The following is a 46,716-nucleotide window of genomic DNA, read 5'->3' on the forward strand; positions in this document are numbered from 1 at the left end:
GAATCAGTCTCAGAGTCCATCTCAGAATCCGTGAGCGAATCTGTATCAGAGTCCATCTCAGAATCCGTGAGTGAATCTGTATCTGAATCCATCTCAGAATCCGTGAGTGAATCTGTCTCAGAGTCCATCTCAGAATCAGTAAGTGAATCAGTATCAGAGTCCATCTCAGAATCAGTAAGTGAGTCAGTTTCAGAATCCGTATCAGAATCCGTCTCAGAGTCAGTATCTGAATCAGTTTCCGAATCCGTCTCAGAGTCCGTATCCGAGTCAGTAAGTGAGTCAGTTTCCGAATCAATTTCAGAATCCGTATCCGAGTCAATCTCTGAGTCAGTAAGTGAGTCAGTCTCAGAATCAATTTCAGAATCTGTATCTGAGTCAGTATCAGAGTCAATCTCAGAATCTGTATCCGAGTCCGTTTCAGAATCCGTCTCAGAGTCAATCTCAGAATCAGTGAGCGAGTCTGTCTCAGAATCCGTCTCAGAATCAATCTCAGAGTCAGTGTCTGAGTCAATCTCTGAATCAGTAAGCGAGTCAGTGTCTGAGTCAATCTCTGAGTCAGTATCAGAGTCAATCTCAGAATCAGTGAGCGAGTCTGTCTCAGAATCCGTCTCAGAGTCAGTGTCTGAGTCAATCTCTGAGTCAGTGTCTGAGTCAATCTCTGAGTCAGTATCAGAATCAGTATCAGAGTCAATCTCAGAATCAGTGAGCGAGTCTGTCTCAGAATCCGTCTCAGAGTCAGTGTCTGAGTCAATCTCAGAATCAGTAAGCGAGTCAGTGTCTGAGTCAATCTCTGAGTCAGTCTCAGAATCCGTCTCAGAATCCGTCTCAGAATCAGTATCAGAGTCAATCTCAGAATCAGTGAGCGAGTCTGTCTCAGAATCCGTCTCAGAATCCGTCTCAGAGTCAGTGTCAGAATCTGTATCAGAGTCAATCTCAGAGTCAGTGTCAGAATCCGTCTCAGAATCCGTCTCAGAATCCGTCTCAGAATCAATCTCTGAGTCAGTGTCTGAATCAATCTCAGAGTCAGTCTTAGAATCAGTCTCAGAGTCCATCTCAGAATCAGTGTCTGAGTCAATTTCAGAATCAGTGTCTGAGTCAGTCTCAGAATCAGTCTCTGAGTCAATCTCTGAGTCAGTATCCGAGTCAGTCTCAGAATCAGTATCAGAATCAGTAAGCGAATCAGTCTCAGAGTCAATCTCTGAATCAGTAAGCGAGTCAGTAAGCGAATCAATCTCTGAATCAGTAAGCGAATCAGTCTCAGAGTCAATTTCTGAGTCAGTGTCTGAGTCAATCTCAGAATCAGTGTCTGAGTCAATCTCAGAATCAGTCTCTGAATCAATTTCTGAGTCAGTAAGCGAATCAATTTCAGAATCCGTATCAGAGTCAGTCTCAGAATCAGTGTCTGAGTCAATTTCTGAGTCAGTGTCTGAGTCAATTTCTGAGTCAGTGTCTGAGTCAATTTCTGAGTCAGTGTCTGAGTCAATTTCTGAGTCAGTGTCTGAGTCAATTTCTGAATCAGTATCAGAGTCAGTATCAGAATCAGTGTCTGAGTCCATTTCTGAATCAGTCTCAGAGTCAGTCTCAGAATCAATCTCTGAGTCAGTATCAGAATCCATCTCAGAATCCATCTCTGAATCAGCCTCTGAGTCAGTCTCAGAGTCAGTCAGCGAGTCCATTTCAGAATCAGTTTCTGAGTCAGTATCCGAGTCTATTTCTGAGTCAGTCTCTGAGTCAGTATCCGAGTCAGTCTCAGAATCCATTTCAGAATCCGTTTCCGAGTCAGTCTCAGAGTCAGTCTCAGAATCCGTATCTGAGTCAGTATCAGAGTCAGTCTCAGAATCAATCTCAGAGTCAATCTCTGAGTCAATCTCAGAATCAGTCTCAGAATCAGTTTCTGAGTCCATCTCAGAATCAATCTCAGAATCCGTATCCGAGTCAATTTCTGAATCAGTAAGCGAATCAGTTTCTGAGTCAGTCTCAGAATCAATCTCTGAATCAATATCAGAATCGATCTCAGAATCCGTCTCTGAGTCAATTTCAGAATCCGTATCCGAGTCAGTCTCAGAATCAATCTCAGAATCCGTATCAGAGTCAATCTCTGAATCAGTCTCAGAATCAATCTCTGAATCAATCTCTGAATCAGTAAGCGAATCATTATCTGAGTCAATCTCTGAATCAGTCTCTGAGTCAGTCTCAGAATCAATCTCTGAATCAGTAAGCGAATCAGTCTCTGAGTCAGTCTCAGAATCCATTTCTGAGTCAGTATCAGAATCAGTCTCAGAGTCCATTTCAGAATCATTATCAGAGTCCATTTCAGAATCAGTCTCTGAGTCAGTCTCAGAATCCATTTCTGAGTCAGTGTCAGAATCAGTATCAGAGTCAGTAAGCGAGTCCATCTCAGAATCCGTATCTGAGTCAGTATCCGAGTCAAGTGTCGAAATCCACTCACACGGTCCTGGACTGGTAAATCCACCGCTTCCACCAATAGATATTGAATCCATTTCAGAATCTACTAGTCAGTCTTTATCTATTTCTGAATCAGTGTCCGAGTCCGTCTCAGAATCTATTTCAGAATCCGTCTCCGAGTCAGTAAGTGAATCTATCTCAGAGAAACCATCAGAATCAGCATCTGAGTCCATCTCAGAGAGACCATCAGAATCAGCTTCAGAGTCCATCTCTGAGAAACCGTCAGAATCAACTTCAGAATCTCAGAGTGAAACTCCTTCAATAACTCCTGCGTATATATCAAACGCTAAATTACCAAATACAGGAGAACAGAGTTCTTCAGCTGCAGGTGCCATTGGTGCATCAGTTCTATTAGGTGCATTCGCATTAACTGCTAAGAGACGTCGTAAGAATGAACAATGATTTTGAAACAAATTCAAAGTTAAAGTTTTGAAAATCTAAATTGTTTATTAGGGAATGATTGAAGCAACATTGCTCAAACATTCACAAGGAAGTCAAAAAGAAATACTCCTCTTATTAGTGGGCAGGTGAATAATCACTTGAACCACTAAAAGAGGAGTTTTTTAAATGCCAAAACTCTGAAATAAATAAAAAGACAAACATCTAGAGTGATGTATGTCATTGGTACGAGTTTTGGGATGTAGACCTAATTGTTGCTATGTCAAAAACTGATTATGAAATAGCAGTAAGGACGTCTTTTGCCTGTTGCTCTAGTTTGGCAAGTGTTTCGTCAGAGAGTTCTAAAACACCTGTTGCTCTAGTTTGGCAAGTGTTTCGTCAGAGAGTTCTAAAACACCTGTTGCCCAGGCTTCTGGATTGATGGTAGAGCCTGTAAATTCTCCGACCATTTGTGTGCGAATAAATGGGAGAAGGTGTTGGAAGTCTTTGAAGAGATGGTCATGACCGCTGTTTGCGACTGCAGAAACAGTTGTGAATTTATCTTGTAAAATAGATGCACCTTTGGGATTGGATAAGTCAAGTGAGCGACTGAGCCAGTCAAGAGCATTTTTTACGACACCAGGAATGGCATAGTTATAAACGGGAGAGAAAATCCAAATGGCATCTGCAGCATCAACCTGAGCACGTAGCGCAGCAATTTCTGGGAGAATAGGTGTCTCGATATCTTGGTTGAACAAAGGAATTTTTGCAAGATCGATATAGGTCACTTGTGCTTTCTCAGCTAAGAAAGTTTCAGCTTGTTTAGCCATTTGATGGTTGAAAGAACCATTTCGTAAGGAACCAACTAAAAATAAAACGTTTGCCATAAAGGTCTCCTTTTATAGTGATAAATTTAGTATATCTTATTTCCCTATTGATGACAATCCAGCTCCTTAATGTTTTTTAAATTTTTTCAAAATTTCAGCCAATGTTTCTTGTTCTTCGTGTGTGAGGACAGAGAAAATCATGCCAATGTGCTCGTAATGTTCAGGTAGTATGCTCTCAATTGTCTGTCTACCCAGTGGTGTAAGACCAATTAAGGAAGCGCGACGGTCATTTGTATCAACTGCCTTATAAACATAACCATCACGGATCATATTTTTGATGACGACGGTCATATTGCCAGATGTACTCAGCAATTTATCAATCAAATCTTGGATTCGTAGATTCCCTTTATTGTAGAGTGCCTCCATCACTCCAAATTGACTAATAGTCAAACCATGTTTTTTGATGGTCTTTAATTCTAATTTTGAAATAGTGTTTGCAGCTCGGTGGAAGACAACGAGACTGTGCAAGGCATCTTTATTTTCTTGTAGTGATTCTTGTACTGTTTTCATACGAATATTTTAGCAATAATTAGTTTTTTTTTCAAGTAAAAATGTAATAATATTTCTAATAAAAAAGAATGTTTAGAAAATTTACTTGTAAATATGGAAAGATTGGAAATCTAATGAGACTTGTAGTATAATAGGACTAATATGAAAAAAAAGATAAGTCAGCTGTTCACATGGATGGGAACACGTATTGGACAGTTTATAGTTGGAACTTTTTTGCTGCTAGTTGTTATCACTTTTTCAATTTTTAAAATTTGGGATATTTCCTCAGCTCCCTATGTGCAGATGAAAAATCATGCTAGTCAGGTGGCACGTGATTATGCCGATTTACAAACGGTGGATTCATTCGCTATTTACAATGGTTCTGAGACCTATTACAGTTTGATTGGTTCTAATAGTGAGGGTGAGTCACTTGCAGTGATCATTCCAGAGGAGTCAAATACCGTTTATGTATATCCAACGGCAAATGGTATTACCAAAGAAGAAGCGCAAACTGTTGCTAAAAATAATGGTGCTGGCGATGTAGATAAAATAGTTCTTGGTTATAGTGATGGCAAGCCGATTTGGGAAGTTAAGTCAGGTACGGCCTACTATCAAGTCGAATTTGAAACTGGGAACTTTATCAAGAAGGAGGGCTTATGAGTAAGTTATCAAGACGAGTCTTAGAAATGGAAGAAAGTGTCACCCTGGCAGCCGGTGCGCGGGCTAAGGCCTTGAAGGCTGAGGGTCGTGATATTTTGGAATTAACCTTGGGTGAGCCAGACTTTGTCACACCGAAAAATATCCAAGAAGCTGCTATTCAGTCTATCGAAAATGGTAAGGCGAGTTTTTATACGGTAGCTTCAGGACTTCCAGAATTGAAGGATGCGGTCAATACTTACTTTGAGAACTTCTACGGCTACTCCATTGAACGCAATCAAGTCGTTCTTGCGACAGGTGCCAAGTTTGTTCTTTATGCCTTCTTTGCGGCGGTCATCAATCCTGGTGATGAGGTTCTGATTCCAACACCTTATTGGGTATCCTATGCCGACCAGATTAAGATGAACGAAGGGGTGCCAGTCTTTGTCACTGCCACAGAAGAATATAATTTCAAGGTGACGGTTGACCAGCTGGAAGCGGCTCGGACTGACAAGACCAAGGTCCTCTTGCTCAACAGCCCGTCCAATCCGACAGGTATGATATACAGTCGTGAGGAATTGGAAGCAATTGGAAACTGGGCTGTGGAACACGACATTCTCATCTTGGCAGACGATATTTACGGTCGTTTGGTCTATAATGGAAATAGCTTTACACCGATTTCAAGCATTTCAGAAAGCATTCGTCAGCAGACTATTGTGGTCAATGGGGTGGCCAAGGCCTATGCCATGACTGGTTGGCGGGTTGGCTTTGCGGTTGGTAATCCTGAGATTATTGCGGCCATGAGTAAGATTGTCGGACAAACGACTTCGAATTTAACAACCGCTGCTCAGTATGCGGCCATTGAAGCCTTTACAGGTCCGCAAGATACAGTAGAAACCATGCGTCAGGCCTTTGAAGAGCGACTCAATACCATTTATCCCTTGCTGGCAGAAGTACCAGGTTTTGAGGTTATCAAGCCAGAAGGTGCCTTCTATCTCTTCCCAAATGTCAAAAAGGCTATAGAGATGAAGGGCTATACAGATGTGACCGAATTTACCACTGCTATCTTGGAAGAAGTTGGTGTGGCCTTGGTGACAGGTGCAGGTTTTGGAGCTCCAGAAAATATCCGTCTCAGTTATGCAACAGATATGGACACGCTTAAAGAAGCAGTGGCTCGACTACACACATTTATGAAAAAATAAAAAGAGGAAAAATAATGTCTAGAAAATTGATTACCATTAACCAAGTGAAAGATTATGTCGGTCAAGAAGTGACCATTGGTGCCTGGGTTGCCAACAAGTCAGGTAAGGGCAAATTGGCCTTCTTGCAATTGCGTGACGGAACAGCCTTCTTCCAAGCAGTTGCCTTCAAACCAAACTTCATCGAAAAATTCGGTGAAGAAGCTGGTACTGAGAAGTTCGATGTAGCAAAACGCCTCAGCCAAGAAACGTCTGTCTATGTGACAGGAATTGTCAAGGAAGATGAGCGTTCTAAGTTTGGTTATGAGTTGGATGTGACAGACCTTGAAGTGATCGGTGAGTCACAAGATTACCCAATCACACCAAAAGAACACGGTACGGACTTCCTTATGGACAACCGTCACCTCTGGTTGCGTTCTCGTAAACAGGTCGCTATCCAGCAAATCCGTAACGCCATCATCTATGCGACTTATGAATTCTTTGAAAAGAATGGCTTTATCAAGTTTGATAGCCCAATCTTGTCTGGAAATGCGGCAGAAGATTCAACAGAATTGTTCGAAACAGACTACTTTGGTCAGCCTGCCTACCTCAGTCAATCAGGTCAGCTTTACCTGGAAGCTGGTGCTATGGCCCTTGGTCGTGTTTTCGACTTCGGTCCTGTTTTCCGTGCGGAAAAATCAAAAACTCGCCGTCACTTGACGGAGTTCTGGATGATGGATGCTGAGTATTCATTCCTCAGCCATGAAGAGTCACTTGACTTGCAAGAAGCTTATGTTAAAGCCTTGATTCAAGGGGTTATCGACCGTGCTCCACAAGCCTTGGAAACTCTTGAGCGTGATGTGGATGCTCTCAAACGCTACATTGCAGAACCATTTAAACGTGTGGCTTATGACGATGCCATTACCCTTCTGCAAGAACATGAAGCTGATGAAGACACAGACTACGAACACATTGAGCACGGAGATGACTTTGGTTCGCCACATGAAACTTGGATTTCAAACTACTTTGGCGTACCGACTTTCGTTGTTAACTATCCAGCAAGCTTCAAGGCCTTCTACATGAAACCAGTTCCTGGCAATCCAGAGCGCGTGCTTTGTGCGGACCTCTTGGCACCAGAAGGCTACGGTGAAATCATCGGTGGCTCTATGCGTGAGGATAACTACGATGCTTTGGTGGCTAAAATGGATGAGCTCGGCATGGACAAGTCAGAATACGAATTCTACCTTGACCTCCGCAAGTACGGCTCAGTGCCACACGGCGGTTTCGGTATCGGTATCGAGCGTATGGTAACTTTCGTCGCTGGTACAAAACACATCCGTGAAGCGATTCCGTTCCCACGTATGTTGCATCGCTTGCATCCGTAAGCAAATCAATAGATATACAAACAGACTACAAACGTGGTCTGTTTTTCTTGTGCAAAAGTGGTTGTTTGATAAGTTGAGTAGATTTTGCCTTACATGAGAGCTATGCTAGGCTCATTTTAGTACTTTAGTATGCTATAATAGACTTAGAAAATATAAAGGAGATTGACAGATGAAAACGATTCATACAGATAAAGCACCAGCAGCCATCGGCCCATACGTACAAGGTAAGGTTGTAGGAAACTTCCTCTTTGCCTCTGGTCAGGTTCCTTTGTCGCCTGAGACGGGCCAAGTGGTTGGGGAAACCATTCAAGAACAGACAGAGCAGGTTTTGAAAAATATCGCAGCGATTTTAGAAGCGGCAGGGACAGACTTTGATCATGTGGTTAAAACGACTTGCTTCCTCAAGGATATGAATGACTTCGTGGCTTTCAACGAAGTCTATCAAACAGCCTTTTCAGCAGATTTTCCAGCTCGCTCAGCGGTGGAAGTGGCGCGTTTGCCTCGTGATGTCAAGGTTGAAATTGAAGTGATTGCAGTAATTGATTAGGAGAGAAAAGGAGGGAATGTCATGTCAGACAAACTCCATTTAGTGATTGTAACAGGGATGTCGGGAGCAGGTAAAACAGTAGCTATCCAGTCTTTTGAAGACTTGGGCTATTTTACCATTGACAATATGCCGCCGACCCTTCTGCCAAAATTTTTAGAATTGATTCGCCATAGCAAAGACAATAATAAGATTGCCTTGGTGGTAGATATGCGGAGTCGTTCTTTCTTTGCGGAAATTCGTGACATTTTGGACGATTTGGAATCGGCAGAGGATCTGGACTTTAAGATTTTATTCCTTGATGCGACAGACGGTGAGCTGGTAGCTCGTTACAAGGAAACCCGTCGGTCTCATCCTCTTGCAGCAGATGGTCGGGTTTTGGACGGGATTCAGCTAGAACGTGAACTCTTGGCGCCTTTGAAAAACATGAGCCAGAATGTCATTGATACAACTGAGTTGACGCCGCGTAATCTGCGGATGGCCATTTCAGAGCAGTTTGCAAGTCAAGATAACCAACCATCCTTCCGTGTAGAAGTTATGTCCTTTGGTTTCAAGTATGGTCTTCCCTTGGATGCGGACTTGGTTTTTGATGTTCGTTTCTTGCCTAACCCATATTATCAGAAGGAGTTACGAAATCTGACCGGTTTGGACGCTCCTGTCTTTGACTATGTCATGGAACATCAGGAATCAGAAGAATTTTACAGTCATCTTCTCGGCTTGATTGAGCCCATTCTGCCTGGCTATCAGAAGGAAGGAAAGTCTGTTTTGACCATTGCTGTTGGTTGTACGGGTGGTCAGCATAGAAGCGTAGCTTTTGCCAAACGCTTGGCTGACGATTTAGAGAAGAACTGGCTAGTTAACCGCAGCCATCGTGATAAGGACAGACGGAAGGAAACGGTCAACCGCTCATGAGAAAACCAAAGATTACAGTGATTGGTGGCGGAACGGGAATTCCAGTCATTTTGAAGAGTTTGCGGGACAAGGATGTTGATATTACAGCTATTGTGACTGTAGCTGATGATGGTGGTTCATCAGGTGAGATTCGTCAGGCCTTGCAGATGACTCCTCCGGGAGATTTGCGCAATGTTCTTTTGGCCATGTCGGATATGCCCAAATTGTATGAGCAGATTTTCCAGTACCGTTTTGCAGATTCGGACGGTCCTCTGGCCGGACATCCTCTAGGCAATCTCATCATCGCTGGAATTTCGGAGATGCAGGGCTCAACCTATAATGCTATGCGACTCTTGACCCGCTTTTTCCATACCACGGGTCGGATTTATCCTTCCAGTGAACAGGCACTGACCCTTCATGCGGTCTTTACAGATGGGACCAAGGTTTCTGGTGAGAGTAAGATTGCCAAACACGAGGGCATGATTGGCCATGTTTATGTGACCAATTCCTACAATGACGATGAGCCTAAGGCTAGTCGCCAGGTGGTAGAAGCTATCATGGAGAGTGATATGGTGGTCTTGGGACCGGGATCGCTCTTTACATCTATCCTTCCCAATCTCATGATTTCCGACATCGGCAAGGCGTTGAAAGAAACCAAGGCAGAAGTGACCTATGTCTGCAATATCATGACCCAACGTGGTGAGACAGAGTTCTTCTCGGATGCGGACCATGTCATTGTCTTGAATGGTCATCTAGGGGAAAAGTTTATTGACACGGTTTTGGTCAATAGTGAGCCTGTTCCACAGGATTACATGAATACCCACCAGTTTGATGAATACTTGGTGCAGGTCAAGCATGACTTTGCTAGCTTACAGGAGCAGACCAAGCGCGTGATTTCTTCCAATTTCCTTCGTTTGGAAAATGGCGGAGCTTTTCATGATGGTGATTTGGTGGTAGAAGAGTTGCTCAAGATCTTGCAGGTGCGGTCATGAGTTTTACCATAAAAGTCAAAGAAGAACTCTTGATCCAGTCCAGTCAAAATAAGAGTGAGCTAGCAGCCATTATTAAACTATCTGGCAGTCTGGGGTTGGCTTCAACAGGCTTGACCCTATCTATCTCGACTGAAAATGCTAAAATTGCCAGACATATCTACGAATTGCTGCTGCATTTCTACCAAGTAAAAGCTGAAATTCGTCACCACCAAAAGCCCAATCTCAAGAAGAATCGTGTCTATGCGGTTGTCATTGAAGATGGTGTTACTGACATCTTAAATGATTTGCATTTGGCAGATAGTTTTTTTGGACTGGAAACGGGCATTTCGCCTCTTGTCCTTGAAAATGATTCTTGGAGCCAGGCCTATTTGCGAGGGGCATTCTTGGCAGCTGGCTCTGTCAAGGATCCTGAAAAAGGACGGTATCAGCTGGAAATCGCATCCGTTTACAGCGACCATGCCCAGGACCTGGCCAATTTATTACAGAAGTTTCTCTTGGATGCCAAGGTTATTGAGCGAAGCAAGGGAACCATTACCTATCTGCAACGGGCAGAAGATATTATGGATTTCTTGCTGGTGATTGGAGCAGAAGAGGCCAAGACAGAGTTTGAAAATATCAAGCTCTTGCGTGAGGCTCGAAATGACCTCAACCGGGCTAATAATGCTGAAACGGCAAATATTGCTAAAACGGTCAATGCCAGCATGAAAACCATCAACAATATCATCAAAATTATGGATACCATTGGCTTGGATCAGTTATCGGGTGACTTGCAAGAGATTGCCCAGTTGCGTATCCAACATCCAGATTATTCGATACAGCAGTTGGCTGATAGCTTGACTGTTCCCATTACCAAGAGTGGGGTTAATCACCGTCTGCGAAAAATCAATAAGATAGCGGATGAATTATAGACTTTAGATAAACCAGTTCTTTTGAGCTGGTTTTCTGTTGTAGATTTGCTTATATTTACTCGTTTTATAAGTTAATATATGTTATAATCGTAACAGAGTGATTAATGGAGGAGCTTGAAAATGATTAGCCGTGAGCAGTATAGCTATCTTAGGAAACATCCAACCTTTGAAAACCTTACCCGAGATAGCTTTGACCAGCTGGCCAAGCATATCCGCTTTCGAAAGGTTCCTAAGGGACAAATCTTTTTTTACGCAGAGGATCCTAGAGATTATTTATTTGTATTGTATAAGGGCTATGCTCGGATTGAGCAGTATGATGAAACAGATAGTTTTACCTATCTGGACTATATCCGACAGGGTGGCGCCTTTCCCTTTGGAGATATGTTTCAGGATAAACCTTATCATTATACTGCCATTGCCATAACGGACCTAGAGTATTTTATTGTACCGATGGCTTTGTTTGAAACCTTGTCGAAGATAAATCCGAGTCAAATGGCTTATATCTGTCAAAAATTATCCAAAGTACTTCGTTTTCAAGAGTTGCGCTTGCGAAATGCGATGCGTTCCAAGGCATCAGATCGAGTCGTTCAAGCCTTGGCTCTTCTTTATTGGGATATGTGTCAGCGGGATGGGTATGACACACTTCCATTTGATATTCATATTCAGGAAATATCTCGTTTAGCGGCAACGACACGAGAAACCGTTAGCCATGTTTTAAAACAATTGAAGCAGAACCAAAAGATTGCCTATAGCCACAAACAACTGACCTATCTCGATATTGATTTCTTTCTCGAAAATTTAACAGAAACACATTAGTTTCTGTTTTTTTATAAAAATAAATATTCATATAATGATGTAAAGGATAAACAATATTCATAATTCTGTTGTTTTTATCGATAATTACCCAAGAATACGCGTAAAAATGTGAAGAATTTCTCAAAAGAATGTGAACGTTTTCAAGTTTTTGATGTTGTTCTCTGTTACACTATGATTGTAAAGGAAATGAGAGCGGGGGAAGCGTACGGTCCACTATCATTTCCAATCAAGTAATACTCAATGAAAATCAAAATCAGACTTGCTCCAAAGGTTCGGGGAACCTTTGGAGGTTGGAAATAAAACGAGCGAAGTTCGTTTCGACTATGAAGATAGAACTCTGTTCCTTTTATACTTCAAGGGAACAGGCTGAAAACCTCCACTGGAGCTTTTCAGTCATCAAATCGAGGCAACAACGTATGAGTTTGATTTTCGAAGAGTATAAAAAAATATTAGGAGGACAGATCATGTCAAACCATCCAATTCATGTTTTTTCAGAAATTGGTAAACTGAAAAAAGTTATGTTGCACAGACCTGGTAAGGAAATTGAAAACCTGATGCCTGACTACCTAGAACGTCTCTTGTTCGATGATATTCCATTCTTGGAAGATGCTCAAAAAGAACACGATGCATTCGCACAAGCATTACGAGATGAAGGAGTCGAAGTTCTCTATCTTGAACAATTGGCTGCTGAATCCTTAGTAACACCTGAAATTCGTGAGCAATTTATTGATGAATATCTAGATGAAGCAAATATTCGTGGTCGTGCTACCAAAAAAGCTATTCGCAAACTCTTGCTAGCTATTGAAGACAACAAAGAGTTGGTAGAGAAAACGATGGCGGGTGTTCAGAAAGCTGAGTTACCAGAAGTCCCTGCTGAAGAAAAAGGTTTGACAGACCTGGTCGAATCATCCTACCCATTTGCAATTGACCCAATGCCAAACCTTTACTTCACTCGGGATCCATTTGCTACGATTGGTAATGCAGTTTCGCTCAACCATATGTATGCAGAAACTCGTAACCGCGAAACCTTGTATGGTAAATATATCTTTACCTACCACCCAGAATATGGTGGAAAAGTTCCATTGGTTTACGACCGTGAGGAAACAACACGGATTGAAGGTGGTGACGAATTAGTGCTTTCAAGAGATGTATTGGCAGTAGGTATCTCACAACGGACCGATGCAGCGTCCATTGAAAAACTCTTGGTAAACATCTTTGAACGACATGTTGGTTTCAAGAAAGTATTGGCCTTTGAATTTGCGAACAACCGTAAATTCATGCACTTAGATACTGTCTTTACCATGGTTGACTATGACAAGTTCACTATTCACCCAGAAATTGAAGGCGACCTTCGTGTCTTCTCTGTGACCTATGAAAATGAAACCCTTCACATTGAAGAAGAACATGGTGATTTGGCTGAATTGTTAGCAGCCAACCTTGGTCTTGAAAAAGTTGAGTTGATTCGTTGCGGTGGTGGCGATTTGGTTGCTGCTGGTCGTGAGCAATGGAATGATGGTTCCAATACCTTGACCATTGCACCAGGTGTGGTTGTTGTTTACAAACGCAATACCATTACAAATGCGATTCTTGAGTCTAAAGGACTTCGTTTGATTAAGATTAGCGGAAGTGAATTGGTGCGCGGTCGTGGTGGACCACGTTGTATGTCAATGCCATTTGAACGTGAGGACCTCTAATCATGTCTGAACATGAGGTGCTTTCCATCGGTTCAGAACCGTGGGAGCGAGCCAGCTCCGTCTATGTCCGCTATCAGGTATTTGTCCTTGAGCGTGGTATTGCAAAGGAAGATGAATTTGACCATCAGGATATCGAAGGAAGAGTCTACGCCAATCTCTTCGTTGGTGAGGAGCCAGTTTCAACTGGGCGGTTTCTTCCTGTTGGTCCTGGTAGAGCTCGTCTAACACGTATAGCCACTCTGGCCAACCATCGTGGAAAGGGCTATGGAAAGCTGATTCTCAACTCCTTGGAAGATTATGCTCGCCAAGCAGGCTTTCAGCAGTTGGACATTCATTCAGAATTAACAGCAAAGACTTTTTATGAGTCACTTGGCTACCAGGCTTCATCTGAAATGTATCAAGAAGATGGAGAATGGTGCCAGACCTTGACAAAATTGATCTAAGATTAGGAGAAAAACAATGACAAACATTTTTAAAGGCAGACATTTCCTTGCAGAAAAAGATTTTACTCGTGCAGAGTTGGAATGGTTGATTGATTTTTCAGCTCATTTGAAAGATTTGAAAAAACGCAATATTCCACACCGTTATTTGGAAGGAAAAAATATTGCCCTCTTGTTTGAAAAAACATCAACGCGTACTCGTGCTGCCTTCACAGTAGCATCCATTGACCTCGGTGCTCATCCAGAATATCTTGGTGCAAATGACATCCAACTTGGTAAGAAAGAATCGACTGAAGATACGGCTAAGGTTTTGGGACGTATGTTTGACGGTATTGAATTCCGTGGTTTCAGTCAAAAAATGGTGGAAGAATTGGCAGAATTCTCTGGTGTGCCAGTATGGAATGGCTTGACAGATGCATGGCACCCAACACAAATGTTGGCTGACTACTTGACTGTCAAAGAAAACTTTGGCAAATTAGAAGGTTTGACCTTGGTTTACTGTGGTGATGGTCGTAACAATGTTGCCAACTCACTTTTGGTAACAGGTGCTATTCTTGGTGTCAATGTTCATATCTTCTCACCAAAAGAACTCTTCCCTGATGAAACAGTTGTGGCATTGGCAGAAGGATTTGCTAAAGAATCTGGTGCGCGTGTATTGATCACGGACAATGCTGATGAAGCAGTCAAAGGCGCAGATGTTCTCTATACAGACGTTTGGGTATCCATGGGTGAGGAAGACAAATTCGCAGAACGCGTTGCCCTCTTGAAACCATACCAAGTCAATATGGAATTGGTGAAAAAAGCAGAAAATGAAAATCTTATCTTCTTACACTGCTTGCCTGCCTTCCATGATACAAACACTGTTTATGGTAAAGATGTTGCTGAAAAATTCGGCGTAGAAGAAATGGAAGTAACAGATGAAGTATTCCGCAGCAAGTATGCTCGTCACTTCGACCAAGCTGAAAACCGTATGCACACTATTAAAGCGGTTATGGCAGCGACATTAGGGGATCCATTTGTTCCACGAGTGTAAAATCTAGTCATCGCACCTCCTGGGGGCTTGTACCCGGCCCCCTTTTATGGATTTAAAAAATGTAAGCGATTTCTAGAATATGAAAGAGAGGCGAAAACACAAGATATGGTAAATCGTAAAATTGTAGTAGCCTTGGGTGGCAATGCTATTTTATCCTCCGACCCATCGGCTAAAGCACAAAAAGAGGCCTTGGTACAAACAGCCAAGCACCTTGTTAAACTAATCAAAAATGGCGACGACTTGATTATTACCCATGGTAATGGTCCTCAAGTCGGAAACCTGTTGCTCCAAAACCTGGCAGCTGATTCAGAAAAGAACCCAGCTTTTCCACTGGATAGCTTGGTAGCTATGACAGAAGGTTCCATCGGTTTCTGGCTCCAAAATGCCTTGGAAAATGAATTGGCTAAGGAAGGCATTGAAAAGGATGTAGCTTCCGTCGTTACCCAGGTTATTGTTGATAAACATGACCCAGCCTTTGAAAATTTGACCAAGCCAATTGGACCATTCTACACAGAAGAAGAAGCGAAGCTAGAAGCAGAAAAGACAGGTGCGACCTTCAAAGAAGATGCGGGTCGTGGTTGGCGTAAGGTTGTTGCTTCGCCAAAACCAGTAGGCATTAAGGAAATCGGCACCATTCGTACCCTTCTCAATGCAGGTGAAGTAGTCGTAGCTGCTGGTGGCGGTGGTATTCCAGTTGTCCAAGAAGCAGATGGTACCTTGACAGGTGTGGAAGCGGTTATTGATAAGGACTTTGCTTCGCAATGTTTGGCAGAATTGGTTGATGCAGACTTGTTTATCGTCTTGACAGGTGTAGACTATGTCTTTGTAAACTTCAACAAACCAGACCAAGAAAAATTAGAAACAGTGACCGTGGCGGAATTGGAAGAATATATCAAGCAAAATCAATTTGCGCCAGGTTCCATGTTACCAAAAGTTGAAGCTGCGATTGCTTTTGTCAATCATAAACCGCAATCAAAAGCAGTCATTACTTCATTAGAAAACTTAGGCGCTTTGATTGAATCTGACAGCGGTACGATTATTGTGAAAGAGTAGGAGTTCTTTTATTGATGGATTTGGGGAGTAGGGAAAATGTGCAGTAAATGAATTTCCTCACTTTCACATAAATAGAGTTGACCATTACAATAAGCTCCCCATTCCCATCAATTCTATCAAGTATCTATCTATAAGCAATGATTTCAGATGATAGTCTGAAAGAGATGGACATCTCTTGAAGATAGGTGGATATTTGATACGGTCATTTCGGATACAAGATTACCTTAAAAATATTATAGGAGGTTTTTGCGATGAGCGAAAAAGTGAAAAAAGGCTTTAAAATGCCTTCGTCGTATTCTATTTTGATGCTCATTATTGCCTTTATGGCAGTTATGACATGGATTATTCCAGCTGGTCAGTATGAGAAAGACGAAGCTGGAAAATTTATCACAGGCACCTATCAAGCAGTAGCTCAAAATCCGCAAGGAATTTGGGATATTCTGATGGCACCTGTCCGGGCTATGTTGGGTCACGGTGAAACCAGTAAGGCTATCGACGTTGCCTTCTTCATCCTGATGGTTGGTTCCTTCTTGGGCGTGGTCAATGAAACGGGTGCGCTTGATGTAGGGATTGCCTCTATCGTGAAACGCTTCAAAGGTCGTGAAAAAATGTTGATTTACATTCTCATGCCTTTGTTTGCCTTGGGTGGTTCCACCTATGGTATGGGTGAGGAAACCATGGCCTTCTTCCCTCTTCTAGTGCCAGTTATGATGGCGGTTGGTTTTGATAGTATCACAGGTGTGGCTATTATCTTACTTGGTTCTCAAATCGGCTGTTTGGCTTCTACGGTAAACCCATTTGCGACTGGTGTTGCTTCTGATGCGGCCGGTGTGTCTTTGGCTGATGGTATGATTTGGCGGATTATCTTCTTTATCGTCATTCTTGCAATGGGTGTGTGGTTCGTTGCCAACTATGCTGAAAAAGTACAAAAGGACCCAACAAAATCTCTCGTTTACAAACAACGTGAAGCAGATATGGCCCACTTCAATGTCAATACATCAAATGAAGAAGTCAATGCTGTCTTAACCCCTGCTCAAAAACGTGTTCTTTGGGTATTTGTCTTGACCTTCGTTGTCATGATTTGTAGCTTTATTCCTTGGGAGGACTTGGGTGTCTCTGTTTTTGCTGATTTCAATACTTGGTTACTTAGTTTGCCAGGTATCGGTCAAGTTATTGGTAGCTCAGCCTATCCATTTGGCTGGTGGTACTTCCCTGAAGGAGCGATGCTCTTTGCAGTAGCAGGTGTCTTGGTCGGTGTGGTCTATGGCATGGATGAAGCACGTTTAGTGAAGGCCTTCATGAATGGTGCTGCGGACTTGCTCAGTGTTGCCCTTATCTGTGCAGTGGCGCGTGGTATTCAAGTCATCATGAATGATGGTATGATTACTGCAACAATTCTACACTGGGGTGAAGTTGGTTTGCAAGGTTTGTCTTCACAAGTCTTCATCATTTTGACCTATCTCTTCTACCTGCCAATGTCCTTCTTGATTCCATCCACATCTGGTCTTGCAGGTGCGTCCATGGGTATCATGGCACCTCTCGGTGAGTTTGTCAATGTACCAGCTCACTTGATTATCACAGCCTTCCAAGCTGCTTCAGGTGTACTGAACTTGGTAGCTCCTACTTCAGGTATTGTAATGGGTGCCTTGGCTCTTGGTCGAGTTGAAATCGGTACTTGGTACAAGTTTGTAGGTAAATTGATTGCAGGTATTGTCCTTGCCTCAATTGCTATCCTTGTCATTGCGACATTCTTCTAATCGAAAATCTGGGTCAGATTCTATCTTTGAAGCAGATGAAATCTGGCTCAGTTTTTCCTTTTGTGATAGAATGGAATTAGTAAGAACAATATTTTAATCTGTTGAAAGGAGAAACAATGGAAACAAGTTTTATTCAAGCACAGCATCAAGAGGCTTGTGTCGAGGCGATTAAGGGACTGGTAGCTTTTCCGTCTGTCCTGCATGAAGGTCAAAACCAAACACCATTTGGTCAGGCTATTCAGGATGTTCTGGAACACACCCTAGCCATGACAGAAAAGATGGGCTTTAAAACCTATTTAGACCCTGCAGGCTATTACGGTTATGCCGAAATCGGTCAGGGGCAAGATTTGCTGGCTGTTCTCTGCCATTTGGATGTCGTACCGGCTGGTGATATCAAGCAATGGAAGACACCTCCCTTTGAAGCAGTCGTAAAGGACGGCTTCCTGATTGGTCGAGGTGTTCAAGATGATAAGGGACCGTCTATGGCAGCTCTCTTTGCTGTCAAGGCTTTAATGGATGCAGGTGTTACCTTTACCAAGCGTATTCGCTTTATTTTTGGTACAGATGAAGAAACACTTTGGCGTTGCATGAATCGCTATAATCAATTGGAAGAAGTGGCAACTATGGGCTTTGCTCCTGATTCTTCTTTCCCTTTGACCTATGCGGAAAAAGGATTGCTTCAGGCCAAGTTACATGGACCGGGTCATCCTTGTCTGAGTCTGGAAGCAGGAACAGCCTATAATGTGGTCCCTGCCAAGGCTAGTTATTCAGGGCATTTGTTGGCCGGGATTATTGCGGAGTTAGACCAGCTCGGTTTTGACTACGAAGTAAAGGACGACCAAGTGACTGTTCTCGGTATTTCTCGTCATGCAAAAGATGCTGCGGAAGGTGTTAATGCCATTGTTCGTTTGGCCAAGGCTTTGGAACATTTTGAAAATCACCCTGCCCTTGATTTCATTGTCAATGCTATCGGGGAAGATGCCACTGGTTTTAAGCTGTTTGGAGATGTGACAGATGAGCCATCAGGTACCTTGAGTTTCAATATTGCTGGACTCACCATCAATGCCAAGAAATCAGAAATTCGTTTGGACATTCGTATTCCTGTAACAGCCGATAAGGATAAATTAGTCGCAATCCTGCAAGAAAAGGCTCAGGCCTGTGGTTTAACCTATGAAGAATATGACTACTTAGCAGCTCTTTATGTACCACTGGATAGCCAGTTGGTATCGACACTGATGTCAGTCTATCAGGATAAGACTGGTGATTTGGACAGTCTACCAATCTCATCAGGCGGAGCAACCTTTGCTCGTACCATGCCAAACTGTGTGGCTTTTGGAGCTTGTTTCCCTGATACAGAGCAGACAGAACACCAGGAAAATGAACGCATGCCGTTAAAAGATTTATACAAAACTATGGATATCTACGCTGAAGCCATTTATCGTTTGGCAGCGAAATAACAAAAAAGTTCTCAGACCTTGGTCTTGAGAACTTTTTTTGACTGGTTATGCCTTGCTAAAAAAGAATGGTGGTGCGAATTGTTTTAAATTTTCAAAACAAGATAAGGCTTGTTCATTATCCTCACAAATTATGAGGCAAACATCATCTCCACAGACTGTCACAATAATTTCAGGAATTTCCATGGCATCTAATATGGAACCAAATGAATTAGCTAGTCCTGGCAGTGTTTTTAATACGACTTGGTGCTGAACAGGTTTCAACATGACCAAGGCATCTTCCATATAGAGCCGCAGTCGTTTTTCCCATCGAGTAGGAGCTATGGGATTGATAGCGTAGTGAGATGAATCTCCTTCGTTTACCTTGACAAGATTGAGCATTTTTATATCTCGGGAAAGAGTCGATTGGGTAACGATGAGACCATTAATTTCAAGCAGCTCTTGTAATTCCTGTTGAGTATGGATTTTCTTTTCCATAATCAAAGACAAAATCAATTGGTGACGACTTTCAATCTTGTTCATAGGCACCTCCTATAATTAAAGGGACTGGAGTGAAAGTGGTAATCGTCAATTAGCTGGCTTTTATTACTTCGACGTAAGGTGGCTTGGCTAAAGCCCAAGGACACTTCTCAGAAGTTCGTGTCAACATCTCAGCGCAGTGCTTGATTTCTCTAACAATCTCCCAGGTAGTTGAAGCGAGTACTAAAAGTAAACTAAAAGACTATAATGATTATTGAATAAACATGGCATCGCCAAAGCTAAAGAAGCGATATCTTTCCTCGACAGCATGTTTGTAGGCATCCAAAACAAATTCTCGTCCTGCAAAGGCTGATACTAGCATAACGAGGGTTGATTTTGGTAGGTGGAAATTGGTTGAAAAGGCGTCAACGACACGGAAAGTGTAGCCTGGTTTGATGAAAATATTTGTCCAGCCGGAGTCGGCTTCTAAACGGCCGTCGAATTTATTTCCGATGGTTTCTAAAGTACGGATAGAAGTGGTGCCAACAGCAACTATTCTTCCTCCATCAGCCTTGACTTGGTTAAGGCTTTGAGCAGCTTCGGCAGAAAGATTATAAAATTCAGAGTGCATTTCATGTTCATCGACATTATCCACTGATACAGGACGGAAGGTCCCAAGGCCGACATGGAGGGTCAGATAAACTAATTTCACCCCTTTGGCTTCAATTTTTTCTAGCAGTTCTTGTGTAAAATGCAATCCAGCTGTTGGAGCAGCGGCAGAACCATTTTCCTTGGCATAGACTGTTTGATAGCGTTCACGGTCTTCCAATTTTTCATGGATGTAAGGCGGAAGAGGCATTTCACCAAGGCTTTCTAAGACTTCTAAGAAGATACCTTCATAAGTAAATTCAACAATTCTCCCACCGTGTTCCAATTCTTCAACGATGGTAGCAGTTAATCTTCCGTCTCCAAAGGCAACTGTGGTGCCAACTTTCAGGCGTTTAGCTGGTTTAGCAAGAACTTCCCACTGGTCACCTTGGGTATTTTTCAAAAGTAAAAGCTCCACGTGTCCATTGGTTTCGGGCTTGTAGCCATAAAGGCGAGCCGGGAGTACGCGCGTGTTGTTCATGACCAGCGCATCACCTGGATGGAGTTGGTCAATGATGTGGTCAAAGTGGCTGTCGACCATGCTCTGCTGTTCACGGTCTAGAATCAGTAGTTTTGAGCTGTCGCGTTTTTCAAGTGGAACTTGGGCAATCAGCTCTTCAGGTAATTCAAAATCAAAATCTGCAGTATTCATTGTTTCTCCTAGTTTTTAAAGTATGATGGCAAAATAGATAAGTAGGATAAAGGGGAGCAAGACTAAAGGGATTCCAATACAATAAAATACAATTTTTATTTTCCTAGAATTGGTAATCAAATAGCCTGAAAAACAGTTGAGAATACCGAGAAAAAATAGGTATAAAAGCACATTTGTCATACCTTCATTATACCATAGATGCATTCCTAAGTCTTGACCAATGAGGGAGAATACGGCATAAACTTTTGGATTTTTTTTCTCTTGAAAATTTTATATCTTTCTACTTGACAAAAATTGGTCTATACCATAAAATAGACTTATCAACAATCGGTCTATACCAAAAGGAGTAAGCTATGAAAATTCATGTAGTAAACAATCAAGTAGAAGGAGCAGCAATTGCTTTTGAAATTTTAATGAATAAATTGGAATCAGGTGCGCAGGTTCTTGGTTTGGCAACTGGTTCTAGCCCAATCGAATTTTATAAAAAAATTCGCCAAAGCGACTTGGATTTTTCTGAGGTGACATCTGTTAACTTGGACGAGTATGTTGGTTTGGGAGAAGATAGTGACCAATCCTATGTCTATTTCATGAAAGAGCATCTTTTTAATGCCAAACCATTTAAGAAATCTTATTTACCAAATGGCTTAGCAAGTGACGTTGCGGTCGAAGCGGAACGCTACAATCACGTATTGGCAGAGCATCCAATCGATTTTCAAATTTTGGGAATTGGTCGCAACGGTCATATCGGTTTCAATGAACCAGGTGCTCCATTTGATGGTCAGACCCACTTGGTTGACTTGGCGCCGTCAACCATCGAAGCCAATGCACGCTTCTTTGCGGATCCAGAGGAAGTGCCTAAGCAGGCTATTTCCATGGGCATCGCCAACATTATGGCAGCCAAAACCATTGTTCTCATGGCTTATGGTCCTGAAAAAGCTGACGCTATTAAGGCGACGGTTGAAGGGCCAGTGACGGAGGAAGTTCCAGCAAGTGTCCTCCAAAACCATGACAATGTTGTTCTCATTATTGATAAAGCTGCGGCGAGTAAATTGACAAAATAATATAAAAAAGCGCAACAGATCAATCTGGAAGAGGAATCTGTTGTGCTTTTTTTAGACTTCTTCCCCAATCAAACTCTGACGGGCTTTGCGGAAACGAATGATATGGTAGGCGACCATAGCGTGTGCGAGCAGGTTGAGGATAACAAAGATGAGTAAGTTTGAATGACCAGCTAGCAGTAAGCTAGCATTCCCAACAAATAAAATCAGCCCATAGACGAGAAGTCCTTTTCTACCAACTTGGTGGATTTGTTGATTGTAGAAGGAGGTTGAAAGGATGCCTCCGTAGAAAAGCAAGTTTCCTACAATCAGCATTGGCAAGGCCAGTTCATTGTGGTGGCTTGGGAAAAGCTCCATTGCCACTGTGAAGAAATTTAAACCAAGGACAATCACCAAGTGGGCGTAAAGCAAAACACTCACATCTGCCTTGCGGTGATGATCGATGGACAGATAGGTTTGGGAAATGTAGAAGATGAAGAGGGTCGCCATTGCGAGAAAGAGAAGGATACCTTCCAAGGGAAGTTCTAAAAGTGGATAATTTTTTACGATGGCAACAACTGTCTCGCCAAAAGTGATAATGGTAATCAGCTGGCAACGCTCCACCATGTGCGGAAAGTTGATGGGGTCATGGCTTATTCTCTTTTGGAAGAAAAAGGAAATCAAGAAGGGAATGATATAGACAATCAACATTCTCTCATCATTGGTCCAGAGCTTGAAAACAACTAACAAGGTTGCACCAGCAAAGATAGCAATATAAGTGGCCAACATCTGCAAGGTTGCCTTGATGTCCACATTAAAGCCAATCCGTCTACCTCTTAGGTAATATTGCACGAAAATCAAAACGTATGACAAGGTCAGAAAGGCATTAAATGGCAGAGCTGTTTTTTCAAAATCATTGCTGAAGTTGAGGGACATGTTACCAATCAGATACATGGATGGAATAATCGTAAAAATATCTAGAAAGTCTCGTTCGCCATATTTATTGAGATAGATAGTTTCATTCATCCACAAGGTCATAATAATCAAATTGGCGATGATAAAGGTGACAATCTCCTTAAAACCGATGTGGTCCCATGTAGCAAGCCAGTCAGTGAGGAAGTGGCTAATACAAAAACCAAATCATAAAACAATTCATAATTCGACACACGTTTTGCCTTTATTTCAGACATAAAATTCTTCTTTTCTAAAAATCTGAACCATTATATCATACGAAAAGGCGAGAGGGCAAACCAGTCATTTTGGGATAATAATCGTAGGAATTGCTGTAAGAGTCTTTCGATTCTTGATTCTTTACGAGAACGCAAATATTTTAGAGCGTTTGACAGAGTTTGCATTCTTTTGCTATGATAGACAAGCCCCCGGATTTTATTGAAGGGAGGTGAGTTGCTTGGAAAAAGAATTATTCATCACACTTTTTCTTTTGCCGTTGCTAGTTAGTATTCTGACATCCTTGTTTGAGTATTGGCTACACAACCGCAACAAGTAAAGCCTTTCGGGGCAAAAAAACAAAAACCCTCAACGCTGCAACGTTGGGGGCTTTTTTGAATCACTTGGAAGTGAATCATTCATCACTATGAGGCAAGTATAGCATCTCTTTCTTCAGTTGTCAAATGGTATAGTTGCAGCGTTCTGAAATATGTCCCCCATAAGCCCCCTGAGAGTTTGAAACATCACCCCAGATTGGCAGGTACTATAGATATATTTTAGAGCGTTTGACAGAGTTAGCATTCTTTTGCTATGATAGACAAGCTCCTGAATGTTATTGAAGGTAGGTGATACCGTGGTAGAACTTATTCTTACCGCGTTTTTTCTGCCTTTATTTGTTGGTGTTCTGACATCCTTGTTTGAGTATTGGCTAAACAAACGCGACAAGTAAAGCCTTTCGGGGCAAAAAACAAAAACCCTCAACGTTCGGACCGTTGGGGGCTTTTTTGATACCGTGCTAACATTCTTACCACGTTTGTTAACAATATCAGTATAGCACCTCTTTCTTCAGTTGTCAAATGGTATAGTTGCAGAATTATGCTAATATTCAGCCTTTGTAATTTTTATGGTATAATATCTAAGTCGCAATCACTAAACAGCGCAAGTTGGGAGGTGAGAACTTATGCTAGATAGTTTCCTGAAACTTGTTTTGCTACCGTTGTTAGTCAGCGTAGTTGCAGAACTTATTGCGGAGTGGCTAATCCGCAAGTGGCAAAACAAACGCGACAATTAACTTAGCCTGCGTGCCTTGAGCAAGCACAAAAAAACACTCATGGTTGCCGCCATGGGTGTTTTCCTTATGCTTAGTTTCCTGAACTTTTAAGCACATCTAGTATATCATATTTTATTGAAGTTGTCACTTGAAAGCAAAATATTTATTACCGCCTTTGTATTTTCATGGTATAATATCTAAGTCGCAATCACTAAACAGCGCAAGTTGGGAGGTGAGACTTTATGCGTATACTCTTTGAACTTGTCCTGCTACCCTTGTTAGTATCCCTATTAGCAAACGTGATTTCGGAATGGCTAATCCGATTAGCGGACAAATGCGACAAATACAAACAATAGCCTGCGTGCCTTGAGCAAGCACAAAAAAACACCCATGGCGGCCACCTTGGGTGTTTTCTTTATGCGCTTATCTCTTTGAACTTTTAAGCACTTCTAGTTTATCACATTTTATTGAAGCTGTCACTTGAAAGCAACAATAATCGTTACCGCCTTTGTATTTTTTATGGTATAATATCTAAGTCGCAATCACTAAACAGCGCAAGTTGGGAGGTGAGAACTTATGCTAGATAGTTTCCTGAAACTTGTTTTGTTACCGTTGCTAGTCAGCGTAGTTGCAGAACTTATTACGGCGTGGCTAATTTGTAAGTGGCAAAACAACTGCGACAATCAGTCATTTATTTTTCCTTTTATTACTTTGTTAACTCGCTTTGCCGTACCTTAGTACAGCCTTCAGCTCGTTGCCTCGTACTAAAAGTAAACTAAATGACTTTCACTTAGCCTGCGTGCCTTGAGCAAGCACAAAAAACCACCCATGGCGGCAACCAAGGGTGGTTTACTTTATGCTTGCATTTCTTGAACTTGTAAGCATCACTAGTATAACACATTGCTGTTAAGTTGTCACTTGAAAGCAACAATAATCGTTACCGCCTTTGTATTTTTTATGATATAATATCCAAGTCGCAATCACTAAACAGCGCAGGTTGGGAGGTGAGACTTTATGCTACTATACTTTACCGAATTTGTTTTGCTACCGTTGCTAGTCAGCGTAGTTGCAGAACTTATTGCGGAGTGGCTAATCCGTAAGTGGCAAAACAAACGCGACAGTTAACTTAGCCTGCGTGCCTTGAGCAAGCACAAAAAACCACCCATGGCGGCAACCAAGGGTGGTTTACTTTATGCTTAACTTTACCGAACTTTTAAGCACTCAAAGTATAACACATTTGTCTTTAGTTTTCAAGTGTCCAGTCCAAGTCAGGGCCGACTGGTACAACTCCCGTTGGGTTGATGGTCTTATGGCTACCATAGTAGTGTTGCTTGATATGGTCGAAGTCAACCGTTTCCGCAATACTAGCATGGTTATAAAGTCGTTTGGTATAGTTCCATAGGTTTGGATAGTCAACCAAGGCCTTGATATTGCACTTGAAATGTCCAAAGTAAACAGGGTCAAATCGTACCAAGGTAGTAAAGAGGCGAATATCAGCCTCTGTCAACTGATTGCCTACCAGATAGTCCTTATCTGCCAAATGTTCTTCCAATTTATCCAAGGCAGCAAAGAGATTCTTGACTTCTTTCTCATAAACTTTCTGGTTGGTTGAAAATCCAGCCTTGTAAACTCCATTGTTGATGTTTGGATAGACAAAATCATTCATGGCATCAATCTCAGCTTGCAGGTGTTCTGGATAGTAGTCATCGTAATTTCCAGTAATGTCATTGAAAGCAGTATTGAACATGCGCATGATTTCAGCCGATTCGTTGCTGACAATGGTATTGGTTTTCTTATCCCAAAGGACAGGCACAGTCACTCGACCAGTGTAATGTGGATCAGCTTTCAAATAAACTTGGTAAAGATAATCACTGTTAAAAATTGGGTCCTTGATCACACCAGGACCGTCTGCGAAAGTCCAACCATTTTCCAACATGAGCGGATGTACGATAGAAAGGGAAATATGGTCTTCCAGGCCCTTCAATTTTCGCATGATTAAGGTCCGACTAGCCCAAGGACAAGCCAAGGAAATGTAGAGATGGTAACGTCCTGATTCAGCCTTAAAACCATCCTCACCTGTCGGACCTGCTTGTCCATCAGGGGTAATCCAGTTGCGAAATTGTGTGACAGTACGGACAAACTTGCCATCTGTTGACTTGGTATCATACCATTGATCCACCCATTTGCCATCTTGTAAAAGTCCCATAACGTTCTCCTTTATTATTTCAAGTAGGAAATCCAAGCAAATCTAGATTTCTTCTGAAAACACATATCACTAATTAGTATTATAATCTTTTTCCCATCAAAGTCAAGTCACATGCTTTTATGCTACAATAGTCCCATGAGATTAGATAAGTGTTTAGAAAAAGCCAAGGTTGGCTCGCGTAAGCAAGTTAAAAAACTTTTCAAAGCCCAGCAAATCAAGATTAACGGACAAGTAGCCCAGAGTCTCAGTCAGATTGTCGACCCAGAATTACAAGAGATACAGGTAGCAGGGCGAAAAATCGAGCTAACAGGCTCAGTCTACTATTTACTCAACAAACCTGCAGGGGTCGTTTCTGCAGTGACGGACAAGGAGCATCAGACCGTCATCGACTTGATTGCACCGGCTGACAAAAAAGAAGGTCTCTACCCCGTCGGTCGTCTAGACAGGGATACCGAAGACCTGGTTCTCATCACCAACAACGGTCCACTCGGTTACCGTATGCTCCACCCCAGTCACCATGTGGACAAGGTTTACTATGTGGAGGTCAACGGCCCCTTGGGTCCGGATGCTCCGGCTTTCTTTGCTTCGGGCGTTACCTTTTTGGACGGCACTCGTTGCCAGCCCGCTGATTTGACTGTTTTGGAGGCTTCTTTGGACCATAGCAGAGCGACCATCAAGCTGGCAGAAGGCAAGTTTCATCAGGTCAAAAAGATGTTTTTAGCCTACGGTGTCAAGGTCACCTACCTCAAGCGAATTTCCTTTGGAGATTTTGAACTGGGGGATTTGGAAATAGGTCAGTATAGGAAGTTAAATAAGACTGAAATTACCTGTTTATTGTCCTATTTTTACATATAAAAAACAAGGACAAATTACTAACAAACCGTACAAATTTAAATTGGTTAACAAATAAGAAAACACAAAATGTGACTTGGAATTGTAGTAGTGAAAAAAGTAACAAGATAAATGACAGAAAATGAAAATTTTCTGTCATTTTTAATGTTATGCAAAAAATAGTAAACAAGGCAAAAACACCATCAACACGCTAATTAGCGGGAATGATATAAGCTACATGCACTATATAAACTTGTGAATTCATTAACAAATACAGGTATAAAATTGTTTTTTATTTTAGTTTTTTCGTTCGGATCTTGGTTTGAATTCGTTGACTTTAAACAGTGATTTTGGTACTATATAAAATAGCTTACTTTGTATTCATTACAGAGTAATAAAAATTTGTATGTTTACAAATTGGAAAGGAAAAATTTATATGAAAATATCGAGTTCAGAAAAGACGAACCAGCAAAAATGGTATGCTCCCAAGCAGCGCTTTTCTATTCGTAAGTATCACTTCGGTGCCGCTTCAGTCTTGCTAGGTATCTCTCTAGCAGTGACAGGTGGGGAAGTAGCAGAAGCGACAGAGGTAACACCTTCAAGCTCTACAGAAACTTCCGTTGTACTGGAAACTTCGACAGAGTCTACGGTTTCTGAGACAGCACCTTCAACTGAAACTGTTACTGAAGCTGCAACTACAGAGACAGAGGTAGCAAGCACAGAAGCTGTTGCTGCTAGCACAACTGACGCTTCAAGCGCTACAACAGTGGAGGAGACTGCGACTGAGACTTCAACAACTCCTGAAGTGACAGATCGTACTGCTTCAATTCCATATATCATTCAGTACGTTACTGAAGATGGAACTGTTATCACAGCAACTGCGGTTATTACATCTGTTACAACACAAGATGCAGTGGCAAGCACTACAGTAAATCTTTCAGCTAATGTGCCAACAGGCTATGAATTAGCTGCTGGACAAGCTTCAGCTGTATCCCAAGTTGTGACTGAAGGTGCTTCAAATACCGTTACCTTCAAAGTTGTTAAGAAAGTAGCAACACCAGCTTCATCTTCTACGACAACTCCATCAAGCACGACAGAAGCGAAGACTGAGACTTCGACTTCTACAAGCTCAGAAACAGCTAAAACTGAAACGACAACTGCAAGTTCAGAAACAGCTACTGCATCAAGCCAAGAAACTAGCCAAGATGCAAGTGTAGCTGCAGCCAAAGAAGTTCTAGAACAAGTAACTTCAGAAGCAGCTGTCTTGGCAAGTGAGGCGGAGCAAAAACAATCAACATTAGTTTCAACCGATTCCCTCCTCCAATCTGCAATGGTAAACGCACGTAATGTTGCAAATCAATCTGAAGTATTATTATTAGACTCATTAGCAACTCTAGAACAACTAAATTCTCAAATTGAAGCAGCTCGTGTTAATATTGAAGCCTTAGCAGTTGAACTTCGTAAATATACTACTGATGGAAATGTTACTGCAAAATTATCTGTTCCAACAAGTCTCAATGTTCCAGAAAAAACGGTCGTTCAAGACTTTTATGAATTAACACAAGATGAAATTGCAAGTATTATTCAAAAAGTAAAAAATGCTAACCCAAATCTTGATGCGAATGATGAAATTATCGTCGAGAATAAACCAAATGCAGGTAATGCAGGTAAGGTAACAGTTCGTTTTAATGGGAATGTAAATACCACAGCTACAATTGCATCAGCTGATACAATTGTTGGTGCTAGAGGTATTCAAAACGTCTCTGATTTAGCAAAATCTATTCACTGGTTCGATTTTGCAAACGCTGAAATTCTATATCCAGACGGATCTAGAGCTGGAAAACTAGTCAATGGTGTTCGTCAGGTTACTTATGCAGATGGCACAGTTGGAACAACTTCTGATCAAAAATGGTTGGATTCAGGAATTGCGCGCTATTCTAAATACGTTCAATATAATGGTACGGAAAAAAATAGCGGTGCATTGTATGAAGTTCTGCAAGAGGGGATGACGTTAATTGTCAAACCTGATGGCATGGATGAATATGAATTGTATGCTAAGGTAGCAAAACTTGCTCCAAAAGCCGTAAACCAAGATCCAAATAATGGCAAAAACGGCATGTTTAACTATGGAGATTGGACTGCTACTGATGTGGCAAAAGTATCTGCTTTCCCTAAAAATACAGATGGAACCATCAACTATTCTGGAACTGGCTGGGAATTCCGACCACTTGAAACTACGAAAACTGTGGTTGTAGATTCACAAGGAAATGTAATTTCAACAACTTATTCGACTCGAACAGCAGATAAATTTGATGCGGCGAGCCTTGCCAATACTGGCTCAACTACAACTACTTCAACAGATGCAAGCGGAAATCGGACGACTATTACCAAGACATATAAAAAAGTCCTAGCTGGTTCAGAAACAGCATATAAGAAGAATTTTGAAGCTGGTTTGGATTACTCTTCGGATGTCTTGCTTGTACAGCCAGATAAGAACTGGGCTGATTTGTCTAATGCAGGGGTATTACCAAAAGATAAATTAGCTGGAATTTCGTCATCTTTCGATACAGCAAATATTGGTGTTACATTTGATTTGTCTGCAACTTATGCTGGTAGACCTGTTGATGTCAATGTGATTGCTGCAGATGCAGAGTCGGAAGGTGATTCAGAGTTTCTTCAATTTGAGTCAAATGGAAGTCCATGGGAAGAATTTGTAACGACCTACGGTACTGATGGTCAGAAGAAACCGGTAATGATTACCGCTTCCAATTTAAACGGTGCTCGTTCTTTAGGTGGGGCAGGATATGACTCTACAGAGTTTGTGGATAACAATCTCTATGGGGACTCTACTTTTGGTCCGGTATCTGCAGGACCAACTAAGGCAGTTCCTATTGCCATTACTCGTGATGTAACCAAACTCTCTATCTATCTGGCTTCAGGTGGAACTCAACAAGGTGCTATTGGATTTGTAATGTATGACAAAGGCGATGCTCCAGCAACATATGGGAAAGCAGAGCACCTACTAGGCATAATCCAAAAAGAAGATCCAGTTACAAAGACTCCTGTAACTTATGGACAACCATACTTTGGTAAAACACCAGGTGACCCAGATTTCCAAAATACAGATAAAGATCCAGCATACTGGACATTGGATGATGTTGTTTACTCAGAAAAATATACCAAGTTTGAACTTAAAAACGGTATGACGGTATATGATGCTAGTGGTAAAGAAGGAGTCTACACAACACTTAACGGGAATCAAGTTATTGCTTATCCTGATGGTACAACTGCAGGGCTTGTAAATAATCAAGAACTTACTGTAGTTGGAACTGATGGAAATAGACAGTTAGGTCTCTACAATAGTACAGAGAAAATTGTTGCACTAGGTGTTATGCCAGATGAAGGTGAGAGCCAACTTCTTGATGAAAATGTCTCAAAGAAGTATGATATTCGACGAGCTTCAGATACTGAATTTGTCCTTAAAGGTGTTGAAATTCATCGCGGTTTAAACAATGATACTGTGTATGCTTCAGGCTGGGTAGACTTCAATGGTAATGGTAAGTTTGACTTAAACGAGCAGTCTGAAGTTATCACTGTAAATACAGATGGTACTTACGATTTCCATTTCAAGAACGTTCCACAGCTCCTCGATACCTCTCAAGATTGGGCAGGTGTTCGTCTGCGTATTTCACGTACTAAGGAAGAAATTTTGACACCAACTGGTGTAGCTTCTTCAGGTGAGGTAGAAGACTTCCAAGCTTTCGTGACACATTTACCTCGTGGTACAGAAAACGCAACTTCTGATGTCCAAGACCGTAATCAGTCAATCTCCAAGTCAATAGCTGAATTCTTCTCACCACGTGGTAAAGAAGAGCCAGATTTCAAATCGTGGGCAGAAATCGATACGAACATTGCTCCAAAAATCGTTGTCAATGATAGTGTAGTTGCTGAAGCGACACAAACTGGAAACTCTGTCAACATTACTGATGAAAAAGGAAATACAGTATATAACGGCCAAGAAGTAACAATCAAAGATGCTAATGGCAATGTTCTCGGTACAGCAATTCAAGTTACAAACCCATATAGTAACCGTGTGGAGTACTTGCTCTCAGAGTACACTGAATATGATACAGCTGGGAATCTAGTTGGTGTTTATACGCTGAATAAACTAGGTCGAGATAACAAGTACATCGAAGGTTATGGTACACCAACCATCTCGATTGACTTTGATCCGGCTCCTGGCTTCGTAGGTGATGCTAATGGTATTGTAGTCCGTGGTTGGGATACAAACGGAAATTCAACTGGTTGGGAAGCTACTGCTGAGACACGTGAGTCAGTATATAATTATGATAGTGACCTTTCAGAAGATGAAATTGATGAACTTCCAGAATCTGAACTTACCACGAATCTATCTCCGCAAGATATAATTTCAAAGAACGTCAACACTTATGTCAATAATGTGGAGTCTATGGACTCAACCTACATTCCGACTGTTATTGACGTGGTGCCAAACGGTGAAGATACAACTTCACGTGATGTTCAAGGTAAGATTCAAACTGGTACACCAACCATCCCAAGAACAGGAACTGTTCAAACAGTAGATGGAATTAAGGTTGAGTACCCAGCATCAAACGTAATCCTTGACGAGTCAGTACCACCAGCATTTGCATTAACAAAACAAGAAACTGTTAACAACATCACATTTACAACTGACTTGATGGATGTAGCCTTGCCTGCTGCCAAACACGTTGACCCAGATTCTGGTGTAGTGACTACGGTAGCTCGTAAGTACACGAAAGTGACGGATACAGAAATTGTCATTGAAAACGAAGGTACTTACACACTTGACCCGGCCAAACTTAAGGTAACCTTTACACCAGATCCTAAGTTTGTTGGTGCAGGTACAGGTGTAGAAGTTCAACAACCAGACGTGGACTACAATGATGTAGTAGAAGACGATGATGTAACTCTTAACTACGGTACAGACTATGGACGTGCTCGTTACACTCCAATCGTTGACGTACTGACGGAGGCAACTATCACTCGTACCATCCACTATGTGTACGACAATGACACAGATCCTACAAACAATGCAACGACACCAGTTGAAAACTTTGATGAATCAGTAATCAAAATCGATAACGAGCCAGTGACAAAATCACAGACTCTTACATTTAAGCGTACAGTGGCGACGGATGCGGATGGAAACATCACCCTATCTGAATGGGAACCAATCAACGAAGCTAACGCTTCATTTGACTCTGTCCTTTCACCATTTTTGGAAGGTTATGTAGCAAACGTTATTCCAGATGAACATCGTGCAGCCAACAACTCAGATGTAGGTGTCTTCACACCAGCTGCTGATACCATCACTTCAGATGATACGGATAATCTAGATGTTTACGTTGTCTATACTCCACTTGAAGAGCATGCAGCAGTTTATTTCTGGGATGTAACAGATCCTGATAACTACAAACCATTATCTTATGTCACTTCAGGTAAAAACATCACACAGATTGATGGATTTGAGCACTTGACAGCTTCTGAACTTGAAGGTGTCGCTCTAGACCCAATCACCTACGATCCAACAGCAGTCATTCAAAAGTATCTTGATCAGGGTTATCAACTTGTCTATAATGAATTAGCTGATAGCACAAAATACTTTGACGCTATTGATGATAATGCTGGTGACACTCCGTCACAGAACTTTAACATCTTCTTAGTCCGTAAGAAGACTACAGTAACACCTCAAGAAGAGACAGTTACTCGTACTATCAAGTATGTAGATGAAGCTGGAAATCCAGTTAAAGATGCAAACGGTAATCCAATTCCAGATCATGTCGAGACTTTAACCTACACTCGTGAAACTTACAAAGATGAAGTTACTGGTGAAATCACTTATGGTGAGTGGGTAACAACAAGTCCTACAAACAAATTTGACACAGTTGTTTCGCCTGTTGTTGATGGATACACTACTCCAAACACAACTGTTGAAGGTACCGCTGCTATCGATCCATTAGGTGAAGATCAAACAGTCACAGTTGTTTACAAACCAGTAACAAATGTAGAAGTACCTCCAACAGTTAAACCTACAGATCCAGTGCCAGAAACTGGCGGTAAGAAAACATATGGTGAACTTGGTCTTGTCGAACAAGTTACTTTGACTGTTAAACACGTCTACGCAGATGGTACACCAGTACTTGGTACAGACGGTCAGCCAGTTGTGTCAACAGAAACTTTGACCTACACTCGTACCGTTAAATTGGATGGTAACACTGGTGAATTGATTGCAGCGACTTACGGTGAATGGACACCAGCTACACAAGATTTCAAAGCTATTTCTGCCCTTGATTTGACGGACTACGTACCTTCCATTGCGGAAGTGACTAGAACAGGTGTTAAAGCGACTGATAAAGATACAGAAGCTACAATCATCTACCGTACAGGTGTAAAAGTTGTCGATCCAAAAGATCCAGATAACAATCCAGATACACCAACTCCAGAAACTCCAATCACACCAGAGACACCAGTACCAAACGATCCAAAAGGACGCACATATGGTGAACTTGGCTTGGTTGAAGAAGTAAAACGTACGATTCATTATGTATATGCAGATGGTAAAACAGCAGCTGAAGATGTTGTAGAAACAGTAACCTTTGTACGTTCAGTTCAAATCGACGCTGTAACAGGTGATATTATCGCTGATACTTACACGCCTTGGACTACTACAAACGATACATTCCCTACAGTAACTTCACCAGAAATTGCTGGATATACTCCAACTAAATCTGATGTTAAGGAGCAATCTGTTACTGCAGAAACAGCTGATATTGTTGAAACAATCATCTACAATACTGTTGCTCGTGTTGTCGATCCAACCGATCCAACGATTCCAACTAACCCTGACAAGCCTGTAACTCCAGACACGCCAGTACCAAACGATCCTAAGGGCCGTACATATGGTGATCTAGGCTTGGTTGAAGAAGTTACCTTGACAGTTAACCATGTTTATGCAGATGGTACTCCAGTCCTTGGTGCAGATGGCAAGCCTGTTGTTTCTGAAGAAACCTTGACATTTACTCGTACAGTACAAATCGATGTGGAAACTGGTGATATCATTGCGGATACTTACTCTGATTGGACACCAGCAACACAAAACTTTACTACCGTAAATGCTCTTAAATTAGATGGTTACACTCCTTCTAAATCTTCAGTTGAGAAAACGAATGTAACTGCGACAGATAAAGATGCTACTGAAACCATTATCTATCGTACAGGTGTGACAGTTGTCGATCCGAAAGATCCAGATAACAATCCAGACACACCAACTCCAGATACACCTGTAACTCCAGACACGCCAGTACCAAACGATCCAAAAGGTCGTACCTATGGTGAACTTGGCTTGGTTGAAGAAGTTACCTTGACAGTTAACCATGTCTATGCTGACGGTACACCAGTTCTAGGTGCAGATGGCAAACCAGTTGTTTCAGAAGAAACCTTAACATTTACTCGTACTGTACAAGTAGATACAGTGACAGGTGATATCATTGCGGATACATACTCAGCATGGGCGCCAGCAACACAAGACTTCACAACTGTAAATGCCCTTACCTTGGATGGTTACACTGCTTCTAAATCTTCAGTTGAGAAAACGAATGTAACTGCGACAGATAAAGATACTGTTGAAACAATTATCTATCGTACAGGTGTGTCAGTTGTCGATCCGAAAGATCCAGACAACAACCCAGACACCCCAACTCCAACTGATCCAGTTAAACCAACTGATCCAGTACCAAACGATCCTAAGGGTCGTACCTATGGTGAACTTGGCTTGGTTGAAGAAGTTACCTTGACAGTTAACCATGTCTACGCAGATGGCACACCAGTTCTTGATGCTGACGGCAAACCAGTTGTTTCAGAAGAAACCTTGACATTTACTCGCACAGTTCAAATTGATGCAGTAACAGGTGACATCATTGCGGATACATACTCAGCATGGGCACCAGCAACACAAGACTTCACAACTGTAAATGCCCTTACTTTGGATAAATTTACACCATCAACTGATAAAGTTGAGAAGACTGGTATTACAGCAACTGACAAGGATATTACTGCAACAATTGTTTACCGTGATAATGTTGATGTAGTTGATCCGAAAGATCCAGTAACTCCTGACACACCAGTACCAAATGATCCAAAAGGCCGTACATTTGGCGAACTTGGCTTGATTGAAGAAGTGACTCGTAAAGTAGTTCACCTCTACGCTGACGGCTCACCAGTTCTTGATGCGGATGGTAAACCAGTTGTTACTGAAGAAACCTTGACATTCACACGTACTGTTCAAATCGATGCGGTAACAGGTGATATTATTGCCAATACTTACACAGATTGGACACCAGCAACTCAAACATTCGCAGAAGTCTCAGCCTTGACTAAGGACGATGTAGCGAAACTTGAAAACTACAAGCCATCTGTAGAAAAAGTTGATGCAGTCACAGTAAAAGCTACTGATGCAGATTTGTTTGATACGATTGTTTACCGTACAACTTCAACAACTATTACAACACCTACAGATCCAACTACTCCTGTAGATCCAAATACACCAGTACCAAACGATCCAAAAGGTCGCACATACGGTGAGCTTGGCCTTATCGAAGAAGTAACTCGTACTATCCATTATGTGTATACTGATGGATCAGAAGCTGCTAAAGATGTTGTTGAAAAAGTAACATTTGTACGTTCAGTCCAAATCGATGCTGTAACTGGTGATATCATCGCTGACAGCTACACACCTTGGACAAGTTCAGATGATACATTTGATAAAGTTACATCTCCAGAAATCGCAGGATTCACACCTTCAGCTACTGAAGTTGGAGAGAATAAAGTAACTGCGACATCAGCTGATATTGTTGAAACAGTTATCTATGTTGATCCAACAGAAGGTTCTCAAGTTGCTGTAACTCACTTTGTTGACGAAGATGGTAACGGTGTTGATGTTTCTACTGTTGAAGCAGGCGAAGAAGGTACACCACTTACTAAGAAAGATGAAATTCTTGCTAAGATCAAGGAACTTGAAGCTAAAGGATATGAAGTTGTATCAAACAACTATCCAGCCTTCGACAATGATGCAACAAATGATGTCTTTGACACTGTTCTTGATGGTTCTGAAATCAGTCAGGTTTACCAAGTAGTTGTTCGTCCAGCTGTTATCCCTGTTAACCCAGAGGATCCAGACAACAACCCTAATACACCAGATACTCCTGCTAAACCAGATGATAAAGTTCCTGGTGATCCAGAAGGCCGTACTTACGCTGATTTAGGCTTGATCGAAAGTGTAACTCGTACAATCACTTACTATTACAATAATGGTGAACCAGTTCTTGAAAATGGCCAACCTAAAGTTGTAACTCAAACAGTAAACTTCTACCGTACTGCTCAAATCAATAAAGTAACAGGTGAAGTGACTATTACTTCTGATTGGACAGCCCCACAAACACTTGTGGCAGTTGACTCACCAGTAATTGCTAAGTTCCTTGCGGACAAGGCAACAGTAGGTGAAGAAACAGTTGCTTACAACGCGGCTGACTTGACTGAAAAAGTTGTTTACAGCCCACTTGGTTCATGGGTACCACAATTGCCAACAGGTGAGAAACCGGTTGATCCATCAACAAACACACCAGTTGATCCAATCGTTTACCCTAACGATCCGAACGATCCAACCAAACCAGGTACTGAAACACCAACTGTACCGTACATCCCAGGTCACACGCCAGTTGATCCAACCGATCCAACTAAGCCATTGACACCAGTTGATCCAGAAGATCCAACTAAGGGTTACGTCGTACCACCAGTACCATCTACCCCAGGTGAAGACACACCAATCACTTACGTACCAAACGTTCCTGCAAATCCAGAGGATCCAGATGGTGATCCAAATACTCCACCAGCTAACCCAGATGATAAAGTTCCTAACGATCCTAAAGATCGTACATACGGTGAACTTGGCTTGATTGAAAATGTAACTCGTACAATCACTTACGTTTACGAAGATGGCACACCTGTATTGGTAGATGGATCAGGTAATGTATTACCGAAAGATTCTACAACAGGTACACCTAAAGTTGCGACACAAACAGTGAACTTCTACCGTACAGCCTTGATTGATGGTGTAACAGGCGATGTTATCAAGTATGGTGAGTGGACAGCACCACAAACACTTGAGGAAGTTGTTTCACCAGTAGTTAAAGGCTTCGTAGCTGACAAGGCAACTGTAGCATCAACAACTGTTGCACATGACGCAGCTGATTCTACAGAAAAAGTTGTTTACAGCCCACTTGGTTCATGGGTACCACAATTGCCAACAGGTGAGAAACCAGTTGATCCATCAACAAACACACCAGTTGACCCAATCGTTTACCCTAACGATCCAAACGATCCAACCAAACCAGGTACTGAAACACCAACAGTTCCGTACATCCCAGGTCACACGCCAGTTGATCCAACCGATCCAACTAAGCCATTGACACCAGTTGATCCAGAAGATCCAACTAAGGGTTATGTTGTACCACCAGTACCTTCAAAACCAGGTGAAGATACACCAATCACATACGTACCAAACATCCCAGCTGTTCCAGCAGATCCAGATAACGATCCTAAGACACCACCTGCTAAGCCAGACGATAAGGTGCCAAATGATCCTAAGGATCGCACATATGGTGAGCTTGGCTTGATTGAGGAAGTAACTCGTACAATCACTTACGTTTACGAAGATGGTACGCCAGTTCGTAACGAAGATGGTACACCAAAAGTTACAACTCAAACAGTAACCTTCTACCGTACAGCCTTGATTGATGGTGTAACAGGCGAAGTCATCAAGTATGGTGAGTGGACAGCACCACAAACACTTGAGGAAGTAGTATCACCGATTGTTGAAGGCTATGTAGCTGACAAGTCATCAGTAGCATCAACGACTGTTGCTCATGATGCAGCAGACGCAACTGAAAAAGTTGTTTACAGCAAGCTCGGTTCATACGTTCCAGTTATTCCAGATGGAACTACACCAAGCACTCCAGCTACACCAACACCATATCCAAACGATCCAACCGATCCAACTAAGCCAGGTACTCCAGGCAATACAAAACCAGGTACAGATGTTCCAACAATTCCACATGTACCAGGTCATGTACCAGTTGATCCAAATGGCAACCCATTGAAACCTATTGATCCGAACGATCCAACCAAGGGTTATGAAGTACCACCAGTACCATCTAAACCAGGAACAGATACACCAATCAACTATGTACCAGAAGAATCTAAAGTAGTTGTACGCTACGTAGATGAAAAAGGTAACGATTTGGTACCATCTGAAAATATTCCAGGTAAAGTTGGCGATGACTACACAACAAGTGGTAAAGTTATCAACGGATATATCCTTGAAAAAGTAGAAGGAAACCCAAGTGGTAAGATTCCATCAGGTGGAACAACCGTTACTTATGTTTATAAGAAAATTGGTTCATTCGTTCCAGTTATTCCAGATGGAACTACACCAAGCACTCCAGCTACACCAACACCATATCCAAACGATCCAACAGATCCAACTAAGCCAGGTACTCCAGGTAATACAAAACCAGGTACAGATGTTCCAACAATTCCACATGTACCAGGTCATGTACCAGTTGATCCAAATGGCAACCCATTGAAACCTATTGATCCGAACGATCCAACCAAGGGTTATGAAGTACCACCAGTACCATCTAACCCAGGAACAGATACACCAATCAACTATGTACCAGAAGAATCTAAAGTAGTTGTACGCTACGTAGATGAAAAAGGTAACGATTTGGTACCATCTGAAAACATTCCAGGTAAAGTTGGCGATGACTACACAACAAGTGGCAAAGTTATCAACGGATATATCCTTGAAAAAGTAGAAGGAAATCCAAGTGGTAAGATCCCATCAGGTGGAACAACCGTTACTTATGTTTATAAGAAACTCGGTTCATGGGTACCAAATATCCCAGGTCAGCCAACAGATCCAATCGTTTACCCTAACGATCCAACGGATCCAAGCAAACCAGGTACAGATGTTCCAACAATTCCACATGTACCAGGATATGTACCAGTAGATCCAAATGGCAACCCATTGAAACCACTTGATCCGAACGATCCAACTAAGGGTTACATTGCACCTCCGGTGCCATCAAACCCAGGTACAGACACACCAATTAACTATGTACCAGTTACACCTACGACTCCAACAACCCCAACTGAGCCGGTATCGCCAACTCCAGAGAAACCAGTAACTCCTGAAGAGCCAGCGAAACCAACTCCTCCAGCACAACCAGTAACTCCAGCTAAACCAGCGGTAGTTGAAAAAGTAGCTAGTCCAGCTCAAGCACAATTGCCAAACACTGGTGAAGATTCATCAGCGGTTGCAGGTATGATTGGTGCAACAATGTTGCTCGGTTCATTTGCTCTTACAGCAAAACGTCGTCGTAAGGAAGACTAATTTGGTGAAAGTTATTTGATGACTATCTAGGAATGTAGATTTACTAGTAGTTATTCAGAAATAACAAAATAAAGGTCCTATAATCTCAGAAAGTAAGTCTTTCTATGGAGATTATAGGGCCTTTTTCTTTTTTTATGCTATACTATATATAGAAGGTTTTTCATTTTATTTCGAATTAAATAAGTAGAACCAAAGAATATCTGGTTCTAACAGAAAGAAATCAAATGAAAAGGATGTGGTAGTTTGAGACATACCCTACTAAGACCGACACAAGACATGGTTGCCAAGAAAATTTTTCAAAACCTGGAAGTGACCAAGGCTTTCATTTCAGATATTTTGGACTTGCCTGTTTTAGAAGTTGAACTTTTGGATGGCCATCAGATTCGTCTCCCAAATGATAATCTTCCCAAGGGTTTTTATACAGTAACGGATATTCTGGTTAAATTGGACGACGGTACTCAGGTCATCATTGAAATCCAGATAGCTAAGCAAAAGACTTTTGTCAATCGGCTTTGGGCTTATATTTGTACGCAGGTACATGACAACATTGAAAAGGTTCGTAAGGAATACGGTCAGACCCATTTCACACATGAGAGGATTTATCCTGTTTACGGTATTGCTCTCTTGGAGAAAAATTATTTCGAAGACGCTAAGCCCTTCCACGTGTTTAGCCTGCGTGAGGAAGAATCAAATAAAGAGCTGACAGTCAGACCAAAAAACAGCTCCAAGAATCACAGCCTCTTGAAAATGGCTTTTCTGGAGTTAGAAAAATACCAGCCCGAAACCATTTCCGACTACGATGTCAAAAAATGGTTTGAGTTTTTCGGCAATCGCAACTTTACTATTCAGCCCGATCAGATTATTTCCCAGGCTGAACATGCCCTAGATTTTACAACCTGGACCAAGGAGGAACAAGATATGTGGGATAAGCAATTGGATAGCCTTGAGGTTAGTTATGCTACATTGGTGACTGCAAAGGAAGAAGGATTTGAAGAAGGATTTGAGAAAGGTCGTGAAGAAGGTCGTGAAGCAACATACCTTCAGCTTGTTCGCCGCTTGGTAGAGAAAGGTATGACCGACAACGAAATTGTTGAGCTAACTGATTTACCCCTCTCAACGATTATTGAACTTCGGCAACAATCAATGGTCTGAAAATATATCAATCACCATTTGTAATGACATTAAGATATAGAGAAATTACCTCATCTTAATAGCTTTTACAACCTGGACCAAGGAGGAACAAGACATGTGGGATAAGCAAATCGATAGCCTTGAAGTCAGCTATGCTACACTGATAACTGCAATGGAAGAAGGATTTGAAGAAGGATTTGAGAAAGGTCGTGAAGAAAATCAAATCACCTCTGCCCGTAATTTTTTGAAGTCTGGTTTTCCAGCGGATGTAATAGCTGAAAATCTAAACCTCCCTCTCGAGCGAGTTCTCCAACTTCAAAGTGAGTTAACAGCAAATTCATAGTCCTATTTCTAATACCAATTTGTTAAAGAAATGTCACACAAAAAAGGAGGTTTTAGAGGATTAGAGATATGGGACAAAAAATAAGGTAGCATGTAAATAGAAAAAGGTTCCAGAGTCGACAGGACTTTGGAGCCTTTTCAAAATATTGTGTGATTGGGCGGTTACTTATGTTTTATTACCAATTGGTCTTGAAAAGAAGGTATAAAAAATATGAAGCGCCAATCATGGTAAGTACAAGACCAGTTGGAATACCTGTACCAACCAAGAAGGAACGGGCGACCATGTCAGCAAGAACCATCAGGATACTTCCAATCAGAAAGGAAGTGGGTAGGCTGTCTTGATGTTGTTTACCGACTACTTGTTTGGCCAAATGACCAGCCAGTAGGCCGACAAAGGCAGTATTGCCAACCAGTAGGGAACTAAGACTGGCTAGGCTTGTTGCTATTAAAATGACCATCAGGCTTTCTTTCTGCCGATCTAGACCTAACCCAGTTCCCAGGCTGGGTTCTAATTGCAAAATATTTAGCCTTGAGAAACGGATGAAGCTCAGCAAGCAGAGGACAAGCAGGGCAGGACCTACTAGGCTGATGGTTTGCCAGTCATCTCCGACATATCTCCCCGTTAACCAACCGATAATGTTTTCCAACTTGTAGCGGTCAAATCGGACCATGAGGCTAATCATACTGCTGGAAAACAGGCTAGCCAGACCAACACCAGTTAGGACCAGTCGCGTCGGTTCTATCCCTCGGTCCTTTTTATAAGCCAGCAAATAGACCAAGCCAGTTGCTAGAAATCCCCCTGTAAGAGCCAGAACTGGCTGTGAAAGTGGAAAAGTTACGTTCCATGTCAGTGCAAGCGTCAGCAAGAGTCCTGCCCCCGCATTGACACCCAATATGCCAGAATCTGCAAAGGCATTACGAGTCAGGGTCTGAAAGAGATGTCCACTAACTGCCAGAGCACCACCAGCTAGAATGGAAACCAAAAGACGAGGCAGGCGGATTTTCCAAAAAATTAACTGGGTCGCTGTATTTGCTTGTCCGCTTAAGGTTGCGAATAAATCTGTAAGCCCAAGTTTACTGTAGCCTACTATTAGGGAGAGCAAGGAAAGGGCGATCAGAAGAAGTAAAAGTAAGAGTAGAATGTCCTTTTTCTTCATGCTTGAAATTCCCCCTTTCGAATGAGCCAGAGAAAGATTGGAAGTCCGACAAAGCTAATCAAACTGCTCAAGGGAGTTTCATAAGGTGGATGGAGAGTTCGACTAATCAAATCAAGCCAAACAAGAAAACCAGCTCCAGCCAAGGATGAGAATGGTAAGATATAACGGTAATCTTTTGGAAGCATGGAAGTCAAGAGGTTGGGGATAATAAGTCCGATAAAGGATAGGGAACCAACTAGGGCGACAGAAGAAGCTGACAAGAGAACAACGATAGCTAGGAAAAAAATGGTCATCTTGTTAGTGTCTTGCCCCAAGGCAGTTGCAACTGTATCGTCCAGACTTAAAATAGTTAAGGAGTGGGCAAAAACTTGTGCAAATAGCAGACCTAGAAAAATGAGTGGAGCTACCCACAAAAGATTGTTCCAGCTAATGCTAGTCAAACTACCAGCTTCAAGACCAACAATGTGGTTAGACAAATCATATAATAGAGCTATTCCCTGTCCCAAGGCCTGTACAAGAGCAGTCACCATGACACCTGCTAAGATCAGTCTGAGTGGACCTTTAGAATGCTTTTTTTCTTGGCTGAGAAAGATGACCAAACTAGCCGAGCAAGCAGCTCCCAGTAAACAGGCAAGAATGCTGAAGAGTTCAGAAGAGTGGGGCCAGAAGACCATTTTCAAAATCAGAAAGAGCCCAGCTCCAGCAGGAATACCCAGTAGCCCAGGGTCTGCCAAGCGATTGCGTGTCACGGCCTGCATGATAGTTCCAGAGGTTGCAAGGCTTGCCCCAACCAACCCTGCCGCTAAAATCCGAGGTAGGCGCAAATCAATAAGGACATCTTGAAGATCTGACTGATGAATGGGATTTTTTAAGACAGAGAGGATTTGGTCATGAGAGTAAGAAATTGCTCCCAAACGAAATCCCCAGTAAGAACCCAGCAAGAGAAGAAAGAGCAGGAGGAAAAAAAGAGGGATAGGCGACAGGCTAACCTTGACGTTAGCTGTAACCCCTTCCCCATTTTTTCTCTCCGAGTGTTTCAAAAACATAGAGAATCAATCCTTATTTTGTGATAGCTGCCTTGAGCACTGTTAGCTGATACTCAAGTGAAATTGGGTCATTGAAGTAGAAGGCCTTGCTATCTACCTTGATGACACGATTATTTTGAACTGCTGGGAGGTTCTTCCACACATCACTATTTAAGAGACTAGCTGCGACACTTTCGTCTTCAACAGCTAGAATGACGTAATCTCCAGCATAGTCTGGTAGAACTTCCTGTGACACAGCAAGGAAACCTGGACCAAAGACTTCATCCTTGACTTTTTGAGGAGCTGCAAAATTTAGTTCTTGGTAAATAATCTCTCCCCCACGTCCCCAGTTGTTACCGAAGAGGTAGAGGTCTTGACCAAGGTAGCCCATAATGGTAAAGGTTGCATCGTCTCCCGTCTTAGCCTTAATTTCCTTGTTTGCACTTGCAATAGTTTCTTTCCAAGTGGTTTGCCATTCTTCAACTGTAGCTTCTTGACCAAAAATTTGACCAAAGACAGTCAAGGTTTCAGTATAGGTATGCTTGCCATATTCAAGTGTGATGGTAGGAGCAATCTCAGCAAGCTGTTCGATTTTTTCATCTGTCGAACCAGTCACGATAAGGTCAGGTTCCAGCGCAGCGATGGCTTCCAAATCTTCGCTAGTAACAGCAGTAGCCCCGCTTAATTTATCAGCAAAGGCAGGATTTTCCAAGTCGTAAGTAGTCGCACCGACCACATCAAAGCCCAGCTGCAACAGATAACCAGTGTTGGCAAAGTTGAGGCTGACCACCTTTTTAGGCTGAGCAGGAATGTCGCCAAAGTAGGCAACTCCTTCAATAGCAGGCATGCTTGAAAGAGCTGTTTGGCTATCCTTTTGGGAAATAGCAGAGCAGGCAGTCAAGGCGATGACTGACAAAACAAGACTGAGAGACAATAGAAACTTTTTCATAAAAACTCCTTTATGTTTATCTATCATTGTGTGCGAGTGTAGGTGGCTAGAATGGGATAACCATAGTGACTGGCTGGTAGAATTTCTGCTTCAATGTCAAAGATTTGTCGCAGATGCTCAACAGTGATAACCTCGTCTACGCTTCCTTTATGAAGGACCTGTCCACCTTTCATGGCTATGAGGCAATCAGAGAAGCGGGTGGCATGGTTGATGTCATGCAAGACCATGACAATGGTTTTGCCGTTTTCTTGATTGAGTTTCCTCAGTAACTGCAAGACTTCTAGTTGATGCTGCATATCCAGATAGGTTGTTGGTTCATCTAAAAAGATGGTGTCCGTATCTTGTGCCAAGGCCATAGCTATCCAAACCCGTTGCCGTTGTCCTCCTGATAGGGATTGGACAGATGCTTGTGCGAATTCCATGGTTTGGGTCACTTCCAAAGCCCAGTCAATTTTTTCTCTATCGAGGTTTGTTAATCTACCAAAGGCATTTTGATGTGGAAAGCGGCCATAAGAAACCAAATCATAGACTCGAATCCTGTCCAAACTTTCCTGTACCTGTGGCAGTAGGGCCAACTGTTGGGCAATTTCCTTTGTCGGTATTTGTTGCATGTCTTTTCCGTCTAAATAGACTGCTCCCCTATCAGCTGGTAAAATGCGGCTGAGACTTTTTAAGAGAGTTGACTTTCCACATCCATTTGCACCAATGATACTGGTGATTTTGCCGGTTGGGAAGTCAATAGATAGGTCAGACAGTATTTTTTTTTGCCCATAAGAAACGGCCAAATCCTTGGCTGAAATGGTTGCCATACGCCCTCCTTTACTCACATAGATGTCCATTATATCATAGTTTTTGGGATTAACAAAGAGTTTTCTGACAATTTTAATTTAATAAGAATGGTTATAAAAAATCCCTATCATAAGGACAAGGATTCTCATTATAGATAATGTTTAGCTACTTCCAAATCTCCGTCATAGGCGGCCTTTTCACCATTGACAATCTGGTAGGCATCAGCTCCCTTGCCTGCGATGATGACGGCATCTTGAGAAGTAGCAGTTTGGCTCATGGCTGTGCGGATAGCTTCTTCTCGGTCCAAGATGAACTCACTTGGTCGGGTCATGTGGGCACGGATTTGTTCAGCGATAGCAGCTGGATCTTCACGGTTGGGGTCATCAGCTGTCAGAATCACCTCAACCTGCGGATAGTCATTGAGCAGCAGACCGAAGTCCTTGCGGCGACTTTCTCCCTTGTTGCCAGGAGCTCCCAGAATCAAGATGACCTTGCCTGTCTGGTGTTCCAAGACGACATCAATTAGCTTCTTGACACTGTCGCCGTTGTGGGCATAATCCACGAAGACCTTGGCTCCGTTCTGCTGGGTCAGGACTTCCATACGGCCAGGGACATTGGTTTGGGCGATTCCTGTGTGAATATCTTCCAAACTTGCACCCAAGCGAAGACAGGCTAGCCCAGCTGCGATGGCATTTTCTTGGTTGAAGCCACCGATGAGCTGGATGTCGTAATGGCCAGCCAATTTGCCAGTCGCTGTGAAGTCAAAACCTGCTGACTGACTAATCTGGTTTTCAGAAGTCGGCCCGTAAAAGTCATGGTCTTTAGAGATGACTTGGTCTTTCACCACTTGAAAATGGTCCATGCCAGCATTGACAATAACTGCTCTGCTATTGTCCATCAAAAGACGCTTGTGATAGAAATAGTCCTCAAAAGTCGGATGCTCAATGGGGCCGATGTGGTCGGGGCTGATGTTGAGGAAGACGCCGACGTCAAAGGTCAGCCCGTAAACTCGCTTGACCAAGTAAGCCTGGCTGGACACCTCCATAATCAAGTGGGTCATGCCGTTTTGGACCGCCTCCGCCATCATGGCAAAGAGGTCCAGGCTTTCAGGCGTGGTCAGGGTGGACTTGAAGAAGGTCTTGCCGTCCAGCGTGGTGTTCATGGTCGAAAGCATGGCAGGCTTGTGGCTCTGTTTGAGAATGTTAAAAGCAAAATAAGCCGCCGTTGTCTTACCCTTGGTGCCGGTGAAGGCCAGGAGTTTGAGCTGTTTCTGGGGATGACCATGAAAATCCATAGCAATCAGGCTCATAGCCTGCTTGATGTCGTGGACAATGATAGCAGGAATACCGACTTCATAGTCGATTTCAGACACGTAAAAAGCCAGCCCAGCCTCGATAGCTTTTTCTAAAAATTCCTTCTTAAAGGCCAAACCCTTGGCAAAAAAGAGTGTCGTTGGGCTAACAGTCCGGCTGTCATAGCTGAGAGCGTCAAACTGGACATCCGTCCAAGTGCTGTCAGTCTGATTATTCTGTTTGATATGGCGGAAGTTGTCATCCGCTTTTAAGATGTCTAATACTTGTTCAATTTTTATCATGCTTCTATTGTAAACCTATCTAGTGGTTTTTACAAGTCGGGACTTTGTATCGTCATTTAGACAATATGTAAAGACCCCCAGTTGAGAATTCGTGGATTTACCTGTACACTAGAATAAAAAAACAATCAACTTCTAACAGGAATTATCACACTCAATTGGAGGTCTTATA

General features: G+C 42.2%; 32 protein-coding genes and 2 pseudogenes. 22 read left to right on the forward strand and 12 right to left on the reverse strand.

Translation table 11 applies throughout. The features are described 5' to 3' along the window. Nucleotides 1-102: 102 nt before the first annotated feature. A pseudogene (locus C1E99_RS15590) lies at nt 103-2,352 on the forward strand (DUF445 family protein); the annotation flags it as partial. 164 nt (nt 2,353-2,516) lie between these two features. Here the strand turns inward: C1E99_RS15590 and C1E99_RS15515 are convergent. After that, nucleotides 2,517-2,675 (reverse strand): hypothetical protein, encoded by a 159-nt coding sequence (locus C1E99_RS15515; RefSeq protein WP_330848224.1) that lies wholly within the window; start codon nt 2,673-2,675, stop codon nt 2,517-2,519. Nucleotides 2,676-2,742: 67 nt separating this feature from the next. Here C1E99_RS15515 and C1E99_RS15520 point away from each other — a divergent pair, with 67 nt between their 5' ends. Beyond that, nucleotides 2,743-2,868 (forward strand): LPXTG cell wall anchor domain-containing protein, encoded by a 126-nt coding sequence (locus tag C1E99_RS15520; protein ID WP_330848226.1) that lies wholly within the window; start codon nt 2,743-2,745, stop codon nt 2,866-2,868. Between the two features lie 338 nt (nt 2,869-3,206). On the opposite strand, the gene C1E99_RS09590 is transcribed toward C1E99_RS15520, so the two are convergent. Continuing rightward, complete coding sequence (locus C1E99_RS09590) at nt 3,207-3,731, reverse strand: NADPH-dependent FMN reductase (protein ID WP_105207398.1); 525 nt, start codon at nt 3,729-3,731, stop codon at nt 3,207-3,209. A 66-nt stretch (nt 3,732-3,797) separates the two neighbouring features. After that, a complete protein-coding gene (locus tag C1E99_RS09595; protein WP_105207399.1) occupies nt 3,798-4,241 on the reverse strand; it encodes a MarR family winged helix-turn-helix transcriptional regulator in 444 nt (147 codons plus the stop codon). A 141-nt stretch (nt 4,242-4,382) separates the two neighbouring features. On the opposite strand from C1E99_RS09595, the gene C1E99_RS09600 reads away from it, so the two are divergent. From C1E99_RS09600 to C1E99_RS09665, 14 genes are all read left to right on the forward strand, one after another. Continuing rightward, nucleotides 4,383-4,880 carry a DUF5590 domain-containing protein gene (locus C1E99_RS09600; RefSeq protein ID WP_105108288.1) on the forward strand — a complete coding sequence of 166 codons (498 nt, stop codon included), beginning with the start codon at nt 4,383-4,385 and terminating at the stop codon, nt 4,878-4,880. After that, a complete protein-coding gene (locus tag C1E99_RS09605; protein WP_105207400.1) occupies nt 4,877-6,058 on the forward strand; it encodes a pyridoxal phosphate-dependent aminotransferase in 1,182 nt (393 codons plus the stop codon). Before C1E99_RS09600 ends, C1E99_RS09605 begins: the two co-directional genes overlap by 4 nt. Before the next feature lie 14 nt (nt 6,059-6,072). Next, nucleotides 6,073-7,419: an asparagine--tRNA ligase gene (gene asnS, locus C1E99_RS09610; RefSeq protein WP_002941729.1), complete on the forward strand. Its 1,347-nt coding sequence runs from the start codon at nt 6,073-6,075 to the stop codon at nt 7,417-7,419. A gap of 169 nt (nt 7,420-7,588) precedes the next feature. After that, the gene (locus tag C1E99_RS09615) at nt 7,589-7,966 is read left to right on the forward strand and encodes a RidA family protein (RefSeq protein WP_105207401.1); all 378 of its coding nucleotides are present in this window, start codon (nt 7,589-7,591) and stop codon (nt 7,964-7,966) included. A gap of 21 nt (nt 7,967-7,987) precedes the next feature. After that, entirely contained in the window at nt 7,988-8,875 is an 888-nt protein-coding gene (gene rapZ / locus C1E99_RS09620) for an RNase adapter RapZ (RefSeq protein WP_105207402.1), read from the forward strand. Then, nucleotides 8,872-9,846: a YvcK family protein gene (locus C1E99_RS09625; RefSeq protein ID WP_105207403.1), complete on the forward strand. Its 975-nt coding sequence runs from the start codon at nt 8,872-8,874 to the stop codon at nt 9,844-9,846. The genes rapZ and C1E99_RS09625 overlap by 4 nt, the downstream gene beginning before the upstream one ends. Continuing rightward, on the forward strand, nt 9,843-10,754 hold the full coding sequence (gene whiA / locus C1E99_RS09630; protein WP_105207404.1) for a DNA-binding protein WhiA: 912 nt from the start codon (nt 9,843-9,845) through the stop codon (nt 10,752-10,754). Before C1E99_RS09625 ends, whiA begins: the two co-directional genes overlap by 4 nt. 120 nt (nt 10,755-10,874) lie before the next feature. After that, a complete protein-coding gene (locus C1E99_RS09635; protein ID WP_105207405.1) occupies nt 10,875-11,570 on the forward strand; it encodes a Crp/Fnr family transcriptional regulator in 696 nt (231 codons plus the stop codon). Between the two features lie 464 nt (nt 11,571-12,034). After that, nucleotides 12,035-13,264, forward strand: coding sequence for an arginine deiminase (gene arcA, locus C1E99_RS09640; protein WP_105207406.1), 1,230 nt, complete (start codon nt 12,035-12,037; stop codon nt 13,262-13,264). Nucleotides 13,265-13,266: 2 nt separating this feature from the next. Next, nucleotides 13,267-13,707 (forward strand): GNAT family N-acetyltransferase, encoded by a 441-nt coding sequence (locus C1E99_RS09645; RefSeq protein WP_105207407.1) that lies wholly within the window; start codon nt 13,267-13,269, stop codon nt 13,705-13,707. A 16-nt stretch (nt 13,708-13,723) separates the two neighbouring features. Further along, nucleotides 13,724-14,737 (forward strand): ornithine carbamoyltransferase, encoded by a 1,014-nt coding sequence (argF, locus tag C1E99_RS09650; RefSeq protein WP_099810919.1) that lies wholly within the window; start codon nt 13,724-13,726, stop codon nt 14,735-14,737. A gap of 105 nt (nt 14,738-14,842) precedes the next feature. Beyond that, the gene (gene arcC / locus C1E99_RS09655; protein ID WP_105207408.1) at nt 14,843-15,790 is read left to right on the forward strand and encodes a carbamate kinase; all 948 of its coding nucleotides are present in this window, start codon (nt 14,843-14,845) and stop codon (nt 15,788-15,790) included. A 251-nt stretch (nt 15,791-16,041) separates the two neighbouring features. Further along, complete coding sequence (locus tag C1E99_RS09660) at nt 16,042-17,547, forward strand: YfcC family protein (protein ID WP_105207409.1); 1,506 nt, start codon at nt 16,042-16,044, stop codon at nt 17,545-17,547. 116 nt (nt 17,548-17,663) lie between these two features. Further along, complete coding sequence (locus tag C1E99_RS09665; protein ID WP_105207410.1) at nt 17,664-19,004, forward strand: dipeptidase; 1,341 nt, start codon at nt 17,664-17,666, stop codon at nt 19,002-19,004. A 45-nt stretch (nt 19,005-19,049) separates the two neighbouring features. Here C1E99_RS09665 and C1E99_RS09670 read toward each other — a convergent pair whose 3' ends face one another. Next, complete coding sequence (locus C1E99_RS09670; RefSeq protein ID WP_105207411.1) at nt 19,050-19,523, reverse strand: arginine repressor; 474 nt, start codon at nt 19,521-19,523, stop codon at nt 19,050-19,052. A gap of 208 nt (nt 19,524-19,731) precedes the next feature. Next, nucleotides 19,732-20,760, reverse strand: a complete 1,029-nt coding sequence (gene queA, locus C1E99_RS09675) for a tRNA preQ1(34) S-adenosylmethionine ribosyltransferase-isomerase QueA (protein ID WP_105207412.1) — start codon at nt 20,758-20,760, stop codon at nt 19,732-19,734. Between the two features lie 353 nt (nt 20,761-21,113). On the opposite strand from queA, the gene C1E99_RS09680 reads away from it, so the two are divergent. After that, nucleotides 21,114-21,821, forward strand: a complete 708-nt coding sequence (locus C1E99_RS09680; protein WP_105207413.1) for a glucosamine-6-phosphate deaminase — start codon at nt 21,114-21,116, stop codon at nt 21,819-21,821. Nucleotides 21,822-21,872: 51 nt separating this feature from the next. Here the strand turns inward: C1E99_RS09680 and C1E99_RS09685 are convergent. Then, nucleotides 21,873-22,987 (reverse strand): annotated as a pseudogene (locus C1E99_RS09685) (low temperature requirement protein A). 587 nt (nt 22,988-23,574) lie between these two features. Here C1E99_RS09685 and C1E99_RS15525 point away from each other — a divergent pair. After that, the gene (locus C1E99_RS15525) at nt 23,575-23,694 is read left to right on the forward strand and encodes a type I toxin-antitoxin system Fst family toxin (protein ID WP_153060182.1); all 120 of its coding nucleotides are present in this window, start codon (nt 23,575-23,577) and stop codon (nt 23,692-23,694) included. Between the two features lie 1,564 nt (nt 23,695-25,258). On the opposite strand, the gene C1E99_RS09690 is transcribed toward C1E99_RS15525, so the two are convergent. After that, nucleotides 25,259-26,221 carry a glutathione S-transferase family protein gene (locus tag C1E99_RS09690; protein ID WP_105207414.1) on the reverse strand — a complete coding sequence of 321 codons (963 nt, stop codon included), beginning with the start codon at nt 26,219-26,221 and terminating at the stop codon, nt 25,259-25,261. 135 nt (nt 26,222-26,356) lie between these two features. Here C1E99_RS09690 and C1E99_RS09695 point away from each other — a divergent pair, with 135 nt between their 5' ends. The 4 genes from C1E99_RS09695 (at nt 26,357) to C1E99_RS09710 (ending at nt 41,034) form a co-directional block, all read left to right on the forward strand. Further along, nucleotides 26,357-27,076, forward strand: coding sequence for a pseudouridine synthase (locus tag C1E99_RS09695; RefSeq protein WP_105207415.1), 720 nt, complete (start codon nt 26,357-26,359; stop codon nt 27,074-27,076). 412 nt (nt 27,077-27,488) lie between these two features. Next, nucleotides 27,489-39,560, forward strand: a complete 12,072-nt coding sequence (locus tag C1E99_RS09700) for a mucin-binding protein (RefSeq protein ID WP_161951182.1) — start codon at nt 27,489-27,491, stop codon at nt 39,558-39,560. Nucleotides 39,561-39,803: 243 nt separating this feature from the next. Further along, nucleotides 39,804-40,712: an Rpn family recombination-promoting nuclease/putative transposase gene (locus C1E99_RS09705; RefSeq protein WP_153060183.1), complete on the forward strand. Its 909-nt coding sequence runs from the start codon at nt 39,804-39,806 to the stop codon at nt 40,710-40,712. Nucleotides 40,713-40,806: 94 nt separating this feature from the next. Continuing rightward, nucleotides 40,807-41,034, forward strand: a complete 228-nt coding sequence (locus tag C1E99_RS09710) for a hypothetical protein (protein WP_105207418.1) — start codon at nt 40,807-40,809, stop codon at nt 41,032-41,034. Nucleotides 41,035-41,209: 175 nt separating this feature from the next. On the opposite strand, the gene C1E99_RS09715 is transcribed toward C1E99_RS09710, so the two are convergent. From C1E99_RS09715 to C1E99_RS09735, 5 genes are all read right to left on the reverse strand, one after another. After that, nucleotides 41,210-42,190 carry a FecCD family ABC transporter permease gene (locus C1E99_RS09715; RefSeq protein ID WP_105207419.1) on the reverse strand — a complete coding sequence of 327 codons (981 nt, stop codon included), beginning with the start codon at nt 42,188-42,190 and terminating at the stop codon, nt 41,210-41,212. Beyond that, nucleotides 42,187-43,236, reverse strand: coding sequence for a FecCD family ABC transporter permease (locus C1E99_RS09720; RefSeq protein ID WP_105207420.1), 1,050 nt, complete (start codon nt 43,234-43,236; stop codon nt 42,187-42,189). The genes C1E99_RS09715 and C1E99_RS09720 overlap by 4 nt, the downstream gene beginning before the upstream one ends. Before the next feature lie 13 nt (nt 43,237-43,249). Then, nucleotides 43,250-44,164: an iron-hydroxamate ABC transporter substrate-binding protein gene (locus C1E99_RS09725; RefSeq protein ID WP_105207421.1), complete on the reverse strand. Its 915-nt coding sequence runs from the start codon at nt 44,162-44,164 to the stop codon at nt 43,250-43,252. 23 nt (nt 44,165-44,187) lie between these two features. Next, entirely contained in the window at nt 44,188-44,973 is a 786-nt protein-coding gene (locus C1E99_RS09730; RefSeq protein ID WP_105207422.1) for an ABC transporter ATP-binding protein, read from the reverse strand. Between the two features lie 128 nt (nt 44,974-45,101). After that, nucleotides 45,102-46,547, reverse strand: a complete 1,446-nt coding sequence (locus C1E99_RS09735; protein ID WP_105207423.1) for a UDP-N-acetylmuramoyl-L-alanyl-D-glutamate--L-lysine ligase — start codon at nt 46,545-46,547, stop codon at nt 45,102-45,104. Nucleotides 46,548-46,716: the final 169 nt, after the last annotated feature.

The organism is Streptococcus suis (assembly GCF_002964045.1).
Classification (GTDB): Bacteria; Bacillota; Bacilli; order Lactobacillales; family Streptococcaceae; genus Streptococcus; species Streptococcus suis_U.

What these genes read in the sequence shown, in the direction of transcription:
- C1E99_RS09635 (WP_105207405.1), top strand. Translation starts at nt 10,875, where the DNA reads ATGATTAGCCGTGAGCAGTATAGCTATCTTAGGAAACATCCAACCTTT.
- arcA (WP_105207406.1), top strand. Translation starts at nt 12,035, where the DNA reads ATGTCAAACCATCCAATTCATGTTTTTTCAGAAATTGGTAAACTGAAA.
- C1E99_RS09730 (WP_105207422.1), bottom strand. Translation starts at nt 44,973, where the DNA reads ATGGCAACCATTTCAGCCAAGGATTTGGCCGTTTCTTATGGGCAAAAA.
- C1E99_RS09600 (WP_105108288.1), top strand. Translation starts at nt 4,383, where the DNA reads ATGAAAAAAAAGATAAGTCAGCTGTTCACATGGATGGGAACACGTATT.
- argF (WP_099810919.1), top strand. Translation starts at nt 13,724, where the DNA reads ATGACAAACATTTTTAAAGGCAGACATTTCCTTGCAGAAAAAGATTTT.
- C1E99_RS09720 (WP_105207420.1), bottom strand. Translation starts at nt 43,236, where the DNA reads ATGTTTTTGAAACACTCGGAGAGAAAAAATGGGGAAGGGGTTACAGCT.
- C1E99_RS09710 (WP_105207418.1), top strand. Translation starts at nt 40,807, where the DNA reads ATGTGGGATAAGCAAATCGATAGCCTTGAAGTCAGCTATGCTACACTG.
- C1E99_RS09590 (WP_105207398.1), bottom strand. Translation starts at nt 3,731, where the DNA reads ATGGCAAACGTTTTATTTTTAGTTGGTTCCTTACGAAATGGTTCTTTC.
- arcC (WP_105207408.1), top strand. Translation starts at nt 14,843, where the DNA reads ATGGTAAATCGTAAAATTGTAGTAGCCTTGGGTGGCAATGCTATTTTA.
- C1E99_RS09615 (WP_105207401.1), top strand. Translation starts at nt 7,589, where the DNA reads ATGAAAACGATTCATACAGATAAAGCACCAGCAGCCATCGGCCCATAC.
- C1E99_RS09715 (WP_105207419.1), bottom strand. Translation starts at nt 42,190, where the DNA reads ATGAAGAAAAAGGACATTCTACTCTTACTTTTACTTCTTCTGATCGCC.
- C1E99_RS09695 (WP_105207415.1), top strand. Translation starts at nt 26,357, where the DNA reads ATGAGATTAGATAAGTGTTTAGAAAAAGCCAAGGTTGGCTCGCGTAAG.
- C1E99_RS09725 (WP_105207421.1), bottom strand. Translation starts at nt 44,164, where the DNA reads ATGAAAAAGTTTCTATTGTCTCTCAGTCTTGTTTTGTCAGTCATCGCC.
- C1E99_RS09665 (WP_105207410.1), top strand. Translation starts at nt 17,664, where the DNA reads ATGGAAACAAGTTTTATTCAAGCACAGCATCAAGAGGCTTGTGTCGAG.
- C1E99_RS09700 (WP_161951182.1), top strand. Translation starts at nt 27,489, where the DNA reads ATGAAAATATCGAGTTCAGAAAAGACGAACCAGCAAAAATGGTATGCT.
- C1E99_RS09660 (WP_105207409.1), top strand. Translation starts at nt 16,042, where the DNA reads ATGAGCGAAAAAGTGAAAAAAGGCTTTAAAATGCCTTCGTCGTATTCT.
- C1E99_RS15525 (WP_153060182.1), top strand. Translation starts at nt 23,575, where the DNA reads ATGTTATTGAAGGTAGGTGATACCGTGGTAGAACTTATTCTTACCGCG.
- rapZ (WP_105207402.1), top strand. Translation starts at nt 7,988, where the DNA reads ATGTCAGACAAACTCCATTTAGTGATTGTAACAGGGATGTCGGGAGCA.
- C1E99_RS09625 (WP_105207403.1), top strand. Translation starts at nt 8,872, where the DNA reads ATGAGAAAACCAAAGATTACAGTGATTGGTGGCGGAACGGGAATTCCA.
- C1E99_RS09670 (WP_105207411.1), bottom strand. Translation starts at nt 19,523, where the DNA reads ATGAACAAGATTGAAAGTCGTCACCAATTGATTTTGTCTTTGATTATG.
- C1E99_RS09680 (WP_105207413.1), top strand. Translation starts at nt 21,114, where the DNA reads ATGAAAATTCATGTAGTAAACAATCAAGTAGAAGGAGCAGCAATTGCT.
- C1E99_RS09605 (WP_105207400.1), top strand. Translation starts at nt 4,877, where the DNA reads ATGAGTAAGTTATCAAGACGAGTCTTAGAAATGGAAGAAAGTGTCACC.
- C1E99_RS09690 (WP_105207414.1), bottom strand. Translation starts at nt 26,221, where the DNA reads ATGGGACTTTTACAAGATGGCAAATGGGTGGATCAATGGTATGATACC.
- asnS (WP_002941729.1), top strand. Translation starts at nt 6,073, where the DNA reads ATGTCTAGAAAATTGATTACCATTAACCAAGTGAAAGATTATGTCGGT.
- queA (WP_105207412.1), bottom strand. Translation starts at nt 20,760, where the DNA reads ATGAATACTGCAGATTTTGATTTTGAATTACCTGAAGAGCTGATTGCC.
- whiA (WP_105207404.1), top strand. Translation starts at nt 9,843, where the DNA reads ATGAGTTTTACCATAAAAGTCAAAGAAGAACTCTTGATCCAGTCCAGT.
- C1E99_RS09645 (WP_105207407.1), top strand. Translation starts at nt 13,267, where the DNA reads ATGTCTGAACATGAGGTGCTTTCCATCGGTTCAGAACCGTGGGAGCGA.
- C1E99_RS09735 (WP_105207423.1), bottom strand. Translation starts at nt 46,547, where the DNA reads ATGATAAAAATTGAACAAGTATTAGACATCTTAAAAGCGGATGACAAC.
- C1E99_RS09595 (WP_105207399.1), bottom strand. Translation starts at nt 4,241, where the DNA reads ATGAAAACAGTACAAGAATCACTACAAGAAAATAAAGATGCCTTGCAC.
- C1E99_RS15515 (WP_330848224.1), bottom strand. Translation starts at nt 2,675, where the DNA reads ATGGACTCTGAAGCTGATTCTGATGGTCTCTCTGAGATGGACTCAGAT.